Origin of the sequence: Pseudomonas sp. Gutcm_11s (assembly GCF_028649395.1) — a bacterium.
GTDB lineage: Bacteria > Pseudomonadota > Gammaproteobacteria > Pseudomonadales > Pseudomonadaceae > Aquipseudomonas.
Genome location: NZ_JAQSUW010000016.1, coordinates 54,027 through 110,308, shown reverse-complemented (window position 1 = coordinate 110,308; position 56,282 = coordinate 54,027). Strand labels below are relative to the sequence as shown.

The 56,282-nt window shown below is 67.0% G+C and carries 51 protein-coding genes, 1 tRNA gene, 1 pseudogene and 3 riboswitches (1 of these 56 only partly in view); of the genes and pseudogenes, 24 read left to right on the top strand and 29 right to left on the bottom strand.

All coding sequences use genetic code 11. From position 1 onward, the window contains the following. Nucleotides 1–1,543: the 3' portion of a diguanylate cyclase domain-containing protein gene (locus tag PTT45_RS16770; protein ID WP_273815261.1), read on the top strand. 338 nt of this gene lie to the left of the window's left edge; only the last 1,543 of its 1,881 coding nucleotides appear in the window; its start codon lies off the left edge, out of view; it ends in the stop codon at nt 1,541–1,543. 9 nt (nt 1,544–1,552) lie between these two features. Here PTT45_RS16770 and alr read toward each other — a convergent pair whose 3' ends face one another. The 8 genes from alr to rnr all read right to left on the bottom strand — a co-directional run bounded on the left by alr (nt 1,553) and on the right by rnr (nt 9,786). Further along, the gene (gene alr / locus PTT45_RS16765; RefSeq protein WP_273814768.1) at nt 1,553–2,629 is read right to left on the bottom strand and encodes an alanine racemase; all 1,077 of its coding nucleotides are present in this window, start codon (nt 2,627–2,629) and stop codon (nt 1,553–1,555) included. Nucleotides 2,630–2,712: 83 nt separating this feature from the next. Beyond that, nucleotides 2,713–4,107 (bottom strand): replicative DNA helicase, encoded by a 1,395-nt coding sequence (dnaB, locus tag PTT45_RS16760; protein WP_273814767.1) that lies wholly within the window; start codon nt 4,105–4,107, stop codon nt 2,713–2,715. Nucleotides 4,108–4,257: 150 nt separating this feature from the next. Continuing rightward, nucleotides 4,258–4,704, bottom strand: a complete 447-nt coding sequence (gene rplI / locus PTT45_RS16755) for a 50S ribosomal protein L9 (protein ID WP_192318779.1) — start codon at nt 4,702–4,704, stop codon at nt 4,258–4,260. Nucleotides 4,705–4,725: 21 nt separating this feature from the next. Further along, nucleotides 4,726–5,619, bottom strand: a complete 894-nt coding sequence (locus tag PTT45_RS16750; protein WP_273814766.1) for a hypothetical protein — start codon at nt 5,617–5,619, stop codon at nt 4,726–4,728. A 37-nt stretch (nt 5,620–5,656) separates the two neighbouring features. Continuing rightward, complete coding sequence (rpsR, locus tag PTT45_RS16745; protein ID WP_043310391.1) at nt 5,657–5,887, bottom strand: 30S ribosomal protein S18; 231 nt, start codon at nt 5,885–5,887, stop codon at nt 5,657–5,659. 28 nt (nt 5,888–5,915) lie between these two features. Beyond that, nucleotides 5,916–6,329: a 30S ribosomal protein S6 gene (gene rpsF / locus PTT45_RS16740; RefSeq protein WP_043310390.1), complete on the bottom strand. Its 414-nt coding sequence runs from the start codon at nt 6,327–6,329 to the stop codon at nt 5,916–5,918. Between the two features lie 176 nt (nt 6,330–6,505). Then, nucleotides 6,506–7,261 (bottom strand): 23S rRNA (guanosine(2251)-2'-O)-methyltransferase RlmB, encoded by a 756-nt coding sequence (rlmB, locus tag PTT45_RS16735; RefSeq protein ID WP_273814765.1) that lies wholly within the window; start codon nt 7,259–7,261, stop codon nt 6,506–6,508. Next, nucleotides 7,258–9,786: a ribonuclease R gene (gene rnr, locus PTT45_RS16730; protein WP_273814764.1), complete on the bottom strand. Its 2,529-nt coding sequence runs from the start codon at nt 9,784–9,786 to the stop codon at nt 7,258–7,260. Before rnr ends, rlmB begins: the two co-directional genes overlap by 4 nt. Nucleotides 9,787–9,982: 196 nt before the next feature. On the opposite strand from rnr, the gene PTT45_RS16725 reads away from it, so the two are divergent. Next, a tRNA-Leu gene (locus PTT45_RS16725) sits at nt 9,983–10,069 on the top strand. Between the two features lie 99 nt (nt 10,070–10,168). On the opposite strand, the gene PTT45_RS22405 is transcribed toward PTT45_RS16725, so the two are convergent. The 3 genes and pseudogenes from PTT45_RS22405 to PTT45_RS16715 form a co-directional block, all read right to left on the bottom strand. Further along, entirely contained in the window at nt 10,169–11,053 is an 885-nt protein-coding gene (locus PTT45_RS22405) for a methyl-accepting chemotaxis protein (protein WP_443218210.1), read from the bottom strand. After that, nucleotides 11,027–11,287, bottom strand: a pseudogene (locus tag PTT45_RS22400) (HAMP domain-containing protein); the annotation flags it as partial. The gene PTT45_RS22405 and the pseudogene PTT45_RS22400, both read right to left, overlap by 27 nt. 955 nt (nt 11,288–12,242) lie before the next feature. Further along, nucleotides 12,243–13,688, bottom strand: coding sequence for a TolC family outer membrane protein (locus PTT45_RS16715; RefSeq protein ID WP_273814762.1), 1,446 nt, complete (start codon nt 13,686–13,688; stop codon nt 12,243–12,245). 219 nt (nt 13,689–13,907) lie between these two features. Next, a riboswitch (TPP riboswitch) is annotated at nt 13,908–14,014 on the top strand. Between the two features lie 82 nt (nt 14,015–14,096). Between PTT45_RS16715 and thiC the strand changes: the two genes are divergently transcribed. Further along, on the top strand, nt 14,097–15,983 hold the full coding sequence (gene thiC / locus PTT45_RS16710) for a phosphomethylpyrimidine synthase ThiC (protein ID WP_273814761.1): 1,887 nt from the start codon (nt 14,097–14,099) through the stop codon (nt 15,981–15,983). Between the two features lie 67 nt (nt 15,984–16,050). Further along, a complete protein-coding gene (gene cytX, locus PTT45_RS16705) occupies nt 16,051–17,316 on the top strand; it encodes a putative hydroxymethylpyrimidine transporter CytX (protein WP_273814760.1) in 1,266 nt (421 codons plus the stop codon). Here the strand turns inward: cytX and PTT45_RS16700 are convergent, their stop codons facing one another. Further along, nucleotides 17,317–18,066: an RsiV family protein gene (locus PTT45_RS16700; protein ID WP_273814759.1), complete on the bottom strand. Its 750-nt coding sequence runs from the start codon at nt 18,064–18,066 to the stop codon at nt 17,317–17,319. A 284-nt stretch (nt 18,067–18,350) separates the two neighbouring features. On the opposite strand from PTT45_RS16700, the gene PTT45_RS16695 reads away from it, so the two are divergent. The 11 genes from PTT45_RS16695 to ispA all read left to right on the top strand — a co-directional run bounded on the left by PTT45_RS16695 (nt 18,351) and on the right by ispA (nt 28,694). Beyond that, the gene (locus tag PTT45_RS16695) at nt 18,351–18,950 is read left to right on the top strand and encodes an NUDIX domain-containing protein (RefSeq protein ID WP_273814757.1); all 600 of its coding nucleotides are present in this window, start codon (nt 18,351–18,353) and stop codon (nt 18,948–18,950) included. Next, the gene (locus PTT45_RS16690; RefSeq protein ID WP_273814755.1) at nt 18,941–19,393 is read left to right on the top strand and encodes a DUF1249 domain-containing protein; all 453 of its coding nucleotides are present in this window, start codon (nt 18,941–18,943) and stop codon (nt 19,391–19,393) included. Before PTT45_RS16695 ends, PTT45_RS16690 begins: the two co-directional genes overlap by 10 nt. Nucleotides 19,394–19,489: 96 nt before the next feature. Then, nucleotides 19,490–20,305, top strand: coding sequence for a 3',5'-cyclic-AMP phosphodiesterase (gene cpdA / locus PTT45_RS16685; protein ID WP_273814754.1), 816 nt, complete (start codon nt 19,490–19,492; stop codon nt 20,303–20,305). Between the two features lie 62 nt (nt 20,306–20,367). Then, complete coding sequence (locus PTT45_RS16680; RefSeq protein ID WP_273814752.1) at nt 20,368–20,976, top strand: YqiA/YcfP family alpha/beta fold hydrolase; 609 nt, start codon at nt 20,368–20,370, stop codon at nt 20,974–20,976. A 15-nt stretch (nt 20,977–20,991) separates the two neighbouring features. Further along, on the top strand, nt 20,992–22,890 hold the full coding sequence (parE, locus tag PTT45_RS16675) for a DNA topoisomerase IV subunit B (RefSeq protein ID WP_273814750.1): 1,899 nt from the start codon (nt 20,992–20,994) through the stop codon (nt 22,888–22,890). Further along, a complete protein-coding gene (locus PTT45_RS16670; protein ID WP_273814749.1) occupies nt 22,887–23,867 on the top strand; it encodes an esterase-like activity of phytase family protein in 981 nt (326 codons plus the stop codon). Before parE ends, PTT45_RS16670 begins: the two co-directional genes overlap by 4 nt. After that, nucleotides 23,864–24,391, top strand: coding sequence for a retropepsin-like aspartic protease family protein (locus PTT45_RS16665; RefSeq protein ID WP_273814748.1), 528 nt, complete (start codon nt 23,864–23,866; stop codon nt 24,389–24,391). The genes PTT45_RS16670 and PTT45_RS16665 overlap by 4 nt, the downstream gene beginning before the upstream one ends. Nucleotides 24,392–24,404: 13 nt before the next feature. Next, complete coding sequence (gene parC, locus PTT45_RS16660) at nt 24,405–26,663, top strand: DNA topoisomerase IV subunit A (protein ID WP_273814747.1); 2,259 nt, start codon at nt 24,405–24,407, stop codon at nt 26,661–26,663. Nucleotides 26,664–26,786: 123 nt separating this feature from the next. Next, complete coding sequence (locus PTT45_RS16655) at nt 26,787–27,494, top strand: PqiC family protein (protein ID WP_273814745.1); 708 nt, start codon at nt 26,787–26,789, stop codon at nt 27,492–27,494. 73 nt (nt 27,495–27,567) lie between these two features. Further along, entirely contained in the window at nt 27,568–27,810 is a 243-nt protein-coding gene (locus PTT45_RS16650) for an exodeoxyribonuclease VII small subunit (RefSeq protein ID WP_043310375.1), read from the top strand. Further along, nucleotides 27,807–28,694 (top strand): (2E,6E)-farnesyl diphosphate synthase, encoded by an 888-nt coding sequence (gene ispA / locus PTT45_RS16645; protein WP_273814743.1) that lies wholly within the window; start codon nt 27,807–27,809, stop codon nt 28,692–28,694. Before PTT45_RS16650 ends, ispA begins: the two co-directional genes overlap by 4 nt. A 16-nt stretch (nt 28,695–28,710) precedes the next feature. On the opposite strand, the gene PTT45_RS16640 is transcribed toward ispA, so the two are convergent. Further along, nucleotides 28,711–29,613, bottom strand: coding sequence for a phosphatase PAP2 family protein (locus PTT45_RS16640; protein WP_273814742.1), 903 nt, complete (start codon nt 29,611–29,613; stop codon nt 28,711–28,713). Nucleotides 29,614–29,802: 189 nt separating this feature from the next. Here PTT45_RS16640 and PTT45_RS16635 point away from each other — a divergent pair, with 189 nt between their 5' ends. Further along, a complete protein-coding gene (locus PTT45_RS16635) occupies nt 29,803–33,075 on the top strand; it encodes an acetyl-CoA carboxylase family protein (RefSeq protein ID WP_273814741.1) in 3,273 nt (1,090 codons plus the stop codon). 11 nt (nt 33,076–33,086) lie between these two features. After that, nucleotides 33,087–34,037, top strand: a complete 951-nt coding sequence (locus PTT45_RS16630) for an alpha/beta fold hydrolase (protein ID WP_273814740.1) — start codon at nt 33,087–33,089, stop codon at nt 34,035–34,037. Nucleotides 34,038–34,043: 6 nt separating this feature from the next. On the opposite strand, the gene PTT45_RS16625 is transcribed toward PTT45_RS16630, so the two are convergent. Both PTT45_RS16625 and PTT45_RS16620 read right to left on the bottom strand, forming a co-directional pair. Further along, a complete protein-coding gene (locus PTT45_RS16625) occupies nt 34,044–35,141 on the bottom strand; it encodes a polysaccharide deacetylase family protein (RefSeq protein ID WP_273814738.1) in 1,098 nt (365 codons plus the stop codon). A gap of 2 nt (nt 35,142–35,143) precedes the next feature. Further along, the gene (locus PTT45_RS16620; protein ID WP_273814737.1) at nt 35,144–36,871 is read right to left on the bottom strand and encodes a VWA domain-containing protein; all 1,728 of its coding nucleotides are present in this window, start codon (nt 36,869–36,871) and stop codon (nt 35,144–35,146) included. Nucleotides 36,872–37,099: 228 nt separating this feature from the next. Here PTT45_RS16620 and dxs point away from each other — a divergent pair, with 228 nt between their 5' ends. The 3 genes from dxs to PTT45_RS16605 all read left to right on the top strand — a co-directional run bounded on the left by dxs (nt 37,100) and on the right by PTT45_RS16605 (nt 43,596). Beyond that, nucleotides 37,100–39,001, top strand: coding sequence for a 1-deoxy-D-xylulose-5-phosphate synthase (gene dxs, locus PTT45_RS16615; protein ID WP_273814735.1), 1,902 nt, complete (start codon nt 37,100–37,102; stop codon nt 38,999–39,001). Nucleotides 39,002–39,091: 90 nt separating this feature from the next. After that, nucleotides 39,092–41,308 carry a methyl-accepting chemotaxis protein gene (locus tag PTT45_RS16610; RefSeq protein ID WP_273814733.1) on the top strand — a complete coding sequence of 739 codons (2,217 nt, stop codon included), beginning with the start codon at nt 39,092–39,094 and terminating at the stop codon, nt 41,306–41,308. Between the two features lie 86 nt (nt 41,309–41,394). Then, a riboswitch (cobalamin riboswitch) is annotated at nt 41,395–41,607 on the top strand. 81 nt (nt 41,608–41,688) lie between these two features. Then, complete coding sequence (locus PTT45_RS16605; RefSeq protein ID WP_273814732.1) at nt 41,689–43,596, top strand: TonB-dependent receptor domain-containing protein; 1,908 nt, start codon at nt 41,689–41,691, stop codon at nt 43,594–43,596. 59 nt (nt 43,597–43,655) lie between these two features. Here the strand turns inward: PTT45_RS16605 and PTT45_RS16600 are convergent, their stop codons facing one another. The 13 genes from PTT45_RS16600 to nrdR all read right to left on the bottom strand — a co-directional run bounded on the left by PTT45_RS16600 (nt 43,656) and on the right by nrdR (nt 53,275). Next, nucleotides 43,656–44,462 carry a helical backbone metal receptor gene (locus PTT45_RS16600; protein ID WP_273814731.1) on the bottom strand — a complete coding sequence of 269 codons (807 nt, stop codon included), beginning with the start codon at nt 44,460–44,462 and terminating at the stop codon, nt 43,656–43,658. After that, on the bottom strand, nt 44,455–44,874 hold the full coding sequence (locus tag PTT45_RS16595) for an MFS transporter (protein ID WP_273814730.1): 420 nt from the start codon (nt 44,872–44,874) through the stop codon (nt 44,455–44,457). The genes PTT45_RS16600 and PTT45_RS16595 overlap by 8 nt, the downstream gene beginning before the upstream one ends. Beyond that, nucleotides 44,871–45,482, bottom strand: a complete 612-nt coding sequence (gene ribA / locus PTT45_RS16590; RefSeq protein WP_043310367.1) for a GTP cyclohydrolase II — start codon at nt 45,480–45,482, stop codon at nt 44,871–44,873. The genes PTT45_RS16595 and ribA overlap by 4 nt, the downstream gene beginning before the upstream one ends. Nucleotides 45,483–45,605: 123 nt before the next feature. Then, nucleotides 45,606–46,259, bottom strand: coding sequence for a retropepsin-like aspartic protease family protein (locus PTT45_RS16585; RefSeq protein ID WP_273814729.1), 654 nt, complete (start codon nt 46,257–46,259; stop codon nt 45,606–45,608). Continuing rightward, nucleotides 46,246–47,001, bottom strand: a complete 756-nt coding sequence (locus PTT45_RS16580) for a substrate-binding periplasmic protein (protein ID WP_273814728.1) — start codon at nt 46,999–47,001, stop codon at nt 46,246–46,248. Before PTT45_RS16580 ends, PTT45_RS16585 begins: the two co-directional genes overlap by 14 nt. Before the next feature lie 14 nt (nt 47,002–47,015). Further along, a complete protein-coding gene (locus PTT45_RS16575) occupies nt 47,016–47,504 on the bottom strand; it encodes a phosphatidylglycerophosphatase A family protein (RefSeq protein WP_273814727.1) in 489 nt (162 codons plus the stop codon). A gap of 6 nt (nt 47,505–47,510) precedes the next feature. After that, a complete protein-coding gene (gene thiL, locus PTT45_RS16570) occupies nt 47,511–48,473 on the bottom strand; it encodes a thiamine-phosphate kinase (RefSeq protein ID WP_273814725.1) in 963 nt (320 codons plus the stop codon). Nucleotides 48,474–48,491: 18 nt separating this feature from the next. Further along, nucleotides 48,492–48,977: a transcription antitermination factor NusB gene (gene nusB / locus PTT45_RS16565; protein ID WP_443218203.1), complete on the bottom strand. Its 486-nt coding sequence runs from the start codon at nt 48,975–48,977 to the stop codon at nt 48,492–48,494. Continuing rightward, the gene (gene ribH, locus PTT45_RS16560) at nt 48,974–49,450 is read right to left on the bottom strand and encodes a 6,7-dimethyl-8-ribityllumazine synthase (RefSeq protein ID WP_043310363.1); all 477 of its coding nucleotides are present in this window, start codon (nt 49,448–49,450) and stop codon (nt 48,974–48,976) included. Before ribH ends, nusB begins: the two co-directional genes overlap by 4 nt. Nucleotides 49,451–49,586: 136 nt before the next feature. Next, nucleotides 49,587–50,666, bottom strand: coding sequence for a bifunctional 3,4-dihydroxy-2-butanone-4-phosphate synthase/GTP cyclohydrolase II (gene ribBA / locus PTT45_RS16555; RefSeq protein WP_273814724.1), 1,080 nt, complete (start codon nt 50,664–50,666; stop codon nt 49,587–49,589). Between the two features lie 10 nt (nt 50,667–50,676). Beyond that, on the bottom strand, nt 50,677–51,339 hold the full coding sequence (locus PTT45_RS16550) for a riboflavin synthase (RefSeq protein ID WP_273814723.1): 663 nt from the start codon (nt 51,337–51,339) through the stop codon (nt 50,677–50,679). A 120-nt stretch (nt 51,340–51,459) separates the two neighbouring features. Next, nucleotides 51,460–51,611, bottom strand: a riboswitch (FMN riboswitch). Nucleotides 51,612–51,698: 87 nt separating this feature from the next. Then, nucleotides 51,699–52,814, bottom strand: a complete 1,116-nt coding sequence (gene ribD / locus PTT45_RS16545) for a bifunctional diaminohydroxyphosphoribosylaminopyrimidine deaminase/5-amino-6-(5-phosphoribosylamino)uracil reductase RibD (RefSeq protein WP_273814722.1) — start codon at nt 52,812–52,814, stop codon at nt 51,699–51,701. Next, nucleotides 52,811–53,275 (bottom strand): transcriptional regulator NrdR, encoded by a 465-nt coding sequence (nrdR, locus tag PTT45_RS16540; RefSeq protein ID WP_043310359.1) that lies wholly within the window; start codon nt 53,273–53,275, stop codon nt 52,811–52,813. The genes ribD and nrdR overlap by 4 nt, the downstream gene beginning before the upstream one ends. 132 nt (nt 53,276–53,407) lie before the next feature. Here nrdR and PTT45_RS16535 point away from each other — a divergent pair, with 132 nt between their 5' ends. From PTT45_RS16535 to PTT45_RS16520, 4 genes are all read left to right on the top strand, one after another. Continuing rightward, the gene (locus tag PTT45_RS16535; RefSeq protein WP_273814720.1) at nt 53,408–53,863 is read left to right on the top strand and encodes a YbaY family lipoprotein; all 456 of its coding nucleotides are present in this window, start codon (nt 53,408–53,410) and stop codon (nt 53,861–53,863) included. After that, entirely contained in the window at nt 53,860–54,513 is a 654-nt protein-coding gene (locus PTT45_RS16530; protein WP_273814719.1) for a class I SAM-dependent methyltransferase, read from the top strand. Before PTT45_RS16535 ends, PTT45_RS16530 begins: the two co-directional genes overlap by 4 nt. Nucleotides 54,514–54,623: 110 nt before the next feature. Further along, entirely contained in the window at nt 54,624–55,496 is an 873-nt protein-coding gene (gene trxA / locus PTT45_RS16525) for a thioredoxin (RefSeq protein ID WP_273814716.1), read from the top strand. Beyond that, nucleotides 55,496–55,930, top strand: coding sequence for an acyl-CoA thioesterase (locus PTT45_RS16520; RefSeq protein ID WP_273814715.1), 435 nt, complete (start codon nt 55,496–55,498; stop codon nt 55,928–55,930). The genes trxA and PTT45_RS16520 overlap by 1 nt, the downstream gene beginning before the upstream one ends. Here PTT45_RS16520 and PTT45_RS16515 read toward each other — a convergent pair whose 3' ends face one another. Then, complete coding sequence (locus PTT45_RS16515) at nt 55,931–56,275, bottom strand: hypothetical protein (protein ID WP_273814713.1); 345 nt, start codon at nt 56,273–56,275, stop codon at nt 55,931–55,933. Between the last annotated feature and the right edge of the window lie 7 nt (nt 56,276–56,282).

The window sequence follows — 56,282 nt, the reverse complement described above, 5'->3', positions numbered from 1 at the left end:
CCAGTCCGGCGAGCGCGTCGGCTTCGCCGAGGGCCGCGACCACGACTACCGGCGCATGCTGCTGCAACTGCCGGAACTGGGCAGCGCGCCCACCACCTTCTACCTGCGCAGTTTCGATCCGGCCGGCAACTCCTTCCCTCTGAAAATCTGGCAGAAGGAAGATCTGGACCACCTGGCCGCCCACGAGAACCTGGGCCTGGGCCTGATCTACGGCATCATCGCTGCCCTGCTGCTGTACAACCTGTTCATCTTCTTCAGTCTGCGCGACGCGGCCTACTTCTGGTACGTGCTGACCACCGCCGGCGCGCTGCTGATGATCGTCAGCATGAGCGGCCACGGCTTCCAGTACCTGTGGCCCGAGGGACCGGTGCCGTTCTGGCTGGACCGTGTCACCCTGCCCTCGCTGTGGGGCTTCTGCGCCTGCCGCTTCACCCAGACCCTGCTGCAGACCCGCGTCCACGTGCGCTGGGCGCATCACCTGCTGACGTTCGCCTGCGTGTTCTACGTCATCGCCGTGGTCCTCGAGGCGTTCGGCCAGCGCAACCTGGCGGCCTGGGTCATCGCCCTGCTGTCGCTGACCAGCATTCCCGCCGCGCTTGGCTCGGCGGTGATCCGCTGGCGCCAGGGCTACTTCCCCGCCCTGCTCTACCTCTGCGGCTACGGCCTGATCCTCGGCAGCATCAGCCTGGCGCTGATGCGCTCCACCGGCCTGGTGCAACCGGCCACCTGGAACGCCTACGTGTTCCCCCTGGCAGTGTCCGCCGAGTCGATCCTGTTCTCCTTCGCCCTCGCCTACCGTATCCAGATGCTCAAGCAGGAACGGGCCGAGGCCGTGCTGCAAGCCGACCGCGAGAAGAGCGCGCGCCTGGCGCAGATGCAGGCCAGTGCCGACGAACTGCACGAGGCCGTGCGCCTGCGCACCGCCGAACTGGCCCTGGCCAACCAGCAGCTAAGCGAGCGAGAGGAACGCCTGCAGCATGCCGCCTTCCATGATCCGCTGACCGACCTGCCCAACCGCCGCTACCTGATCGAGCGCGCCGAAGTAGCCCTGGCCGATGCCCAGCGGCGCAACGAATCGGTGGTGCTGATGCTGGTCGACCTCGACCACTTCAAGCCGATCAACGACCGCTACGGCCACGACGCCGGCGACCTGCTGCTGCGCACCATCGGCCATCGCCTGCGCGAGCATGTACGCGCCAACGACATGGTGGCGCGCCTGGGTGGCGACGAATTCGCCGTGCTGATCTGCGGCCCGGACGCCCAGCAGCATGCCCAGGAGATCGCCGCACGCCTGCTCGAGGAGCTGTCGCGCCCAGTGCTGTACGGTGCCAACCGCCTGGCGGTGACCATCAGCATCGGCGGCGCACTCTACCCGCAGCACGCCCTGCAGTTCACCGGCCTGTACAAGGCCTCCGACGAGGCGCTGTACCGGGTCAAGCAGAAGGGCCGCTCGGGCTTCGTACTACAGGGCTGCGACGGCGAACTGAGCCCGCAGACCTGCCTGATGCTGGACGTGCTCAAGGTGCCCAGCGGGCTGAGCTGAGGCTGGTGATCAGGCCTTGTAACGGCGCGGCACCCGCGCCGTTACCTTGGTCAGCAGCTCGTAGCCGATAGTGCCGGCGGCAGCAGCCACCTCGTCCACCGGCAGGTTGGCCCCCCACAGCTCCACCGCATCGCCAACAGCGGCCTCGGGCAGGTCGGTGAGATCGACCGTGAGCATGTCCATCGATACCCGCCCGGCCAGCGGCACACGGCGCCCACCGATCCACAGTGGCGTACCGGCAGGCGCATGGCGCGGATAGCCATCGGCGTAGCCGCAGCTCACCGTACCGATGCGCGACGGCCGCTCGGCGACCCAGCCGGCGCCATAGCCGACACTCTCGCCCGGCGCGACCTCGCGCACCGCGATCAGCTGCGCGCTCAGGCTCATGACCGGCTTTAGGCCCAGCTCGGCGGCGGCCAGATCGGCGAAGGGCGTGGCGCCGTAGAGCATGATGCCGGGGCGAATCCAGTCCATGTGCGCAGCCGGAATCATCAACAAGGCGGCGGAGTTAGCCAGGCTGCGCTGGTCGAAGTCCAGATCGAGCAGGTCGAGGAAGCACTCCAGCTGCACTTCGGTCAGCGAATGGCCGCGCTCGTCGGCGCAGGCGAAATGGCTGAGCAGGTTCAGCTCGGCGACCTGGGCGGCTCCGCGCAAGCGCGGGAACAGCTCGCGTACGGGCTCAGGAGCGAGGCCCAGGCGATGCATCCCGGAATCCAGCTTGAGCCAGACATTCAGCGGCCGCGCCAGCTCGGCGGCGAGCAGCGCCTCAACCTGCTCTGGGCCCTGCACGACCAGGTCCAGGCCCAGGTGCGCGGCCATCGGCAACTCCTCAGCCGAGAAGCAGCCCTCCAGCAACAGGATGCGCGCTGCGTCATGCATGGCTCGCACTTCAGCAGCCTCTTCCAGGCTGGCCACGGCGAAGCCGTCCGCCTCGCCATACAGCGCACTGACCACTTCACGCACGCCATGCCCATAGGCATTGGCCTTGACCACGGCGAAGGCCTGGCGGCCTGGCGCGCAGCGCTTGGCCAGTTGGTAGTTGTGAACGATGGCAGCCAGATCGGTGGTGGCGACGAGGGGGCGCATGACAGCCTTCCGGAAATGAAACGGGCGCCCATCTTAACCGTTGGGCGCCCGTTTTCATTGAGCAGGATCAGCTCCGCGGAGACTCAGTCTTCCTCGAAGTTGTAGAGTCCCGGCGCCAGGTTGTCGAAGCGCGTGTACTTGCCGATGAACGCCAGGCGGCAGGTGCCGATGGGGCCGTTACGCTGCTTGCCGATGATGATCTCGGCCACGCCCTTGTACTCGGTCTCCGGGTGATACACCTCGTCGCGGTAGACGAACATGATGATGTCGGCGTCCTGCTCGATCGCACCGGATTCACGCAGGTCGGAGTTGACCGGGCGCTTGTTCGGGCGCTGTTCCAGCGAGCGGTTGAGCTGCGACAGGGCGATCACCGGGCAGTTGAATTCCTTGGCCAGTGCCTTGAGCGAGCGCGAGATCTCGGAGATCTCGTTGGTGCGGTTGTCGCCGCTGGAGCCCGGGATGCGCATCAGCTGCAGGTAGTCGACCATGATCATGCCGATGTCGCCGTGCTCGCGGGCCAGGCGGCGCGCACGGGCGCGCATCTCGGTCGGCGAGATGCCGGCGGTGTCGTCGATGAACAGCTTGCGCTCGTTGAGCAGGTTGACCGCCGAGGTCAGGCGCGGCCAGTCGTCATCGTCCAGCTTGCCTGAACGCACCTTGGTCTGGTCGATGCGGCCGAGCGACGAGAGCATACGCATCACGATCGAGTCGCTGGGCATCTCCAGGGAGAACACCAGGATCACCTTGTCGGAACGCAACACCGCGTTCTCCACCAGGTTCATGGCGAAGGTGGTCTTACCCATGGACGGACGGCCGGCGACGATCACCAGGTCGGCCGGCTGCAGGCCGCTGGTCATGCCGTCCAGGTCGGTGAAGCCGGTGGAGATGCCGGTAATGCCTTCGTTGGTGTTGAACAGCTCGTCGATGCGGTCGATGGCCTTGACCAGGATCTCGTTGATCCCCACCGGCCCGCCGGCCTTGGGCCGCGCCTCGGCGATCTGGAAAATCTGCCGCTCGGCCTCGTCGAGCACTTCCACCGCGCTCTTGCCCTGAGGGGCATAGGCCATGTCGGCGATTTCGTTGCTGATGCCGATCAGCTGGCGCAGCGTGGCGCGCTCGCGAGTGATCTGCGCATAGGCCTTGATGTTGGCCACCGACGGGGTGTTGTTGACCAACTCGCCGAGGTAGCCGAGGCCACCGACCTGGCTCAGGTGACCTTCCTTGTCCAGCTGCTCGGACACGGTCACCACGTCGAACGGCGAGTTGCGCTCGGCCAGGGTGACGATGGAGCGGAAGATCAGGCGGTGGTCATGGCGGTAGAAGTCGCCGTCGGACACCGCATCGGAGACCCGCTCCCAGGCGTTGTTGTCCTTCATCAGGCCGCCCAGCACGGCCTGCTCGGCCTCGATGGAATGCGGCGGCACCTTGAGTGCGGCGGTTTCCAGGTCGTATTGCTGGGGGACGCTGATATCGTTCATGGCACCTGTGATTCCGGAAAACGCAGAGGCTTTGGCAAAGGCCTGCTTTGCAAAAGGCTCTAGAAAAAACAACGGGCACGCACCGCAAAGCGATGAGTGCCCGATTGTCGGCAGGCCCGCACCTTCGTGCAAGCCCGCAGGTCGCATGCCTTAGGCAGCTACCACGATCACCTTGACGGTGGCTTCTACGTCGGTGTGCAGGTGCACCGCAACGTCGAATTCGCCGACCTGGCGGATGGTGCCGTTCGGCAGACGCACTTCGGCCTTGGACACTTCCACGCCAGAGGCGGTCAGGGCTTCGGCGATGTCGTGGGTACCGATGGAACCGAACAGCTTGCCTTCGTCACCGGCCACGGCAGTGATGGTGACTTCCAGCTCGGCCAGCTGAGCAGCGCGAGATTCGGCGGAAGCCTTCTTCTCGGCAGCAGCTTTTTCCAGCTCAGCGCGACGAGCTTCGAACGCAGCGACGTTCTCGGCGGTAGCGGCGGTGGCCTTGCCTTGCGGCAGCAGGTAGTTACGGCCGTAACCGGCCTTGACGTTCACCTTGTCGCCCAGGTTGCCCAGGTTGGCGATTTTTTCCAGCAGGATAACTTCCATTTGGGTCTTACCTCTTAACTTTTAACCTTCACCGTTCGCGGGGCCGGCGCCGTTGTTGCGCGCTTGGCGACCGCGAAAATCAATCAGACTGTCGATGGCGGCCGCAGCCACCAGTAACGGATAAATCAGCTGCATAAACAGCAGCAGCGACACATACAGCCCCACCAGCCAGAAGCGCGCCAGGCGCCCCGCCGCGGCCAGACCATGCAACAGGGCCACACCGGCAAACGCCAGGGGCACACTGCACAGCGGCGTCAGCATGGCCAGCTCCAGGCCCAGATTGGGCGCCAGGAGCATGACCGCCAACAGCCCGAAGGCCAGCGGTGCGGGCAGACGCAGGGCACGAAACTCGAGCCCGAAGCCGCCGGGGTTGTACAGCGCCGCCTGCCAATACCGCCCGAGCATCAGGCAGAGCAGGCTGACGATCTGCAGCAACGCAGCCATCAATCCGGTGAGCACCGGGGCGATCAGCGCCTCCAGGCGGGTCCGCTCTTCTACCGACATCTGCTGGTAGACCCCATCGAGCATTTGCGGCATCAGCTTGTACAGCTCACCCGCCATTGCTGTGATGGGTTCACGGAACACCGCACCCAGAATCACGCCAAACACCAGACCAAGAGGAATGCTGGCCAGCACTACCCTCACCCAGGAGTGACCGGCGCGCAATAACAACGCCAGCCCCAGCGAACCGAGCAGCACCAGCAAGGTGCGCGGCTCACCGAAATGCCACCAGACCACGGCCGGTAGCATCGCCCAGGCGAGGATGCCAACGGCATCTCTCGGCCCCCGCCGCAGCAGCACTAGGCAACTTGCGGCGGCACTCAACCAGAACAACAGCGGCACTGCCGCCGAACCAACCACCACCAGGGTGGCCTGCACGCGGCCGCGCATGATGAAATCAGCCAAGGCGCGCATGCGTTTTATCCCTTACTACGAAATCGACGGTCTGCTATCAACGGCCGTGGCTGTCGGTGTAGGGCAGCAGGGCCAGGTAGCGGGCGCGCTTGATAGCGACGGCCAGCTGACGCTGGTACTTGGCCTTGGTACCGGTGATACGGCTAGGAACGATCTTGCCGGTTTCGGATACGTAGGCTTTCAGGGTGTTGAGATCTTTGAAGTCGATCTCTTTCACGCCTTCAGCGGTGAAACGGCAGAATTTACGACGACGGAAGAAACGTGCCATGAATGTGGCTCCTCAATAGATCCGTGGATTACTCGTCAGCGTTGTCGCTGTTGTCACCGTCTTCGCCTTCGGCGGATTCGGTTTCAACGCGCTCACGGCGCTCACGGCGCTCGCTGCGGTTTTCTTCGGCCTTGAGCATCTCGGACTGACCGGTAACGGCTTCGTCGCGACGGATGACAAGGTTACGGATCACGGCGTCGTTGTAGCGGAAGTTGTCTTCCAGCTCGGCCAGGGCTTTGCCGCTGCACTCAACGTTCAGCATCACGTAGTGAGCCTTGTGAACATTGTTGATGGCGTAGGCCAGCTGGCGACGACCCCAGTCTTCCAGACGGTGGATTTTGCCGCCGTCTTCTTCGATCAGCTTGGTGTAACGCTCGACCATGCCGCCGACTTGCTCGCTCTGGTCCGGGTGAACCAGGAAGATGATTTCGTAATGACGCATGAATGCTCCTTACGGGTTGTAGCCTGCCAACAGAAGGTGGTCAGGCAAGGAGTGAATGACTCGTTTGAACTTGCCGAGGCGAAGGCGCGCAAACGCCTGCCGTCACGGCAAGGGGCGACATTCTAGAGAAGCCCCCTACCGCACGCAAGGCGAATTGGCGATTATTTGAGCAGCCGTCAGACCTTGGCCTGAGCAGCACGGCGCTGGCGCACCGCCTCGAACAGGCAGACACCGGTGGCGACCGAGACGTTGAGACTGCTGACGCTGCCGCCCATGGGCAGCTTCACCAGGTAGTCGCAGTGCTCGCGGGTCAGGCGGCGCATGCCCTTGCCCTCGGCGCCCATGACCAGCACCGTCGGGCCGGTCATATCCAGCTGGTACAGCTCCTGGTCGACCTCGCCGGCGGTACCGACGACCCACAGGCCCTTCTTCTGCAGCTTTTCCAGGGTGCGCGCCAGGTTGGTCACCGCCACCAGCGGAATCACCTCTGCGGCGCCGCAAGCCACCTTGCGCACGGTGGCGTTGAGGGTGGCGGACTTGTCCTTGGGCACGATCACCGCCTGGGCGCCAGCGGCGTCGGCGGTGCGCAGGCAGGCGCCGAGGTTGTGCGGGTCGGTCACGCCATCCAGCACCAGCAGCAGGGCCGGACCTTCGCTACGCTCGAGCAGCTCGTCGAGCATGTTCTCGCCCCACACCTGGCTCGGGCTGACCTCGGCAACCACGCCCTGGTGCACGCCCTCGGCCCACTCGTCCAGCTCCTGGCGATCCTTGTGGCCGACCGGAACACGGTTCTGCCCGGCCAGCTCGAGCAGAGCCTGCACTCGCGGGTCCTGCCGGCTCTCGGCCAGCCACAGCTGCTTCACCCGCTTGGGGTGATGACGCAGCAGCGCCTCGACGGCGTGTACGCCGTAGACCTTTTCCAGCTGGCTCATCGTTTCGCCTTACGCTTGCTGCTTGGCTTGCCGGCCGCAGGCGCAGCACCAGCTGGCTTGGGCGCGCCCTTGCGATGAGTGGAAGGCTTCTTGGCCGCACCACCCCTGCTCGCCGGAGCCTTGCCGCCGCCCTTCTTGGCGTCATCGAGCAGCGCCTTCTTCACCTCACGGCTCTTCTGCACGTCGGTATTGCCGAAGCCGGCAGACTTGGGCGCAGTCTTCTTGCGCCCGTCAGCACCGGCACGACCGCGACCAGCCGGCGCCTTGTCGGCCTTGCCTTCGCTCAGTTCGAACTCGATCTTGCGCTCGTCCAGATCGACGCGCATAACCTTCACTTCCACGCTGTCGCCCAGGCGGAAGCTGCGTCCGCTGCGCTCGCCGGACAGGCGATGGTGCACAGGGTCGAAGTGGTAGTAGTCGCCCGGCAGCGCGGTCACGTGGACCAGGCCCTCGACATAGATGTCTTTCAGCTCTACGAAGATGCCGAAGCCGGTGGCCGCAGTGATCACGCCCTCGAAGGTCTCGCCGACGCGATCCTGCATGAACTCGCACTTGAGCCAGTTGACCACGTCGCGCGTCGCCTCGTCGGCGCGGCGCTCGGTCATCGAGCACTGCTCGCCCAGCTTCTCCAGCGCCGCCTCGTCGTACGGATAGATGCGCGCCTTGGGCATGCTCGCCGCACCAGCACGCTGCACATGCTTGGTCTCGCGCTTGGAGCGGATCACGCTACGAATGGCGCGATGCACCAGCAGGTCCGGATAACGACGGATCGGCGAGGTGAAGTGGGTGTAGGCCTCGTAGTTCAGACCGAAGTGGCCGTTGTTGTCGGCGCTGTACACCGCCTGACTCAGCGAGCGCAGCATCACTGTCTGAATCAGGTGGAAGTCCGGACGCCCCTGGATGCTGGCCAGCAGCTTCTGGTAGTCCTTCGGCACCGGGCCTTGCTTGCCCTTGTGCAGGGCCAGGCCCAACTCGCCGAGGAAGGCCTTGAGCTTCTCCACCCGCTCAGGCGGCGGACCGTCGTGCACGCGGTACAGCGACGGCATCGAGTGATCCAGCATGAAACGCGCGGTGGCCACGTTGGCCGCCAGCATGCATTCCTCGATCAGCTTGTGCGCATCGTTGCGCTGGGTCGGGCGGATCTCGGCAATCTTGCGCCCGCTACCGAAGACGATGCGCGTCTCCTGGGTCTCGAAGTCGATGGCACCGCGCTCGTGGCGGGCGGCCAGCAGCACCTGATACAGCGAGTAGAGCTGCTTGAGGTGCGGCAGGACTTCCTTGTATTCCTCGCGCAGAGCCTTGCCTTCGCTGCTCTTGGGCTGCTCCAGCATGTAGCTGACCTTGTTGTAGGTCAGGCGCGCATGGGAGTGGATGACCGCCTCGTAGAACTGGTAATCGACCAGCTCGCCGGACTTGGACATGCTCATTTCGCAGACCATGGCCAGACGATCGACGTGCGGATTCAGCGAGCACAGGCCGTTGGACAGCTCTTCCGGCAGCATGGGCACCACGCGCTCGGGGAAGTACACCGAGTTGCCGCGCCTCTGCGCCTCCTCATCCAGCGCCGAGCCGACCTTGACGTAGTGCGACACGTCGGCGATGGCGACGTAGAGCTTCCAGCCACCGGAGAACAGCTTCCAGCGGCTGCTGTTCTTCTCGCAGTAAACGGCGTCGTCGAAGTCACGGGCGTCTTCACCATCGATGGTGACGAACGGCAGGTGACGCAGGTCGACGCGGTTCTCCTTGTCCCGCTCCTCCACCTGAGGCTTGAGCTTGCGCGCCTCCTTGGTGACAGCATCGGGCCAGACATGCGGGATGTCGTAGCTGCGCAGAGCCACGTCGATCTCCATGCCCGGCGCCATGTAGTTGCCGATCACCTCGACGATGTCGCCCTGCGGCTGGAAGCGCGAAGTGGGCCAGTGGGTGATCTTGATCTCGACGAACTGGCCGATCTTGGCACCGCCAGTACGGCCCGGAGTAACCAGCACTTCCTGCTGGATCTTCGGATTGTCGGCCTCGACGAAGCCGATGCCGGCCTCCTCGAAGTAGCGACCGACGATGGTCTCGTGGGCACGCGCGATCACTTCGACGATGGCGCCTTCGCGGCGGCCGCGACGATCGAGCCCGGAAACCCGCGCCAGTGCGCGGTCGCCATCGAACACCAGGCGCATCTGCGCGGGACTGAGGAACAGATCATCGCTGCCATCGTCCGGCACCATGAAGCCGAAGCCGTCACGGTGACCGCTGATGCGCCCGCGGATCAGATCGAGCTTGTCCACAGGCGCGTAGGTGCCACGGCGGGTGTAGATGAGCTGGCCGTCGCGCTCCATGGCGCGCAGGCGGCGACGCAGCGCTTCGAGCTGCTCGTCGGTAGTCAGACCGAACTCCTCCACCAGCTCCTCGCGGGCAGCGGGCGAACCGCGCTCGGACAGGTGCTGCAGAATCAGCTCGCGGCTGGGAATGGGGTTGTCGTATTTTTCCGCCTCACGGGCGGCCTCGGGATCGAGGGATTGCCAATCGGCCATTAAGTGAAATTACCTTTGCGCATATATAGATGGCTTGCCATGTGTGTATTGAAGCGCGAAACGGCACCCAGGGTCAGCAGAATAATTTTTTCGACATCAGGGGTTTACAAGCAAAAACCTCGTCCGTATAGTTCGCCGCCACAACGTTGCTGAGACGTTGTAACACGGAAGCAACTGAGCAATCATAGCTTTCAGTGCCCAGGTGGCGGAATTGGTAGACGCACTAGGTTCAGGTCCTAGCGGTGGCAACACCGTGGAAGTTCGAGTCTTCTCCTGGGCACCACTCTTCAAGAAAAAACCGAGCCTCTGGCTCGGTTTTTTCGTTTCTGACCTCTGAAAAGTCTCTCGACGGGAACGGCCAGGCCGCTCCCGCCGCAGATCATCAGACCTTGAACTGGGCGAAGCTCGCACGCAGCTGAGCCACCAGCCCGTCCACCAGCCTGCCGCTGGCCGCCGTCTCGCTCACCGCCTGCGCCGCACGCTGGGCCTCGCTGTGGATCACCTCGACCCGGCCACGCACGGCTGCGGCACCTGCGGCCTGCTCGGTCGCCGAGCGCGTGGCACTGTCGATAGCACCGTGCACCTCGTCCACCGAAGCCTGCACCGACTGCTGCAGCCGCGCGCTGTCACGCAGCGCCTGCAAGCCTTCGGCAGCCTGACCGCCGGCCTGACCGATCACCGCCACCGCCTCACGCGCGCCCTGCTGCAGAGCCGTGATATGCGCCTGGATATCGCCGGTGGATTGCTGGGTCTTGCTCGCCAGCGCACGCACCTCATCGGCCACCACGGCGAAACCACGCCCGCTCTCGCCAGCGCGCGCCGCCTCGATGGCCGCGTTCAGCGCCAACAGATTGGTCTGCTCGGCGATGGACTGGATCACCGTCAGCACCACTTCGATCTGCTCGCTCTGCTGGGCCAGCTTCTCGATCACCGCAGAACCGTTCTCTACCCGCGCCACCAGCGCCTCGATCAGGCGCCCGACCTTATCGGCGATGGCCGCGTTCTCGTGCGCCGCCTGGCGGATCGCCACGACGCGTTGCTGCGCATCGTGCATGGCCTGGCTCTCGTGCTGCGCCGCAGCGGCCATATCTTCTAGCGCCTGCAGGCTGCCGGCCACCTCGTCGCGCTGGCGACCGGCCGCGGCCTCGGCCGCCGCACTGCGCTGGGCCAGGCTGCGAATCTCTTCGCCGGTACGCTGCGCCACCTCACCTGCTTCGCGCACGATGGGTTGCAGCTTGGCGATGAACTGATTGACCGCATCAGCCATCTCGCCGACTTCGTCGTTGCTGTCCAGCTGCACACGGCGAGTCAGGTCGCCCTCGCCGGCCGCCAGGTCCTTGAGCGCGCCGATCAGCAGCTGCAGGCGACTGAGCACACGCCAGCCGAGTACCAGAGCCACGGCGGCCAGGGTCAACAGACCGACCACCAGCAGGCCAGTCGCAATGCGCCAGCGCAGGCTATCGGCAGCCTGCTGCACTGTCTCGCTGCCGTTGCGTGCCATGTCGTTGGTCGCCTGCTCGGCCAGCTGCAGGCGTTGCTGCAGGGCCTGAGTGCTGTCTTGGGCGGCGCCGGAAAGGCTCTTATCGACCAATTCGCCGGCGTTGCCCACCAGGGTGGCGAAGCGGGCATCCAGCGCGGTCAGCTCCTGCTCGACGCCGTCCAGCGACATGCCCAGCTGAACCTTGCCGATGGACGCCCCCATCGGATTGATGTCGACCTCGACCATGTGCACCTTGGGGTCACGCGAGGCAGCGTCGACCAGCTTGGCCAGCGCACCGTCGCCCTGCCCGGCCGCCACCAGCTCGCGCACCCGCGGGCTGCTGCGGTTGAAGTTGCGCGTCAGGCGCTGGCCCTGGGCGTCGTAGAACACGGCGAAGAGCACCGCAGGGTCACGCTGGACGATGCGGGTCAGGGCGGTCAGCGCCGGAGCGTCGTTGTCCCAGATCGCCTTGGGCGCCACGCCGGCAAGCATCTGCGCGATGGAGTTGCCGGACTGCTTGAGGTTCTCCTCCAGCACCTTGCGCAGTTGCGCCTGTTCATCCTTGAGCTGAGTGGAGAGACCGCCGGAAAGGCGCTCGCGGGTATTGGTGGAGAGCGTGGCCAGCCCGGCGCGCATCTCATCCTCGGCGCTGCCCAGCTCACTGGCCAGGCGCTGGCTCTCGCCGCCCAGGCGCTGGGTCAGGTCGTTGACCAGGTTATCGACGGTCGCGCGCGTCAGCCAGACGGCGATACCGACCTGCGCCAGCATGGCTAGGCCGAGAGCGATGAAGACTGGGCGCAGCAAGCGGCTGCGCAATAGAGAAAACAGAACGGACACTGCGAAACTCCTTCCGGTCAGGCGACCCGATGACAGCGCATCGGCCGCACTTACAAAAGCTGTAACCAAAGCAAGGTATAGGCCAAAAGCGCGCATAAAAAAGCCCCGCACTGGGCGGGGCTTCGATCATCGCACTGACTCAGTAGTCGGAGTTGCCCTTGAGCTGGGCTTCCGCTGCCTTGGCCAGGTCTGGCGGCAGGAAGTCCTTGTCCGGGTTGTAGTCCGGCTTGAGGAAGCCGGACAGGGCTTCCAGATCAGTCGGCGCCAGGGTGCCGGCAGCCTGCTTCAGGCGCAGGTTGTTGAGGATGTAGTCGTAGCGGGCATCGTTGTAGTTGCGCACCGAGCTGTACAGCTGACGCTGGGCATCGAGCACGTCGACGATGTTGCGGGTACCGACCTGGTAGCCGATCTCGGTGGCTTCCAGGGCGCTCTGGTTGGAGATGATCGACTGGCGACGGGCCTGCACGGTCTCCACGTCGGTGTTCACCGCGCGGTGCAGGTTGCGGGTGTTCTCGACGACCTGCCGGCGCAGACTCTCGCGCTCCTGCTCGCTTTGGTTGACGCGCTGGTAGGCCTCGCGCACCTGGGAGCTGGTCAGGCCACCGCTGTAGATCGGGATGTTCAGCTGCAAACCGATACTGGTCTGCTCGGCCTCATCGTTGTAGCGCAGGCCGGTGCCGGTCGGGTTGGAGAAGCCGAGGCTGTCGTTGTCACCCTTCTGGTACTGGGCGACGGCGTCCAGGGTCGGCGCATGGCCGGCCTTGCGCTGACGCAGGGTCTCTTCGGCAGCGTCGACCGCGTAGTTGCTGGCCTGCAGATTGAGGTTCTGCTGGGCGGCGGTGTCGACCCAGGCCTTGGCATCGTTCGGCGTCGGCACCAGCACCGGCAGGGTGTGCAGGATGCCCTCGATCGAGGCGTAGTCGTGGTTGGTCAGGGTCACCAGCGCCTGGAAGGAGTCATCCACGGCGCGTTGGGCGAGGATGCGGTTGGCACGGGCGGTGTCGTAGCCGGCCTGGGCTTCGAGCACGTCGGTCTTGTCCGACAGGCCCACGTCGAAACGCTCGTTGGCCTGGTCCAGCTGACGTTTGAACGCCGCTTCCTCGGCCTTGGTCGAAGCCAGGGTGTCCTGGGCACGGAGCACGGCGAAGTAGGTCTCGGCGCTCTGCAGGATCAGGTTCTGCTCGGTCGCGGAGAGCTGCAGGGCGTACTGCTGGTCGGTGGCCTTGGCCGCCTGGAACTGGAACCAGCGGTCGGCGCGGAACAGCGGCTGACTCAGGTTGGCGCGGTAGGACAGGCCGCTGCGCGTGGCGTCCACGTCGCTGACGTTGGTGTCCACCTTGGTGTCGGTGTGCATGCTGTCGGCACCAGCGGTCAGGTTCGGCAGCAGACCCGCGCGGGCCTGCGGCACCACTTCGCTGATCGCCGCGTAGTTGGCGCGCGCGGCAGCCAGATCGGCGTTGTTCTTCACCGCCTCGTTATAGACGGTGACCAGATCGGTCTTGGTCGCCAGGGGAGCGTCTTCCGCCCAGGCCATTCCAGAGGTGGCAGCAGCTACTGCGAGCGCCAGAGAGAGTCTGCGTAGCATGATCAGTCCTAGATACAGGGGAATCGGGCAAGGCTAAGGCTGCCGCTGGCGGCGGTCAAGGCGAGCGCAACGCAACGGTAGGCCGGTTTGCGACAAGCTTTGTTGCTTGATCGCAACAATGCCCAAGCTTTATAGACCAGAACCCGCGCCACCGACGAAACGCAGCGCAGAAAGAGCAGTTCGATTGCTGCTGTGTACAATTTTTGATTAGACTGCGACCAGTTCTTGTCGGGGCGCCCAGAATCGTGGGCTGAGATCGGAAAGTTCCGGATCCCGTTGAACCTGATCAGGTTAAGGCCTGCGTAGGGAACAAGATGTCCTCGCCGCACTGCGCGCGAGTCCTCTCGGCACCGCCCATGGTGCACCTTCATCAGGTTCGCTCCGACATCCCACCGAGGAGCCGAGCCGATGAGCGTCAAACAACAACAGAAAAACCTCAGTGAGAGCGCCCAGGTCGATCAGCAGTCGATCCAGCCCTTTCCCCGTTCGCAGAAAGTCTATGTCCAGGGCTCGCGCCCGGACATCCGCGTGCCGATGCGCGAGATCAGCCTGGACGTGACGCCCACCGCGTTCGGCGGTGAGATCAACGCCCCGGTCACCGTCTACGACACCTCCGGCCCCTACACCGACCCGAGCGTGACCATCGACGTGCGCCAGGGCCTGAGTGATGTGCGCAGTGCCTGGATCGAGGACCGTGGCGACACCGAGCGGCTGCCAGGCCTGTCCTCCGAGTTCGGCCAGCGCCGCCTGGCCGACGCCGAACTGGCGGCCATGCGCTTCGCCCATGTGCGCAACCCGCGCCGCGCCAAGGCCGGCAAGAACGTCAGCCAGATGCACTACGCCAAGCAGGGCATCATCACGCCCGAGATGGAGTTCGTCGCCATCCGCGAGAACATGAAGCTGATCGAGGCGCGCGAGGCCGGGCTGCTGAAGGAGCAACACGCCGGCCACAGCTTCGGCGCCAGCATCCCCAAGGAAATCACCCCCGAGTTCGTCCGCTCCGAGATCGCCCGCGGCCGCGCCATCATCCCGGCCAACATCAACCATGTGGAGCTGGAGCCGATGATCATCGGCCGCAACTTCCTGGTGAAGATCAACGGCAACATCGGCAACAGCGCCCTCGGTTCATCCATCGAAGAGGAAGTGGCCAAGCTGACCTGGGGCATCCGCTGGGGCTCGGACACGGTGATGGACCTGTCCACCGGCAAGCACATCCACGAGACCCGCGAGTGGATCATCCGCAACAGCCCCGTGCCGATCGGCACCGTACCGGTGTACCAGGCGCTGGAGAAGGTCGACGGTATCGCCGAGGACCTGACCTGGGAGCTGTTCCGCGACACCCTGATCGAGCAGGCCGAGCAAGGCGTGGACTACTTCACCATCCACTCCGGCGTACTGCTGCGCTATGTGCCGCTGACCGCCAAGCGGGTCACCGGCATCGTTTCCCGTGGTGGTTCGATCATGGCCAAGTGGTGCCTGGCGCACCACAAGGAGAATTTCCTCTATACGAACTTCGAGGAAATCTGCGAAATCATGAAGGCCTACGACGTCAGCTTCTCGCTGGGCGACGGCCTGCGCCCGGGCTCCATCGCCGACGCCAACGACGCCGCGCAGTTCGGTGAGCTGGAGACCCTCGGCGAGCTGACCAAGATCGCCTGGAAGCACGACGTGCAGTGCATGATCGAAGGCCCCGGCCACGTGCCGATGCAGCTGATCAAGGAGAACATGGACAAGCAGCTCGAATGCTGCGACGAGGCGCCGTTCTACACCCTCGGCCCGCTGACCACCGACATCGCCCCCGGCTACGACCACATCACCAGCGGCATCGGCGCCGCCATGATCGGCTGGTTCGGCTGCGCCATGCTCTGCTACGTCACGCCCAAGGAGCACCTAGGTCTGCCGAACAAGGATGACGTGAAGACCGGGATCATCACCTACAAGATCGCCGCGCACGCCGCCGACCTCGCCAAGGGCCACCCGGGCGCGCAGATCCGCGACAACGCCCTGTCCAAGGCACGCTTCGAGTTCCGCTGGGAAGACCAGTTCAACCTCGGCCTCGACCCGGACACCGCGCGCGCCTTCCACGACGAGACCCTGCCAAAAGACTCGGCCAAGGTCGCGCACTTCTGCTCCATGTGCGGACCGAAGTTCTGCTCGATGAAGATCACCCAGGAAGTGCGCGACTACGCCAAGGACAACGGCCTGACCGACGAGCAGAAGGCCATCGAGGCCGGCTTCGCCGAGCAGTCCGGGCGCTTCAAGGAAGAAGGCTCGCTGATCTACAAGCAGGTCTGACCTGCAACAGACAGGCCCTGCGTTGTGTGCGGGGCCTTTTCATTCCATCACTGAGAACAACAACGAAGTGACCACTGCCAACTACTCTCCCAACCTCGCCGTGCCGCTCACCGAGCGCGCCTTCGGCGCCCGCGACCTGCTCGCCCTGTGGTTCTCCCTCGGCATGGGCCTGATGGTGCTGCAAGCCGGCGCCCTGCTCGCCCCCGGCCTGGGCCTGGCTGGCTCGCTGCTGGCGCTGGTGCTTGGCGTCGGCCTCGGCGCCCTACTGCTCGGCGCGGTCGGCGTGATCGGCAGCGACACCGGCATGGCCTCGATGGCCGCCCTGCGCCTGAGCCTCGGTCGCCACGGCGCGGCGCTGCCGGCACTGCTCAACCTGCTGCAACTGGTGGGCTGGGGTGCCTTCGAGATCATCGTCATGCGCGATGCCGCCAGCCTGCTGGCCGGCAAGCACCTGGGCGCCGATAGCGTCTGGACCAATGCCACGCTGTGGACCCTGTTCTTCGGCGCCCTGGCCACCCTGCTGGCAGTGGCCGGGCCGCTGGCCTTCGTGCGTCGCGTGCTGCGCAAGTGGGGCATCTGGCTGCTGCTCGGCGCCTGCGCCTGGCTGACCTGGAACCTGTTCGCCAAGGCCGACATGGCCGCGCTCTGGGCTCGCCCGGGCGATGGCTCGATGAGCTTCGCCCTGGGCTTCGACCTGGCCATTGCCATGCCGCTGTCCTGGCTGCCGCTGATCGCCGACTACTCGCGCTTCGGCAAGCGTGCCGGTGGCGTGTTCGCCGGTGCGGCGCTGGGCTTCTTCGTCGGTTGCCTGTGGCTGATGAGCCTGGGCGTGGCATACACCCTGGCGTTCGCCGCACCGGGCGAGGCCAATACCCTGCTGTTGGCCCTGGCCGGCGCCGGCATGGGCATCCCGCTGCTGCTGATCCTGCTCGACGAGTCGGAGAAGGCTTTCGCCGACATCCACTCGGCCGCGGTTTCCAGTGGCACCCTGCTGCCGTTCAAGGTCGAGCACCTGGCGCTGGCCATCGGCGTGCTGTGCACCCTGATCGCCTGGTTCGCCCCGCTGGCGCAGTACGAGCACTTCCTGCTGCTGATCGGCTCAGTATTCGCGCCGCTGTTTGGCGTGGTGCTGATGGACCACTTCGTCCTGCGCCGCCGCCAGCTGCCGAGCAGTGTGCCGCTGCTGCGCTGGGACAGCCTGCTGGCCTGGGCCTGCGGTGTCGCAACCTTCCACGTGCTGGTGAACGTCTACCCCACCGTCGGTGCCACCCTGCCGGCGCTGGGCCTGGCGGCCGTGCTGCAACTGCTGCTGGGCAAGCTGGCCGGTCGCTGATCAGCCGCGACCGGGGAAATAGAAGGGCTTGAGGATGCCGTTGAGGCGCGAATAGGGAATGCGCAGGTCGGGGTGGCCGCTGGAGTAGGGAGCGATGCGGCCGACCTCGTACTTGAGCATCACCGAGTCGCGCAGCAGGGCCACGTTGGCGGTGCGGGCGAAGGGCCAGTTGGCCTGGTATTCCAGGTCATCGCCCAGGCCGCTGGACTTGAGCCAGGCCTGGTACGCCAGCTCGGCCTGCTGCCAGAAGGCGGTCTCTCCGTCCGGCAGCAGCAGGTCGTCCAGGCTCAGCAGGCGGCCCTTCTCGCGGTCGTAGTTGAGGTAGGCACGCCCGGGGATGCCGTGGGCGCCGCCGGTGAAGCGGTAGCTGGACAGCTCGATCACCACCAGGCGGTCGTGCTGCTCCAGCACCTTGGCCTGCAGGTAACTCATCCAGCCCGGCTGGGCACTGGCCAGGAATTCCTTCTCGTAGACCTCCAGCGAGGGCGGCGGTGGATCGCCCGGCAGCTCGATGGTCAGCTTGAGCAGCTCCTGCTCGATGCGCGCATTCAGCTCTGGCAGGTCATCCAGCTTCTGCAGGTCGATATTGACCAGCGCGCAGTCCTTGGCCTCGCAGCCCGACGCGCGGTGCTCCCAGGCCTGGCGGCTGGTGGCCAACCCCGACTCGGGCCTGGACGCAAGCAGCAATGACTGGCAGCCGCTGAGCAGGAGCGACAGGGACAACAGACCGACAGCGGCGATGCAACGCATGAATTCTCCTCGGTGCGACGACGGGCGTTTCGACTGCACGGCGCGGCGGGCGTTCCCGGCGCGGCGGCGCTCATTGTCGCTGCCGGCACGCGGCCATCCAAGCCCAAGCTGTGCGTCAGCGCCAAACAAAAGGTCACATGCGCACCGCTATAATCCGCTGCAGAACGCCGGGGAACGAACGCTCCGCCGGCTTGCCAAAGCACCGCCAGGGCGCGCACATTCAAGCGAAGCACGACGCGCCCACACATGACGCAGGCTCGTTCCTGCGGGACAGGGGGAAATACATGTCACATGCCGATGTCGAGGTACTCCAGCGCGAGACCTGCTTCAAGGGCTTCTATCGCCTGGACCGCCTGCATCTGCGCCACCGCCAGTTCGCCGGCGGCATGGGCCCGCAGCTCAGCCGCGAACTGTTCGTGCGCCACGACGCCGTGTGCGTGCTGCCATACGACCCGCAACGCGACACCGTGGTGCTGCTCGAGCAGTTCCGCGTCGGCGCCATGGAGAAGAGCAGCAACCCCTGGCTGCTGGAGCTGGTCGCCGGGCTGATCGACAAGGACGAGCAACCCGAGGAAGTGGCCCACCGCGAGGCCGAGGAAGAGGCCGACCTCAAGCTCGGCGCACTCTGGCCCATCACCCAGTACTACCCCTCCCCCGGCGGCTCCGACGAGCTCGTGTACCTCTATGTCGGCCGTTGCGACAGCGAAGGCGTGGGCGGCGTGCATGGCCTGGCCGAGGAAGGCGAGGACATTCGCGTGCACGTCTGGCCGCTGGAGGATGCCCTGCAGGCGGTGAAGGACGGGCGCATCAACAACGCCGCTAGCATCATCGCCCTGCAGTGGCTGGCGCTGAACCGCGCCGAAGTGCGGGGGCTGTGGTCATGAACCTGCTGCGCGAGCGCTACCGGGTCGACCTGGTCGAGCTGCAGGCCGCTTGCGAAGCCAACTACGCGCGCCTGCTGCGCCTGTTGCCGGACATGCGTGCGGCGCAAGGCGAGCGCCGCGTGGCCCTGAGCCAAGGCGACCTGCTGCTAGGCGTGCTGCTGATTCGTGTCACCGAGAACTGCCCCTACACCACCACTCTGGAAGTACGCCAGGAACACAGCCTAACCTGGCTGCCGGTGCCGCGCCTGGAAGTGCGCGCCTACCACGACGCGCGCATGGCCGAGGTAATCGGTGCGGAAAACGCCCGGCGCTTCCGCGGCATCTACCCCTACCCCAACGCCGCCATGCACCAGCCGGACGAGAAGACCCAGCTCAACCTGTTCCTCGGCGAATGGCTGAGCCACTGCATCGCCTGCGGTCACGAGCTGGCGCCGGTGTTGTGATCACAACCACGCAAATGTGACGGGTTCACGTTTGCCGGGTTTACCGAATCGCGTTTCACCCACCATAATCCTGGGAACCCGCTCAGGAGTTGGCCCTTGTCGCGCCCGTCGTCTCTTGTCCCAGACCGTCCGGTACTGCTCGTGCAGTTGTCGGACAGCCACCTTTTTGCCGAATCGGACGGCAAACTGCTGGGCATGAACACCCAGGACAGCCTGGAAAAGGTGATCGAACGGGTACAGGTCGAACAGACCGACATCGACCTGATTCTCGCCACCGGCGACCTCTCCCAGGACGGCAGCGTGGAATCCTACCAACGCTTCCGCCAGCTCACCTCCAGCCTTGAAGGTGCGGCCCGCTGGTTCCCCGGCAACCACGACGAACTGCCCGCCATGCAGGCAGCCTGCGCCGGCAGCGACCTGCTGCAGCCGGTGGTGGACATGGGCAACTGGCGCATCATCCTGCTCGACTCGTCGATCCCCGGCGCGGTACCCGGCTACCTGGCCGACGACCAGCTCGAGCTGCTGGAGCGCGCGCTGAGCGAAGCCCCCGAACGTCATCATCTGGTCTGCTTCCACCATCACCCGGTGTCCATCGGCTGCAAGTGGATGGAGCCGATCGGCATCCGCAACCCCGACGCCCTGTTCGCCGTGCTGGAGCGCCACGCCCAGGTCAAGGCGGTGCTCTGGGGTCACGTGCACCAGGAGTTCGACCAGCAGCGCGGCGGCATCCGCCTGCTCGCCTCGCCCTCCACCTGCGTGCAGTTCGCCCCTGGCAGCGAGGAATTCCAGGTCGACACCACGGCCCCCGGCTACCGCTGGCTGCGCCTGCATGCCGACGGACGGCTGGAGACCGGCGTCTCGCGCGTCACCGGCATCCACTTCGAAGTGGACTACAGCGTCAAGGGCTACTAAGTCCGCAGCGCGGGCCATCAGTGCTTGCGGCTGGCGTCGCCTAGCTTGTAGCCTCCCGCTCCATGAATCCCAGCATCCTCTATATCCACGGCCTCAACAGTTCGCCGGCCTCGACCAAGGCCAGCCAACTGCTCAAGGTGGCCGAACACTGCGGCATCGCCCAGCATCTGCGCGTGCCGGCCCTGCATCACCACCCGCGCCAGGCCATGCAGCAGCTGCAGGCAGCCATCGCCGAACTGGGCAGCCCGCTGCTGGTCGGCAGTTCGCTGGGCGGCTACTACTCCACTTTCCTCGCCGAGCAGCATGGCCTTCCCGCCCTGCTGATCAACCCGGCCGTGCGTCCGCACCGGCTGTTCGGCGGCAAGGAGGTCGAGCAGACCAACCACTACACCAACGAGACCTGGCTGCTGACCGTTGATCACGTCGCCGCCCTGCAGGAGCTGGAAACAGCCGAGCCGCAGGACGCCGCGCGCTACCGCGTGTGGCTGCAGACCGCCGACGAGACCCTGGACTACCGCCAGGCCGAGACGTTCTACAGCAGCTGCAGCCTGGACATCCGTGAAGGTGGCGACCACAGCTACCAGGGCTTCGCCCAGCGCATCCCGGAAATCCTCGCGCTGGCCGGCTTCGCCCCCGCCCTCTGGGCCGACTTCGACTTTTCCACCCTTTAATAGACAAGAGACACCATGGCCCAGCAGAACGCCTACAACGCCGATGCCATCGAAGTACTGTCCGGTCTGGACCCGGTGCGCAAGCGCCCGGGCATGTACACCGACACCTCGCGGCCCAACCACCTGGCCCAGGAAGTCATCGACAACAGCGTCGACGAGGCTCTGGCCGGTCACGCCAAGGTCATCCAGGTAATCCTCCACGAGGACAACTCGCTGGAAGTGATCGACGACGGCCGCGGCATGCCGGTCGACATCCACCCGGAAGAAGGCATCCCCGGTGTCGAACTGATCCTCACCAAGCTGCACGCCGGCGGCAAGTTCTCCAACAAGAACTACCAGTTCTCCGGCGGTCTGCACGGCGTGGGCATCTCGGTGGTGAACGCCCTGTCCAACCAGGTCGAGGTCAAGGTCAAGCGCGACGGCAACGAGCATCGCATGACCTTCGCCGACGGCTTCAAAGCCACCGACCTGGAAGTGATCGGCACCGTCGGCAAGCGCAACACCGGCACCAGCGTGCGCTTCTGGCCCGACCCGCAGTACTTCGATTCACCGAAGTTCTCCATCAGCCGCCTGAAGCATGTGCTGAAGGCCAAGGCCGTACTGTGCCCTGGCCTGGAAGTCACCTTCAGCGACAAGAACAGCGACGAGACCACCCGCTGGTACTTCGAGGACGGCCTGCGCTCCTACCTCACCGACGCGGTCAGCGAGCACGTGCGCCTGCCCGACGAGCCGTTCTGCGGCTCCCTCGCCGGCAACAAGGAGGCGGTGGACTGGGCCCTGTTGTGGCTGCCCGAAGGTGGCGAGTCGCTGCAGGAAAGCTACGTCAACCTGATCCCCACCGCCCAGGGCGGCACCCACGTCAACGGCCTGCGCCAGGGCCTGCTGGACGCCATGCGCGAGTTCTGCGAGTTCCGCAACCTGCTGCCGCGCGGCGTCAAGCTGGCACCGGAAGACGTCTGGGAGCGCATCGCCTTCGTCCTCTCGATGAAGATGCAGGACGCCCAGTTCTCCGGCCAGACCAAGGAGCGCCTGTCCTCCCGCGAGGCCTCGGCATTCGTCTCCGGCGTGGTCAAGGACGCCTTCAGCCTGTGGCTCAACGCCCACCCGGAAACCGGCCTGCTGCTGGCCGAGCAGGCCATCGGCAACGCCGGGCGGCGCCTCAAGGCCGGCAAGAAGGTCGAGCGCAAAAAGATCACCCAGGGCCCAGCGCTGCCCGGCAAGCTGGCCGACTGCGCAGGCCAGGACCCGATGCGTTCCGAGCTGTTCCTGGTCGAAGGTGATTCCGCCGGCGGCTCCGCCAAGCAGGCCCGCGACAAGGAGTTCCAGGCCATCATGCCGCTGCGCGGCAAGATCCTGAACACCTGGGAAGTCGACGGCGGCGAAGTCCTCGCCTCGCAGGAAGTACACGACATCGCCGTGGCCATCGGCATCGACCCGGGCTCCAACGACCTGAGCCAGCTGCGCTACGGCAAGATCTGCATCCTCGCCGACGCCGACTCCGACGGCCTGCACATCGCCACCCTGCTCTGCGCATTGTTCGTGCGCCACTTCCGCCCGCTGGTGGAAGCCGGTCACGTCTATGTGGCCATGCCGCCGTTGTACCGCATCGACCTGGGCAAGGAGATCTTCTACGCCCTCGACGACGCCGAGCGCGACGGCATCCTCGACCGCCTGGTGGCCGAGAAGCGCCGCGGCAAGCCGCAGGTCACCCGCTTCAAGGGCCTCGGTGAGATGAACCCGCCGCAGCTGCGCGAGACCACCATGGACCCCAACACCCGCCGCCTGGTGCAGCTGGGCCTGGACGACTTCGAGGCAACCCGCGAAGTGATGGACATGCTGCTGGCCAAGAAGCGCGCCAGCGACCGCAAGAGCTGGCTGGAGTCCAAGGGCAACCTCGCCGAGGTCTTGGCGTGAGGTTGAGCCTGGCCCTGGCCGGCCTGCTGCTGGCCGGCAACGCATTCGCCGCCGAACCGGTACAGCTGCAACTACTGGCCGAGCATCCGGTGGACGGCATGGTCGCCGGCAACCTGTCCGGCCTGACCCGCTGCGGCGCGGAATGGCTGGCGGTATCCGACCGCGAGGATGATCGTCTGTACCGGCTGCGCCCGGCAGACGGCGCCTGGCAGGCCGAGATCGAGACCTTCGACGCGCCGCCAGTGCCGCCCAGCGCGCTGCCCTGGGGCCTGCGCATGCGCACCTGGGTAGCCAACCTGGTGCGCGGCGGCGAGCTGGATTTCGAAAGCATCAGCTGCGACACCAAGGGCAACCGCTATCTGCTCAGCGAGGCGCATACCGCCCTGCTGCAGGTCGGCCCCAGCGGCATGGCCGAATGGCTGCCGCTGCCCGACGGTCTGATCCGCCAGGCCCGCGCCAGCGGCATGCTGTTGCGCCACAACGCCCTGCTCGAGGGCCTGGCCATCGACCCGGCCGGAGCCCGCCTGTGGCTGGCCGCCGAGCGCGAGCGCCGCGGCCTGCTGGTGCTGCACCTGGAGAAGGGCCGCTGGCGCTGCACCGGCGGCTGCATCCTGATGTCCGAGGCTGGCCAGCTGCGCTCGCCGCTGACGCCGCAGAGCGACAAACGCTACCCGCGCAGCTTCGGCGACCTGGCCTTCTTCGATGGCAAGCTGTTCAGCCTGGAACGCCTGGAACACCGCATCTGCCGCCGCGACCCGAACACCGGCGCGGAGGAAAAGTGCTGGTCGTTCGTCGCCGCGGCGCTGGCCGAAGGCCGTCGCTATCCCGAACCCTACGGCGTCGCCGAGGCACTCTGGCTGGACAAGGACAGTGCCTGGCTGGGCTTGGACAACAACAACCTGGCGCGCAGTGACGGCGAAAGCCGCCCGATGCTCTGGCAGTTCAAGGCCCCGGAAGGCGGCTGGAGTGCGCCATGAGTGAACGTCCCGCCGGCCAGCGCGCCGCCCGCGTGATGCTGATTCTGGCCTGGGTCGCCGCCCTTGCCCTGGCCACGCACTGGTTCGGCAGCTGGGAAGAGCAACGCGACAACCCCAATCGCCAGCCGCAATCGGTGCACGGCGCCGACTACATCGAGGTGAGCCTGGCCAGCAGCCGTGGCGGCCACTATGTGCTGGACGGGCAGATCGACGGCCACACCGTGACCTTCCTGCTCGACACCGGCGCCAGCGCCGTGGCCATTCCACAGCCCCTGGCCAAGGAGCTGGGCCTGGAGCCCGGCGCGCCAGTGCAGATCCGCACAGCCAATGGCACCGTCACCGGCGCGCGCACCCGCTTGGGCCTGCTGCAGCTGGGCGACATCCGCCTGCACGACGTGGCGGCCCTGATCACCCCCGGCATGGAAGGCCGCGAGGTGCTGCTCGGCATGAGCGCCCTCAAGCAACTCGAATTCACCCAGAAGGGCGGCACCCTGGTGCTGCGCCAATCAACATCTTTGAAATGACCATGAGGCACGCATGAGCGATACCCTCGACTTGAGCCTGGAAGGCGTGGAACGTCGGTCCCTTGCCGACTTCACCGAGCAGGCTTATCTCAACTACTCCATGTACGTGATCATGGACCGCGCCCTGCCGCACATCGGCGACGGCCTCAAGCCGGTACAGCGCCGTATCGTCTACGCCATGAGCGAGCTGGGCCTGGACGCCGACTCCAAGCACAAGAAGTCGGCGCGTACCGTCGGTGACGTGCTCGGCAAGTTCCACCCGCACGGCGACAGCGCCTGCTACGAAGCCATGGTGCTGATGGCCCAGCCGTTCAGCTACCGCTACACCCTGGTCGATGGCCAGGGCAACTGGGGTGCGCCGGACGATCCCAAGTCCTTCGCCGCCATGCGTTACACCGAGGCGCGTCTATCGCGCTATTCGGAAGTGCTGCTCAACGAACTGGGCCAGGGCACCGTCGACTGGGTGCCGAACTTCGACGGCACGCTGGACGAACCGGCGACCCTGCCGGCGCGCCTGCCGAACATCCTGCTCAACGGCACCACCGGCATCGCCGTGGGCATGGCCACCGACGTGCCGCCGCACAACCTGCGCGAAGTGGCCAGCGCCTGCGTGCGCCTGCTCGATGAGCCGAGCGCCACCGTCGAGCAGCTGTGCGAACACATCCTCGGCCCGGACTTCCCCACCGAGGCGGAAGTCATCACGCCCAAGGCCGACCTGCTGAAGATCTACGAGACCGGCCGCGGCTCGGTGCGCATGCGCGCCGTGTACCGCGCAGAAGACGGCGACATCGTGGTCACCGCCTTGCCGCACCAGGTCTCCGGGGCCAAGGTGCTGGAGCAGATCGCCGCACAGATGCAGGCCAAGAAGCTGCCGATGGTCGCCGACCTGCGCGACGAGTCGGACCACGAGAACCCCTGCCGCATCGTCATCATCCCGCGCTCCAACCGCGTCGATGCCGACGAGCTGATGACCCACCTGTTCGCCACCACCGACCTGGAGTCCAGCTACCGGGTCAACACCAACGTCATCGGCCTGGACGGCAAGCCGCAGGTGAAAGACCTGCGCACCCTGCTCACCGAGTGGCTGGTGTACCGCGTCGGCACCGTGCGCCGCCGCCTGCAGTTCCGCCTGGACAAGGTCGAGAAGCGCCTGCACCTGTTGGAAGGCTTGCTCACCGCCTTCCTCAACCTGGATGAAGTGATCCACATCATCCGTACCGAGGATCAGCCCAAGCCGGTGCTGATGGAGCGCTTCGGCCTCACCGACATCCAGGCCGACTACATCCTCGACACCCGCCTGCGCCAGCTGGCCCGCCTGGAAGAAATGAAGATCCGTGGCGAGCAGGACGAACTGGCCAAGGAGCGCGCCAAGCTGCTGGCCCTGCTCGGCAGCGAGGCCAAGCTGAAGAAACTGGTACGCCAGGAAATCCTCGACGACGCCGAGAAGTACGGCGATGACCGCCGCTCGCCGATCGTCGCCCGTGCCGAGGCCAAGGCTCTCAGCGAAACCGAACTGATGCCGACCGAACCGGTCACCGTGGTGCTCTCGGAAAAAGGCTGGGTACGTTGCGCCAAGGGTCACGACATCGACGCCACCGGCCTGTCCTACAAGGCCGGCGACGGCTTCAAGGCCGCCGCGCCGGGCCGCTCGAACCAGTACGCCGTGTTCATCGACTCCACCGGGCGCAGCTACTCGCTGGCCGCCCACTCGCTGCCGTCGGCACGCGGCCAGGGCGAGCCGCTCACCGGCCGCCTACAGCCGCCGCCGGGCGCCACCTTCGATTGCGTGCTGCTGCCGGAAGACAGCGCCCTGTACGTGATCGCCTCGGATGCCGGCTACGGCTTCGTGGTCAAGGGCGAGGACCTGCAGGCCAAGAACAAGGCCGGCAAGGCCCTGCTCAGCCTGCCCAACGGCTCGCTGGTGGTGCCGCCCAAGCCGGTAGCCAGCATCGAGGAAGACTGGCTGGCGGCGGTGACCACCGAAGGTCGCCTGCTGCTGTTCAAGGTCGCCGACCTGCCGCAACTGGGCAAAGGCAAGGGCAACAAGATCATCGGCATCCCCGGTGAGCGCGTGGCCAGCCGCGAGGAATACCTCACCGACCTGGCCGTGCTGCCCAATGGCTCCACCCTGGTCCTGCAGGCCGGCAAGCGCACCCTGTCGCTCAAGCCGGACGACCTGGAGCACTACAAGGGCGAACGCGGGCGGCGTGGCAACAAGCTGCCGCGCGGCTTCCAGCGGGTCGATTCGCTGCTGGTGGAAACCCCGGCCTGAGCCCAAGCGCAGCGCAAAGGCATGCCGTAGAGCGCCGCGGGCTGGAGTCCGCGGCCGCTTTGGCGGATCATGTGCGGCCTTGACGTACGATTGCGGCCGCCAGCGCGGCCCTCAGGTGAAACGATGAGACTGCTGCGCCTCCCCTCCGTATTGCTGCTGACCGGCCTCCTCGGCCTGGTCGGTTGCACGGTGCATCAGCCGGTACCGCTGTATCAGCTGGACAACGGCAACGCCCAGATTCCCAAGCAGACCCAGGGCCTGGCCGTGCTGCTCGGCCCCGTCTCGGTGGCCGACTACCTGCAACGCGAAACCCTGCTGCAACGCCAGAACGACGGCACCCTGCTGGCCGCCGACGACGCCCGCTGGGCCGGCAGCCTGGCCGCCGACATCGACCAGCTGCTGCTGCGCCAACTGGCCTGGCGCCTGGATAGCCAGCGCACCGTGCTGGCGCCCACCACCGCCGACTTCAAACCCGACGTGCAGGTGCTGCTGAACATCATCCGCCTGGACTCCGGCCCGTCCCACCCGGCGGTGCTGGAAGCCCAGTGGCGCCTGCTCGACAAGGGCGGCCAGCTGCGTGACAGCCAGCTGCTGCGCCTGGAAGAGGCCCACAGCGGCACCACCGCCGATCAGGTCCAGGCCCAGAGCCGCCTGCTGCGCCAGCTGGCCCAGCGCCTGGCCGAGGCCATCGAGCCGCTGCGCAACCAGCCGATCGCCGAGGCGCCGAAACCGGCCGTCCCGGCCAAGCCGACCAAGCCCAAGGCCGAGCAGCAACCACGCATCCCGCTGGTGGCTCCGACCCGTAGCAACGGCGAAGTCCTGCGCTTCTGACCCCCGTTTGCCCCGTGGCGCGCCGCTCTGCTAGTGTCGCGCCCGTTCCTTTTTTCCCGCCGAGACCTGCCCCATGGCCCGCAAGAAAGCCGCCGTCGACTTCGAAACCTCCCTCGCCGAGCTGCAAAGCCTGGTCGAGCGCCTGGAGAGCGGCGAGCTGTCGCTGGAAGACTCGCTGGGCGCCTTCGAACAGGGCATCCGCCTGACCCGCGACTGCCAGGCCGCCCTGGCCCAGGCCGAGCAGAAGGTGCAGCAGCTGCTCGAGCGCGACGGTGAACTGGAAGAAGTGCCCTTCGACGCGGACCAGCAGGCATGATCGGCGCCTACCAGCAGCGCTGCCAGGCGCGTGTCGACGCCTCCCTGGAAGAACTCTTCGACGCCCCGCGTAGCGAGCTGGCGCGCCTGTACCAGGCCATGCGCTACAGCGTGGTCAACGGTGGCAAGCGCGTACGCCCGCTGCTGGTGTACGCCGCCTGCGAGGCGCTGGACGGCAACCTCGACCGCGCAGACGGCGCCGCCTGTGCGGTGGAGCTGATCCACGCCTACTCGCTGGTGCATGACGACCTGCCGGCCATGGACGACGACGACCTGCGTCGCGGCCAGCCGACCACCCACATCGCCTACGACGAGGCCTGCGCCATCCTCGCTGGCGACGGCCTGCAGAGCCTGGCCTTCGCCGCCCTGGCCGATGCCCGGCGCAATCCCGAGGACGCCAACCTGCGTCTGGCCATGGTCCTTGGCCTGGCCCGCGCCGCCGGCCCGGCCGGCATGGTCGGCGGCCAGGCCATCGACCTCGAGTCGGTCGGCCGTCGCCTCGACCAGGCGGCGCTGGAGACCATGCACCGGCACAAGACCGGTGCGCTGATCGAGGCCAGCGTGCACCTCGGCGCCCTGGCCAGCGGCAACGCCGATGACGCCAGCCTGCGCTCGCTGCAGCAGTATGCCCGCGCCATCGGCCTGGCCTTCCAGGTGCAGGACGACATCCTCGACGTGGAGAGCGACACCGCCACCCTGGGCAAGACCCAGGGCAAGGACGAGGCCAACCACAAGCCGACCTACCCTGCCCTGCTCGGCCTGGAACAGGCCAAGGACTACGCCCTGGAGCTGCGCGACCAGGCGCTGCACGCCCTGCGCAGCTTCGGCGAGAGCGCCGAGCCGCTGCGCGAGCTGGCCCGCTACATCGTCGAACGGCGCAGCTAAGCGCCGTTCGCCTGCCTCAGGCGACTGCGCCTACCGGCGCAGCCGGATCTTCCCGCCGCAGCGCCTTCAGCAACCCCAGGCGCACCAGCAGCCACGGCATCAGCCAGGCCACGAACAGCCCCATCGCCAGGCCACGCAGGCCTTGCCACAGCTGCGGCTCCCAGGGCCACGCAGCCCCAGCCAGTTTCAGCAGTTTCTGCAGCAGGATGAAGGCGACCGCCCCGAGCGTCGCCGCCGCCAGGCGTTTCCACAGCGCCACCTCGGCCGAGAAGCGCAGGCGCCGGTAGCCGGCCAGCACGCCGCACATCATCCCCGCCAGCAGCGGCACATAACTCGGCGCCTGGCGCCCCGGCCAGCTCAGCCAGGCAGCGAGGAACACCAGCAGGATCAAACCCTGCAGCCAGGCCTCGCCGGTCTCGCGCCAGCCATCCCAGCGCCGCACCCGTTCGAACAGCAGCAGCGTGGCGATGCCCAGCAGCGAGCCGCCGAGCACGTCCTCGACATCGTGGGCGCCGAGATAGAGGCGGCTGAAGATGATCCCAGCCACCACCACCCCGCTGACCAGCCAGGCCCAGGTTCGGCGCAGCTCCCAGGCCAGCCAGAACCAGATGACCACGGCGATCTGCGCATGGCCGCTGGGCAGGCCGAAGCTGTCGCCCACCTCGTGGTCCATGCGCAGGGCGATGTCCGGCCGCGGGTCCTGCCAGAAGTCCTTGAGCCAGGCGTTGAGCAGCGCGGTAACCGCCACCAGCACCAGCAGGCGCAGGAACACCCCGCGGTTCCAGGCCCAGTAACCCAGCGGCAGGAAGAACAGGATGAACTTCTCGTAGCCAAGCAGGGTGAAGAAGCGCATCAGCGGGGTCAGCCCGTCGCTGCGCAATGGCAGCACCCAGTCCAGGCTATGCAGCAACTCGTTCATGGCAATCCTTGCAGCGATAAGCGAAACGCCACAGATAGCGCCCACCGCCGGCGCCGACAAGGGCCGATTCGGACAAATAGATTCACCACCCTGAGTGATGGGTATTCGTCGCGGCACAGTTGGCTGCAGCGAACGCCAGCCGCTGCCTAAGATGCTCGCATCCCAGAACCCGAGCGGAGCTCGCCGGCCATGCCCTTTTCCTCCCTGCTGATCGCCAACCGCGGCGAGATCGCCATCCGCATCGCCCAGGCCTGCGCCGACCTCGGCATCCGCTCGGTCGCCGTCTACGCCGAGGACGACGCGGCCTGCCTGCACACGCGCAAGGCCGACCTCGCCGTGCCGCTCAAGGGCCGAGGCGTGCCGGCCTACCTGGACATGGATCAGCTGATCGCCATCGCCTGCGAGCAGGGCTGCACGGCAGTGCACCCCGGCTACGGCTTCCTCGCCGAGAACGCCGAGTTCGCCCGCCGCTGCCAGGCCGCCGGCCTGACCTTCGTCGGCCCGGCGCCGGATACCCTCGAACTGTTCGGCGACAAGGCCGCCGCCAGGGCGCTGGCCGAGCGCTGCGCGGTGCCGCTGGTGCCGGGACTCAACCGCGCGGTCGACCTCGCCGAGACGCAGGCATTCCAGGCCGAACAGGGCTCGGTGATGCTCAAGGCGCTGGCCGGCGGCGGCGGGCGCGGCATGCGCGCGGTCGGCACGGCTGGCGAGCTGGCCGAGGCCTACGCACGCTGCCAGTCCGAGGCGCAGGCGGCCTTCGGCAATGGCGCGCTGTACGTCGAGAAGCTGGTGCAGCGCGCCCGCCATATCGAGGTACAGGTGCTCGGCGACGGCCACAGGGTCAGCCACCTGTGGGAACGCGATTGCAGTCTGCAGCGGCGCAACCAGAAACTGGTGGAGATCGCCCCCAGCCCTGACCTGGACGCCGCCAGCCGCGAGGCGATCATCGCCTGTGCCCTGCGCCTGGCCGGCGAGGTCGGCTATCGCGGCATCGGCACCTTCGAGTTCCTCCTCGACCTGGACAACCCCGGCCGCTTCTACTTCATGGAGGCCAACCCCCGGGTACAGGTCGAGCACACCGTCACCGAGCAGGTGACCGGCGTCGACCTGCTGAACACCCAGCTGCGCCTGAGCGCCGGCGCCAGCCTGGCCGAGCTCGGCCTGAGCGCCCCGCCGGCGCCGAAGGGCAGCGCCGTGCAGCTGCGCCTGAACCTGGAAACCCTGCTGGCCGATGGCAGCGCGCGCCCGGCCGCCGGCGTGCTGAGCGCCTACCAGCCGCCCGCCGGCCCCGGCGTGCGCGTCGACGGCCATGGCTACGCCGGCTACCCGGTGAGCCCGGCCTACGACTCGCTGCTGGCCAAGCTGATCGCTACCGCGCCCGACTACCCGAGCACCCTGCGCCGCGCCTACCGCGCCCTGTGCGAAGTGCGCCTGGAAGGCGTGGCGAGCAACCTGCACCTGCTGCAGAACCTGCTGCAGCGCGAGGAAGTGACCAACAATCAGGTCGACACCCGCTTCGTCGAACGCCACCTGGGCGAACTGCTCGCCGCCCACGGCGCGGCGCATCCGCACCACTACTTCGTCGGCAGCGGCGTGGCCGAGCAGGCAGCGCAGCGCGGCGTCGACGCCCCGCCCGGCACCATTGCCCTGAGCGCGCCGAGCAGCGGCGTGCTGGTCGCCCAGCAGGTGGCCGAGGGCGATGCCGTGGCCGCCGGGCAGGTGGTCGCCGTGCTGGAGGCGATGAAGATGGAATTCGAGGTGCGCGCCGAGTGCGGCGGCATCGTCCGCGCCCTGGCCGTCACGCCCGGCGACGCCCTGGCCGAGGGCCAGGCCCTGCTGTTCCTCGAGCCGGCCGAGGTGGCCGGGGCCGGTGGCGACAGCGAGGAGAGCCGAGACCTCGAACATATCCGCGCCGACCTCGCCGAAGTGCTGGAGCGCCACGCGCGCCTGACCGACGCGCACCGTCCCGAGGCGGTGGCCAAACGGCGCAAGACCGGACAACGCACTGTTCGTGAAAATCTGGCGGACTTGCTGGATGAGGGTAGCTTCATCGAGTACGGCGCCATGGCCCTGGCCGCCCAGCGCCGCCGGAGATCCGCCGAGGAACTGCTGGAGCTGAGCCCGGCCGACGGCCTGGTGGCCGGTATCGGCACGGTCGGCGCCGCGCAGTTCGGCGAGCAGGCCGCACGCTGCATGGCCATCGCTTACGACTACACGGTGTTCGCCGGCACCCAGGGCGTGATGAACCACAAGAAGACCGACCGCATGCTGGCCCTGGCCGAACAGTGGCGCCTGCCCGTGGTGCTGTTCGCCGAGGGCGGTGGCGGGCGGCCGGGCGATACCGACTTCGTCGGCGTGGCCGGCCTGGACTGCCACACCTTCGTCGGCATGGCCAAGCTGTCCGGCCTGGTACCGACCGTGGGCGTGGTCTCCGGCCGCTGCTTCGCCGGCAACGCCGCGCTGCTCGGCTGCTGCGACGTGATCATCGCCACCCGCAACGCCAGCATCGGCATGGCCGGCCCGGCGATGATCGAGGGTGGCGGCCTGGGCAGCTACAAGCCCGAGGAAGTCGGCCCCACCAGCGTGCAGGGGCCCAACGGGGTGATCGACGTGCTGGTGGAGGACGAGGCCGAAGCGGTACGGGTGGCCAAGCAGTACCTGTCGTACTTCCAGGGCCGCCAGAGCGACTGGCATTGCGCCGACCAGCGCGAGCTGCGCCACCTGATCCCGGAGAACCGCCTGCGCGTCTACGACATCCGCCAGGTCATCGCCACCCTGGCCGACGCGGACAGCGTGCTGGAGCTGCGCCGCCAGTTCGCCCCCGGCCTGGTCACCGCCTTCATTCGCATCGAAGGCAGGCCGTACGGCCTGATCGCCAACAACCCGGCTCACCTGGGCGGCGCCATCGATGCGCTGGCCGGCGACAAGGCCGCGCGCTTCATGCAGCTGTGCGAGGCCCATGACCTGCCCATCGTCTCGCTGTGCGACACCCCCGGCTTCATGGTCGGCCCGCAGGCCGAGCAGCAGGGCACGGTGCGCCATGTGTCGCGCATGTTCGTCACCGCGGCCAGCCTGTCCGTGCCCTTCTTCACCCTGGTGCTGCGCAAGGGCTACGGCCTCGGCGCCCAGGCCATGGCCGCCGGTAGTTTCCACTCGCCGCTGTTCACTGCCGCCTGGCCCAGTGGCGAATTCGGCGCCATGGGCCTGGAGGGCGCGGTGCGCCTGGGCTTTGCCAAGGAACTGGCAGCGCAGGAGAGCGACGAGGCGCGCCAGGCGCTGTTCGACAAGCTGGTGGGCAAGGCCTACGCCAACGGCAAGGCCCTGAATATGGCCAGTTATCTCGAAATAGACGCAGTGATTGATCCGGCCGAAAGCCGCGCCTGGCTGCTGCGCGGCCTCAACGCAGCGCCGCTGCCGCCTGTACGTGAGGGCAAGAAACGGCCCTTCGTCGACACCTGGTAAGGAGCATGTCCATGCACATCGAACATCAGCTGCTGGCAGTCAACGGCATCGACCTCAGCCTCTACAGCGCCGGCCCGGAAAACGGCAAACCGGTGTGGCTGCTGCACGGCTTCCCCGAGTGCTGGTACGCCTGGCATCCGCAGATCGAGGCGCTGGCCGCCGCCGGCTACCGGGTGTTTGCCCCGGAGATGCGCGGCTACGGGCAGAGCAGCGCGCCGAGCGACCCTGCGGCCTATGACCTGATCACTCTGTGCGGTGATATCCAGGGCGCCATGGATGCCCTCGGCCAGACCGACGTCGCCGTGGTCGGCCACGACTGGGGCGCGCCGGTAGCCTGGCACCTGGCCCTGCTGGAGCCGGCTCGGGTACAGGCGCTCGGTGCGCTGTCGGTGCCCTTCGGCGGGCGGCCCAAGCGCCCGGCCATCGAGATGATGCGCGAGGCCTACGCCGGGCGTTTCCACTACATCCTCTACTTCCAGCAGCCGGGCGTGGCCGAGGCCGAGCTGGACGCCGACATCGGCCGCAGCCTGCGCCTGCTGCTCGGCGGCCTGGAGGGTGCCCTGCTCGGTGACAAGCCAGCCGACGCCAAGCTGTTCGACGACCTCAGCGACCTGCCGCTGCCGGCCTGGTGCCCGCCCGAGCTGTTCGCCGTGTACGAACGGACCTTCGCCGGCCGCGGCTTCCATGGCGCGCTGAACTGGTACCGCAACTTCGAGCGCAGCTGGCAGCGCACCGAACCGCTGGGCGAGCTGCAGGTGGAGCAGCCGAGCCTGTTCCTGCTCGGCGAGCGCGACCCGGTCGGGCGCTTCGAGGCGCCCACGCTCAAGCGCATGGCCGCCAAGGTGCCCCGCCTGGAGCAGCATCTGCTGCCCGGTTGCGGGCACTGGCTGCAGAGCGAGGACGGCCCGCGGATCAACGCGCTGCTGCTGGAATTCCTGGCCCGCCACTACGCCGCGGACTGAACGCCGTCAGGCCCCTACCAGAGCCTGACAGCGCTCCAGCGTCAGCCCGCCAGCGCGAACGAAGCGCTGCAATTCGGGCAGCACCTGGCGCGCCTTGGGGTGAATGTCGTGGAACAGAAGCATGCCCTTGCGCCACAGCAGCATCAGAGTCATCAGTCGATCCTGCATCGCCTCCGGCTGCAGCCTGGCATTCCAGTCCTGGGAGTCGATATTCCATAGTACAACCTGTCCATCTTGCGCCTTCAGGTAGGCCACCAGTTCCGCATTGCGCTGCCCATAGGGCGGTCGGAACCACATGCTTGTGGCCGGTCCTGCCGGTTGCACGTTCTCGATCAGCTGGCGCGTGCGCTCCAGCGAGTCCTGCCAGCTGCTCAGTTTCTGGTGAGCCACATGGCGATAGCCATGGGACGCCAGGCACTGCCCCGCATACAGCGCAGTGAGGCTCTGTACCGTCTGGGTCTTCAGACGTCGCTCCAGATTCTCCCCCAGTACGAAGAAGAATGCCGCGATCCCCTCGCCCTGCAGCCACTGCCGCAACTGCTCCGTTTCCTGGCTGGCCGAAGGGCCGTCATCGAAGCTCAGCGCAAAGTGCCGGTCCGGCAGCTCATCGCCAGTCAGCTCGCTCTCATCCAGCCGCGCAATCTCGCTGGTGATCGCGGGAAACAGCGCGGCCAGACGCACCTGCTCATACAGGTAGGTGGCATGGAAACCCTCTGCTGCAGCCTGCCAGCGCGCGTCGGCGACAGGTTCCTGCGCGTCCGCCAGCAGGGCGTCCCAGCTGTCTGCTGCGCCACCGGCCGCCTTGTAGTTGGCCAACAGCCGCTGTCGGCTCTGCGCCAGCCAGAGCCGCACCGAGGCCAGGTTCGGCGTCTTCACCCCGGTAAAGTGGATAAGCTCATCGGCATCGCCCAGCGGCGTGCGCTGCAGCACCCGGGTGAACGTCAGAATTTCCTGGCGCGAGGCCCTGTCGAAGCGCTCAGGGCTGTCGATGGGTTCGGGCCAGAGATCGCGATCATAGCTGGCGACGCGCTCGGGCCCGGCCGCCCAGGTACCGGGCGTCAGGGCCAGGCAGAACAGCGCCAGCAGGCCTCTCGAGGCGCCCAAGGTCAGCGCCCCAGCCGCTCGTGCATACGCACGATGGCCTTGTCGTAGACCTGGTTTTCCTTGTTGCTCTTGGCCCAGATGAAATTCTGCAGCGCCTGCTCGTACTGGTTCTGCGTCTCGAAGATGCGCGCGATGTTGTAGTAGGAGCTGGCCAGCACCGTCGCCCGCGAATCGCCACGCGCCAAGGCGATGGCCTGGCGATTGGCCCACACCGCGTCGGCCAGCTCGTTCTGCCGCTGGAACGCCAGCCCCAGGTTGCTGTACGCCTGGGCATAGGTCGGATCGTTCTTCAGCGCCTCGCGGTAATAGAACACCGCATCGTCGTACTTCTTGGCGTGGTAGAGCTGCTCGCCCTGCCGATTCTGCTCCAACGCCAGCTTGGCGGTACGGCGGATGTCATGCGCCCTGGCAATCGGCTCGACCAGCTTATCGGCGTTGTACAGCTCGATCTCGGCCAGGCCATTGTCACCAGTGTCGGCAGCCTCCAGTACAACCTGGAAACGCGAGACCTGCACCGCTACCGGCAGCTTGAACACCTGGCGCTTCCCGCTGGGGCTGATGTCGTAGAAACGCTTGGCCTCGCCATTGATCAGCACCGCGACCCTCTGCGGAGCCCCCGTCTCTGGCAGGGTCAAGGCAAAACTGTCCGCGGTCAGCGGCGTGGCGAAGTTGAGGGCTGCCCACTCACCGACACCGCTGCCGGACACGCCTTCGGCCCAGACACTGGCCGGGTTGCCGTCGATCAGGTTGTGAGGCGCGAAGCGGCTGTCGATGCCGCGACCAGCATCGGCACGCGACGACGCACTGACCCAACTGGAGGCCTGGTACTGAGACACGCCGCTGCCTTCGGTGGCGCCTTTGACCTGCACATCCAGAGCCCGCCAGGTGTTGTCGAAGTCCGGGCGGCTGGTACGCAGCGTCAACCGGTAGTTGCTCGCGGAGCCGCCGGCGATCTGCTCGATGATGCGTTTGAACTGCCCCGAGTCCTTGTCGTAGAAGCTGCCGGAGCGGCTGTCGGCCAGCCAACGATATTCATCCAGATTGGGGCCGACCACATTGAGCACCGCATCGAGCTTGGCCAAGTCACCCAGCACATCGTTCGCGGTCAGTGCAGTCACCTCGTCGGCGCTATGGAAGGGGGCATCGGTAATCAGCACGAACACCTTGCGTCGATCGGCATCGTGGCTGAACGAAGTCGCCGCATAACGCAACGCATCCAGGGCGTTCTCGGGCTCGTCACCGCCCCCATTTGCTACTAGCGCGGCAACCGACTTTTTGAACTCCTCGGCCGAACGGGTGAAATCGACCTTGCTGTTCAGCTCGTCGCCGAACGAAACCAGCGCGAAGCGATAGTCGAAACCCGAGCCCTGGACGATATTGGCGAACTCCAGGGTACGCTGGATCAGCCCCTCGATCTCTTCGGACATACTGCCGGTGTCGTCGAAGACAAACACGAAGTCCACTCCGCGCTGGTCCGCCGCGCTCGGCGCCACGCTTTCCAGATTAAGAATATCGGCGGACTTGAGGTCCTCGAACACCGCAAAGTCTGCGGCGCTCAGGCCCGTAACGGGGGCACCGGTCTTGGCATCTCGAACGTTGATATCCACACTGACGACCGGGAAACGGCTGGCGACGGGCTGGACCAGCACTTCGGCCTTGTTGGAGGCCTGAACGCCAGTGGTGAGCAGGCAGAAAGCAAATGCAGACGCAGCTGCAGAGCGCAGGGACATGACGACTCCTTGTCGAAAAAGATCCTTGAATGCCCATGGCTTGGGCAGTAGCGGGCAATTCTTGGGGCATGCCCCCATAGCTGGCAAGCAAAGTCGTATGGTTCTCGGAGCATGCATTGCGAAACTGCCAAGCAAGTCCCAGCGACAGATATGCGACGGCGAGTTTGGGCTGTTTCCGGTGCTTCGGGTAAACTGCCGCATCTTTTGTATGCCTATAACGATCGCCTGATGCCGACCACCTTCCACGAGATCCCTCGCGAGCGTCCCGCCACGCCTCTGCTCGACAGCGCCGATACCCCAGAGGGCCTGCGCCGTCTGGCCGAGAGCGAGCTGGAGACCCTTGCCGACGAGCTGCGCCAGTACCTGCTGTACAGCGTCGGCCAGACCGGCGGGCACTTCGGCGCCGGCCTCGGCGTGGTCGAGCTGACCATCGCCCTGCACTACATCTTCGACACCCCGGACGATCGTCTGGTGTGGGACGTTGGCCACCAGGCCTACCCGCACAAGATCCTCACCGGCCGTCGCGAGCGCATGGGCAGCCTGCGCCAGAAGGACGGCCTGGCCGCCTTCCCGCGTCGTAGCGAGAGCGAGTACGACACCTTCGGCGTCGGCCACTCCAGCACCAGCATCAGCGCCGCACTGGGCATGGCCATCGCCGCCCGGATGCAGGGCTCGCGCCGCAAGAGCGTGGCGGTGATCGGCGACGGCGCGCTGACCGCCGGCATGGCCTTCGAGGCGCTCAACCATGCGTCCGACGTCAAGGCCAACATGCTCGTCGTGCTCAACGACAACGACATGTCGATCTCCAAGAACGTCGGCGGCCTGTCCAACTACCTGGCCAAGATCATCTCCAGCCGCACCTATTCGAGCATGCGCGAAGGCAGCAAGAAGATCCTCTCGCGCCTGCCGGGCGCGTGGGAGATCGCGCGCAAGGTCGAGGAGCACGCCAAGGGCATGCTGGTGCCCGGCACCCTGTTCGAGGAGCTGGGCTGGAACTACGTCGGCCCCATCGACGGCCACGACCTGCCGACCCTGATCGCCACCCTGCGCAACATGCGCGACCTCGACGGCCCGCAGTTCCTCCACGTGGTGACCAAGAAGGGCAAGGGCTTCGCCCCGGCCGAGGTCGACCCGATCGGCTACCACGCCATCACCAAGCTGGAGCCGATCAAGACGGCGCCCAGCGAAGAACCGAAGAGGGCTTCCGGGCCCAAGTATTCCGCGGTGTTCGGCCAGTGGCTGTGCGACATGGCTGCCGAAGACCAGCGCCTGGTCGGCATCACCCCGGCGATGAAGGAAGGCTCCGACCTGGTGGCCTTCGCCGACAAATTCCCCGAGCGCTACTTCGACGTGGCCATCGCCGAGCAGCACGCGGTGACCCTGGCCGCCGGCATGGCCTGCGACGGCGCCAAGCCGGTGGTGGCGATCTACTCCACCTTCCTGCAGCGCGCCTACGATCAGTTGATCCACGACGTGGCCGTGCAGCACCTCGACGTGCTGTTCGCCATCGACCGTGCCGGCCTGGTCGGCGAAGACGGTCCGACCCACGCCGGCAGCTTCGATATCTCCTACCTGCGCTGCATCCCCGGCATGCTGATCGCCACGCCCAGCGACGAGAACGAACTGCGTCTGCTGCTCACCACCGGCTATCACTTCCAGGGCCCGGCGGCCGTGCGCTACCCGCGCGGTAGCGGCCCCAACGCGACCATCGATCCCGTTCTGGAACCGGTCGAGATCGGCAAGGCCGTGGTCCGCCGCCAAGGCAAGCGCACCGCCATCCTGGCCTTCGGCGTGCAGCTGAGCGAGGCCCTCAAGGTCGGCGAAGCCCTGGATGCCACCGTGGTCGACATGCGCTTCGTCAAACCTATCGACGAGGCCCTGCTGCGCGAGCTGGCCGCCAGCCACGAGCTGCTGGTGACCCTCGAGGAAAACGCCGTGATGGGCGGTGCGGGCAGCGCGGTGAGCGAGTTCCTCGCCGCCGAGAACCTGCTCAAGCCGCTGCTGCACCTGGGCCTGCCCGACTATTACGTCGAGCACGCCAAGCCGGCGCAGATGCTCGCCGAATGCGGCCTGGACCAGGCCGGCATCGAATCCGCCATCCGCAAACGCCTCGCACTGCTCGACGCCTGAACCTCCCCCGCACCGGCCCGCTTCTTGCATCTTCGTTCCGAATAATCATAAGGAACAGGGCCGCCTGCGGGCGGCAGGGAGCTTTCTTGCATGCCACTGCTCAGTCATCGAATGGATTTCCATGGCGCCGAGCGCCGCTGGCTGCCCTGGTTCGGCAGGACCGGCAAACTGGCCATGCGCTGGTCATGGCTGCTCAACCGCGGCCAGGCCGCCCAGGTCGAGAAGACCTTCGCCGGCCTAGCGCAGACCCGCGTCGACCTGCTGATCGGCTGGGCCCAGCAGCACTGGCAGGCGCTGGAGCTGATCGGCAACGGCCTCGGCCAGGGTTGGCCGAACCTGCCGAGCGAAGCGCTGGAGCAAGCACGGGCACACATGCCGGAGGTCTCCGAGCTGTTCGTAGTGGCCGCCGACGGCCGCATCCTCGCCTCCAGCCACGCGCCACGCAGCGGCCAGCGGCATGATCCGGAAGCGGTTGCCGCCGGGCTCAAGGCCCCCTTCCTGCGCGGCCCTTACCTGGACGAGCTGACCTTGCAGCTGGGCGCCACCACCTCACAATTCCACGACGCCGTCACCCTGATGTTCCACCAGCCGCTGCGCCACGCCGGCCAGGTGGTCGGCTGCCTGTGCGCACGCATCCCCAACGACGTACTCAGCGACCTGATCCAGCGCGAGGCCGGTCATGTCTACCGCGACTCCGGCGACAACTACCTGTTCATGGTGCAGAGCGCCTACGACCCGGCCATCGCCCCCGGCACCGCCCTGTCTCGCTCACGCTTCGAGGACGCCACCTTCAGCGGCGGCGACAACCTGAAACAGGGCATTCGCACCCCGTTCGGCACCATTCGTGTGCAAAAGCACACCGAGTTCGAGCTGCGCTTCACCGCGCCGGCCACCGGCCAGCTGCACCCCGGTGTGCGCGAGACCATCCGCAACGGCCGCAATATGTTCGCGCTCTACCCCGGCTACCCGGACTACCGCCACGTGCCGGTGATCGGCGCCGGCCTGACCCTGCGTCTGCCCGGTTCGCCGGACACCTGGGGCATGATGTGCGAGGGCGACCTGGAAGAGGTCTACCGCCGGCGCAGCCTCAGCTACTCGCTGAGCCGCCAGCTGCTGCTCGGCCTGTGTGCCCTCGGCGGCCTGCAGATGATTCTCGACGCCCAGCTGCCGCACCAGGCCGGCGCCATCACCTTCGCCGCCGCCGGCCTGCTGCTCGGCGCCTTCTGGGCCTTCAGCCTGCGCCCGCGGGCGCGCAAGCTGCAGGCGCTGTCGGACTTCTTCCTGGAGACCGCCGAATGCGGCGCGCCGCTGAGCAGCCGCCTCGGTGTCGAGCGTTTCGGCAGCGACGAGGCCGGCGCCCTGGCAGGCTGGATCAACAGCTTCGTCGACAAGATGGACCACACCATGCAGGGCATCGTCGGTGCCGGCGAGGCCCTGCAGCAGACCTCGGACACCCTCGGCCGCACCGCCGGCAACGCCTCGCAGTGCGCCAGCCAGGGCCAGGCCGCGGCGGTGTCCACGGCGCGCGCGATGATCGAGGTCAACCGCAGCATCGGCCAGGCCACCGAACACATCCTCGACAGCGAGAGCGCCTCGCGCCAGGCCTTGGAGATGAGCCGCCAGGGCAGCGACGCGGTGCGCCAGAACGCCGAGGACGTGGGCCAGTTGGCCGCGCGCATCGAACAGTCGAGCCAGGCCCTGCAGGCGCTGAACCGGCAGACCGAGGAGATCCAGCACATCACCGAATCGATCCGCGCCATCGCCGACCAGACCAACCTCCTCGCCCTCAATGCTGCCATCGAGGCGGCGCGGGCCGGCGAGAGCGGGCGCGGCTTCGCCGTGGTCGCCGACGAGGTGCGCAACCTGGCGCAGCGCACCGCGCAGTCGACCCAGGAGATCGCCAGCACCCTCGGCGGCGTGCGCCAACAGACGCTGGAGGCCATGGCCGTGATGCAGGCCTGCCAGGACGCCGCCGAGCGCGGTGTGACGCGCTCGCACGAGGCCAACGCCGCGCTGCAGCGCATCCAGGGCGAAGTCGAGGCCATGCAGGGCCGCCTCGGCCAGATCAGCCAGTCGATGCAGCAGCAACTGAGCCAGGTACAGGCAGTGACCGACCAGGCCCAGGCCATCACCGGCGCCGCCGAACGCAGCAGCCAGAGCGCCGCCGAGACCCGCCAGGCGGCCCAGGCACTGGCGCAGCTGGTGCTCGACCTGCACAAGACCGCCAGCCGGCTTAGCAGCCAGGAAGGCGGCGAGCGCACGAGCACTGCGCCCGGCCAGCCCCGCCGGCACTCGGCCGTGGTCTGATCCGCCCGTCGTACATGAGCGAAACTCACGCTCACTGCGACTAAACTTGCTTGAGGTTCATCACGCCGTGCACTAAGGTGCGCGGCGTTTTTCTATTCCGCCAAGGTGCGCCGCTCGATATGAAGTGGCGTGAAACGGGAAGCCGGTGCGCTCTCACGAGCAATCCCGGCGCTGCCCCCGCAACGGTAATCGACCGCAGCCCCAGGGCTGCAGGTCCGCTCGAAGCCACTGGGTCATCCCGGGAAGGCGAGCGGATCGGCGTCGAGAGCCCGGAGACCGGCCCTGACGGATTTCGACTGGTGTTGCGGAGGGCCGCACCGTCAGGCGCCGCCGTGCGCCTGTCCCGCCCTCCTCGAAGTTCGAACCTTTGAGGATCATCGATGAAGCTGTCCCGCCTTACCCTCGCCGTGGCGCTCGCCCCCGGCCTGTCCTTCGCCGACCTCCCGTCCCGGGACCAGGCACTCAAGCTCGCGGATACCGTGATCACCGCCAACCGCGACGTACAGGCGCGCGGTGAGAGCAGCGCGGCAGTCAGCGTGTTCACCCGCGAAGACATCGAACGCCTGCGTCCGAGCAGCGTCGGCGAGTTGCTGGCACGCGTCCCCGGCGTGCAACTGGTACGCAACGGCGGACGTGGCGCCAATACCAGCCAGTTCATCCGCGGCACCAGCAACGCGCAGAGCCTGATCCTGGTCGACGGCGTGCGCATCGGCTCGGCCTCTTCCGGCGGCGCCCCACTGCAGTTCCTCAGCATCGAGCAGATCGAGCGCATCGAAGTGCTGCGCGGTTCGCGCTCGGCCATCTACGGCGCCGACGCCATCGGCGGCGTGGTGCAGATATTCACCCGCCGTGGCGAAGGCGAGGGGCTGCACCCGGTCGTGCGCTTGGCCGGCGGCAGCCAGGGTACCTGGGAGCGCAGCCTGGGCCTCTCCGGCGGCGACGAGCGCACGCGCTACAACCTCACCGGCAGCCTGGAAGAGACCGACGGCATCGACCGCTCGGATGTCTCCTACGGTTCGGACGCCGACCACGATGCCTACCGCAACCGCAGCTTCGGCCTGAACCTGGCCCATGCGCTGAGCGATGACCTGGAGATCGGCCTGAGCGCCGTCGACCAGCGCGGCAAGAGCGAGTACGACAACCCCTACGGCCGCTACGACAACAGCACCTTCCTCAGCCACCCGGCGCAGAACTGGAGCGAGTTCAGCCAGAGCACCGTGGCCGCCTACCTGGACGCCAAGCTCGGCGACAGCTGGAGCAGCCGCCTCGAACTGGGCCACAGCGAAGACAAACAGGAAGACTTCGACAAGCTCTATCCGGCTCGCGATGTGTTCAATACCTACCGTGACTCGGCCGCCTGGCTGAACACCCTGGAACTGGGCAGCGGCCACCAGCTGCGTGTCGGCCTCGACTATCTCGAAGGCAACCTGCACAGCAGCACCGCCTACAGCGAAGAGAGCCGCTGGAACCAGGCCGCGTTCATCCAGCACGGTTACCAGGGCGAGTACTTCTCCACCGAGCTGGGCCTGCGCCACGACAAGAACGAGCAGTACGGCAGCGAAAACACCTGGAACGCCGCTCTGACCCTGCCGCTCAACGAGGCGAACGACCTGGTGCTGTCCTACGCCGAAGGCTTCCGCGTACCGACCTTCAACGACCTGTACGGCCCGGCCGACTGGGGCGCCAACCCCGACCTCAACCCAGAGCGCTCGAAGAGCTACGAGCTGCAGTGGCGTAGCCAGCTGGCCGCCGGCACGCGCCTGGAAGCCTCGCTGTACCGCACCGACATCCGCGACCTGATCACCTATGTGTGGGACCCGAGCACCTTCATCGGCCGTAACTACAACGTCGACGAGGCGCGCATCAACGGCTTCGAGGCCAGCCTGCAGCAGCAGCTCGGCGCCTGGACCGGCAACCTGTCGCTGAGCATCATCGACCCGCGCGATCGCGACAGCGGCCACACCCTGGCCCGCCGCGCCAAGCGCCACCTGAGCCTGGACCTCGACCGCAGCTTCGGCGCCTTCGGCGTCGGTGCCACCTGGCAGGCCTTCAGCCAGCGCTACGATGACGACGCCAATCAGCGCGAGATCGCCGGCTATGGCGTGCTCGACCTGCGCGGCAGTTGGAAAGCCAGCAAGGAGCTGGCCTTCGACCTCAAGCTGGCCAACGTGCTGGACAAGGACTACAGCAACGCCCTCTACCAGTACGCCGGCGACTACCGCTACTACGGTTACCAGGAGACGCCGCGCAGCCTGCTGCTGGGCCTGACCTGGACCCCGGAACTGTAAACGCCGCGATAAGCGACAAGGGCCCCACTCGGGGCCCTTGTCGTTTCAGCTCATCCACTTCAGTCGCTGCGCGCCTGCTGCAACAGCTCGCACAGCCTGGCGGTAGCCGCCAGCATCTGGAAACTCGGCCGCTCCAACCCCTTGTCCGGCACTGGCCACAGCTGATTCAGGCGCACCGCCGGCACCTGCGGCCAGGCCCGCCAATGCTCCAGCTCGGCGCCGCTGCCACCGAGGATCACCTGCGGCTGGCGCGCCAACACGGCCTCGATGCTGACTTGCGGCGCCGGCAGGCGTACGTCCGCGAACACGTTGCGCGCGCCACACACCGCCAGGGCATCGCCAAGAATCTGCTCGGCACCGACGCTGTACAGCGGCTGGTGCCAGACCTGATAGAACACCGCCAGGGACGGCTCGCGGCGATAACGCGCACGCAGCTCGGCGATACCCGCACGGAAGTCGTCGCGCAGCTGGCGGCCGCGCTCGGCGCGACCGACACGCTCGCCGATCTCGGCAAACTGCTCGGCCAGGGCCTGCAGGTCGGGCGGTGTGCCTTGGTAGAGCGGTATCCGCAGATCACGCAGCTGCTGCAGCTGGGCGTCGGGCAGGCTGCCCGGCGCCAGCAGCACCAGGTCCGGACGCAGGCTGAGCAGGGTCTCCAGTTCGAGGGTGCCGAAACGCCCCACCGAAGGCACATCGGCCAGTTCGGCCGGCCGCGGGCCGCCGTCGAGCATGCCAACCAGGCGCGCCTCGGCGCCCAGTTCGAGCATGATTTCCGACATCGAGGGCGCCAGGCTGACCACCCGCTCCGCCGCGCACAGCGGCAAGCTCAGGATGAGCAGGCAGGTAGCGAAGAGGCGCTTAGCCAAGCTGGCGCGGGATACGATACAGGCAGAGCAGCACGACGCTGCTCAGAGCAAGGAGGATCAGGGCGACGGCATTCAGCCCGCTGAACAGGGCGATGGCCGCGATCCAGGCCGGCAGGCCGGCACCGAGGAAGGCCTTGCGCCGCACCCGGGCCAGCTCCAGCCAGGCGTCGCGCTCAGCTTCGCCGTCCAGCGCCTTCTCGGTGGCGATCAGGGCGCGCTTGTAGGCGGAGAACAGCGGCAGGCTGACGAACATGGAAGCCAGGCCGGCGATGAACAGCGGCATCTCCAGCACGGTACCCAGGGCCTGGCTGCCACCGAACAGCAGGTTGAGGAAGAACAGCGGCGCCAGGGCGAAGCCGAGCCAGCGCCACCATTCCAGGGCCAGGCGGCGACGCACCTCGGCGCGGGTCATTCCTCTTCCGCCTGGTGCTTGAGGCCCAGCATGTGGCCGAGCTTGCCGGCCTTGGTCGCCAGGTACTTGCGGTTGTGCGGGTTGAGGCCGGTTTCCAGCGGGCGGCGCTCGGCTACGCGTACACCGAAGCCTTCCAGCGCTTTGACCTTGCGCGGGTTGTTGGTCATCAGGCTTATCGCGCGGATACCCAGGTGATCAAGCATCGGCTGGCAGATCGAGTAATCGCGCTGGTCGGCGGCGAAACCCAGGCGCTCGTTGGCCTCGACGGTGTCGGCACCGCCGTCCTGCAGCTCGTAGGCGCGGATCTTGTTCAGCAGGCCGATACCACGGCCCTCCTGACGCAGGTACAGCAACACCCCACGGCCCTCGGCAGCGATGGCGCGCAGGGCGGCCTCGAGCTGGGCGCCGCAGTCGCAGCGTTGGCTGAACAAGGCATCGCCGGTCAGGCATTCGGAATGCAGGCGGCCCAGCACCGGCTGGCCATCGGCGACATCGCCAAGGGTCAGGGCCACGTGCTCCTTGCCAGTCGCCTCTTCGAGGAAACCGTGCATGGTGAACACCGCGAAGGGTGTGGGCAGTTTGGAGGCGGCGACGAAGACGACGGACACCGGTTGCTCCTGTTGAGGTTCGGCAGAAAAGGCCGGCATTGTACCAGCCGAGGCGGCGCCCGGCGCAGCCTGAATTATCGGGGATAAGGATCGAAGCGGCCGATGGATCGACCGACGAGTGCGCTAGAGCTTGGACTCCAACTGCAGCACACCGTTGTCATCGCGCCAGCGCACCCGGCTGAGGAAGCTCATACCCAGCAGCACCTCGGTGGGCGAATCGCCTTCCAGCACCACGCCTTCCACGCCAAGCACCTCCAGCCCGCCAACCTTGACGCTGTCGAGCTTGATGCGCCAACCGCGGATATTACCGCCAGCGGTACTGGCAACCATCGGCATGCCCTGCACCCGGTAGTCGATGCCCAGGCGGCGGGCCTGGCCCTCGTTCATCGCCACCGAGGTGGCACCGGTGTCGACCAGGAACTGCACGGGATGACCATCGACAGAGCCGGCAACCCAGTAGTGGTTGCCGGCGCCGCGGCTGATGCTCAGCTGGGCCTTCTGCGGCCCGGCAGACGCGCCGGCCTGATTGTACTCACGGCTCATGCCATAGCTGCGCTGCACACCGTCCACTTCCAGTAGCGCGCCCTTGCTGTCGGCGCTGATCACCTTGACCCCGCCGGGGCCGGTCTGGCCGTTGCGTACCAGTTTGCGCTGGCCATCCACCAGCAGCACGGCGGCGCCGGGGAACAGGCCGACCACCTGCACCTGGGTCTCGGCCTGCAACAGGGGGCTCAGAGCCAGCAACAGGCTGGCGGCGAACAGCTCAAGGCGACGCATCGGGGATCTCCATGTCCTCATCGAACGGATAGGGCTGCTGCCAGCACTGGAAAAGCGGCCGCAAGGCGCCGCTACGCACCAGAATGGGCATGCGCCGGTCGAACAGCTCGGCCAGCGCGCGGCCGCGGGCAGTATCGGCAAAGCCGACGTAGAGCGGCAAGCGGATCAGTGGCGTAGTGCGAAAGCGCGCAGGATCCGAGCCCTCGCGCAACACCTCGTCGACCTCAGTGGCCGCGTCCAGGTAGAAGTCGGCATGGCCCAGCTCGAGCATGCGCAAGATGCCGACGCGGCGCTCGATTTCCTGGAAGCGGCTGATGCCCGGCAGGTACTGCTGGTAGTCGTAGCCGCGCATCCAGGCCAGGCGGTACTGGCCGATGCTCTGCAGCGTCGGCTGCGGCGTGCTGAGCAGCGACAGGGCGAGGATGCGGTCGGCATCGTAGGGCCAGCGCGGGTAGCGCACGCCTTCTGAGATCTCGTCGCGGTAGGAGCCCAACCAGGCATCGGCCTCGCCACGTTGCACCAAGCCGATGGAGCGGGTGTAGGGCACGATGCGGAAGCCGACGGTCACGCCAGCCGGCTCGAACACCTGGCGCATGATGTCCCAGGCCAGGCCGCTACCGTCGGGGTTGGTGTGCTCTGGCCAGTGCTCGCTGACCATCTGGATATCCTGCGGCAAGGGCTCTGCGGCCTGGGCGCAAGGCCAGCCCAGGCACAGCAGTACAAGCAGCCAGCAAGCACGCATCGACAGCCTCCGAATCAGGCCAGGCCCCAGACCAGCAATTGCATCGCCACCCAGGCGAACACCCCGGCCAGCACGTCGTCCAGCATGATGCCGACGCCACCATGCACGTGCCGGTCGATCCAGCGAATCGGCCACGGCTTGAGGATGTCGAACACGCGGAATACCAGGAAGCCTAGCAGCAACCACTGCCAGCCCTCGGGCACCAGCCACAGGGTGATCCACATGCCGACCATTTCGTCCCAGACGATGCCCTCGTGGTCATGCACGCCCATGTCCTCGGCCACCCGCCCGCACAGCCAGAAGCCGAACAGCATGGTCACGCCGAGCATCAGCCAGTAGCCCCAGTCCGGCAGCATCTGCCACAACGGGATGAACGGGATCGCCACCAGCGAGCCCCAGGTCCCCGGGGCCTTGGGCATCAGCCCGGAGCCGAAGCCGAAGGCGAGGAAATGCCAGGGATTGCGCCACACCTGCGGCGCGACTTTCACGACGTCAGTCACCATGCATCTCTATATGTGTTGTCCGAAATGTTGATAGCCCGCCCGCGGTGGCTCGACACGCTGGCCGGCGCCGTCCAGCAGTTGCACGCCCTGCCCCGCCGCGACCCGGCCAATCACCACGGCCTCCGGCCATTGGGCCCGCAGAGCCGGCAGGAGTTCGGCCGGCAGGGTAAAGGCCAGCCGGTAGTCATCGCCACCGGCCAGCGCACAATCCAGCGCCCGCACCCCGGCGATGGCGCGCAAGGCCGGCGATAGCGGCACGCGCTCCCGCTCGATCTGCAGTACCACGCCTGAAGCCACGGCGATATGACCACAATCGGCCAGCAGGCCATCGGAGATATCCAGCGCCGCCGTGGCCCGGCCACGCAGCCACTGGCCGAGGGCCAACTGCGGCTGCGGCGCCCAGTAGCGCTGCAGCAGATAGTCGACCTCGGCCCCCTCGCCCGCCTGTTGGCCCAACACCAGCGGCAGTGCCCCAGCCGCATCACCCAGGCTGCCGCCGACACACAGCAGATCGCACGGCCGGGCACCGCTGCGAGTCAGCGCCTGGCCGCTCGGCAGCTGGCCGAACACAGTCAGCGTCAGGCTCAGCGGGCCACGGGTGGTGTCGCCACCGACCAGGGCGATGGCGCACTGCCCGGCCATCTGTGACAGGCCTCGAGCGAAGCCTTCCAGCCAGGCCGGCTCGGCCGCGGGCAGGGTCAGCGCCAGGGTGAAGGCGAGCGGCTTGGCGCCCATCGCGGCCAGGTCGCTGACGCTCACCGCCAGGGCGCGCTGGCCGAGCAGGAAAGGGTCGCAGGAATGGGGGAAGTGCACGCCGTCCACCAGGGTATCGGTGGACAGGGCCAGTTGCTGGCCAGGCGGCAGTTGCAGCAGGGCGCAGTCGTCGCCGATGCCGAGGGCGACGCCTTCGGCCGCCTGCGCACAGGGCGCGGCGGCGAAGTAGCGACGGATCAGCTCGAACTCACCCACGCAGGGTTCGCCAACCGATCAGCGCTTGCCGGCGTTGACTTCGGGCCCGCGCAGGGCCGGCGCCAGCTTGTCCAGCACGCCGTTGACGAACTTGTGCCCGTCGGTGGCACCGAAGGTCTTGGCCAACTCGATGCCCTCGTTGATCACCACCTTGTAGGGCACGTCGACGCGGCTCTTCAGCTCCCAGGCGGACAGGCGCAGGATGGCCAGTTCGACCGGGTCCAGCTCGTCCAGCGGGATGCTCAGCAGCGGCGAGAAGGCCTCGTCGAGCTCGGTCTTCTGGTGCGCCACGCCATGCAGGATCTCGTGGAAGTAGGCACCGTCGACGCCGCTGAAGTCGTTATCGACGCGGAACTGCGCTTCGATCTCGTTCAGCGACTGACCGGCCATGTGCCACTGATACAGCGCCTGCATGGCCAGGCTACGGGCCACGCGACGCTGCGCGATCTTGCCCTTGGCCTTGGGCTGCGGAGCGTCCTGGCTGTCGTCGTGATTCAGGCTCACTTGGCCTCCAGGGCCGCCAGCAGGCTGACCATTTCCAGGGCGGACAGTGCGGCTTCGGCGCCCTTGTTGCCGGCTTTGGTGCCGGAGCGCTCGATGGCCTGCTCGATGGAGTCGACGGTCAGTACGCCGAAGGCGACCGGCACACCGTATTCCATGGACACCTGGGCCAGGCCCTTGGTGCACTCACCAGCGACGTATTCAAAGTGCGGGGTACCGCCACGGATCACCGCGCCGAGGGCGATGATGGCAGCGAACTCGCCGCGCTGGGCGACTTTCTGGGTGACCAGCGGGATTTCGAAGGCACCCGGCGCGCGGATGACGGTGATGTCGCTTTCCTTCACGCCGTGGCGGACCAGGGCGTCGACGGCGCCGCTGACCAGGCTCTCGACGACGAAGCTGTTGAAGCGGCCAACCACCAGGGCGTATTTGCCTTGCGGGGCGATGAAGGTACCTTCGATGGTCTTCAGGGTCATGGGCGAGTCTCGGTTCGGATAAAGAGCCGGAATGCCTGTGGCACTCCGTGATGAAAAAGTTAAGCCCACTTGCGGGGCACTGACCAAGGGCTGCGGCCAATCTAGACGCGGCGCGCAGCACTCCTGGCTCAGGGCCTTATTCGGCGGGCAGGTATTCTACAACTTCCAGGTCAAAGCCGGATATGGCGTTGAACTTCATCGGCGAGCTCATCAGGCGCATCTTGCGCACGCCCAGATCACGCAGGATCTGCGAGCCGGCACCGACGGTGCTGTAGGTGGCCGGGCTCGGCGTCGGCTGTTTGTTCAGGTGCGCGAACAGCTCCGGGCCGGTGAGCGGGTTGCCCAGCAGCAGCACCACGCCGCTGCCGGCCTGAGCCACTTCGGCCATCGCCGCACGCAGGCTCCAGCGCCCGGGCTGTTTGACCAGGAACAAATCGCGCAGCGGCTCCATATTGTGCACACGGACCAGGGTCGGCTCCTCGGCGCACACCTTGCCCAGGGTCAGGGCCATGTGCGCGGTGTTCTCCACGCCATCGCGGTAGGTGACCAGGGTGAACTGGCCCAGTTCGGTATCCAGAGGCTGCTCGCTGACGCGCTCGACGGTGCGCTCGTGGATCAGGCGATAGTGGATCAGGTCGGCGATGGTGCCGATCTTCAGGCCGTGCTCCTCGGCGAACTTCTCCAGCTCCGGGCGACGAGCCATGGTGCCGTCGTCGTTCATGATCTCGCAGATCACGCCGCTCGGCTCGAAGCCGGCCATGCGCGCCAGGTCGCAGGCCGCCTCGGTGTGGCCGGCACGAGCCAGCACACCGCCGGGCTGGGCCATCAGCGGGAAGATATGGCCGGGGCTGACGATATCGTCGGCCACGGCGTTCTTCGCCACGGCAGCCTGCACGGTACGCGCGCGGTCAGCAGCGGAGATACCGGTGGTGACGCCCTCGGCGGCCTCGATGGAGACGGTGAACTTGGTGCCGAAGCCGGAGCCATTACGCGGCGCCATCAGCGGCAGCTTGAGCAGCTCGCAACGCTCGCGGCTCATCGGCATGCAGATCAGGCCGCGGGCGAAGCGGGCCATGAAGTTGATGTGCTCGGCGGTGGTGCACTCGGAGGCGATGATGATGTCGCCCTCGTTCTCGCGATCCTCGTCATCCATGAGGATGACCATCTTGCCGGCGCGGATGTCTTCGATCAGTTCTTCTGCGGTATTCAGGGCCATGCTGGCAATCTCACTTGTTCAGGTAGCCGTGTTCGGCGAGGAAGGCTTCGCTGATGCCGGAAGCGCTGGGGTCGGCGGCCTTGTCGCCGAGCAGCAGGCGCTCCAGGTAGCGCGCCAGCAGGTCCACTTCGAGGTTGACCTTACGTCCCGACCGGTAGTCAGCCATGATGGTTTCGACCAGGGTGTGCGGCACGATGGTCAGCTCGAACTCGGCGCCGTTGACGGCGTTGACCGTCAGGCTGGTGCCATCGACGGTGATCGAGCCCTTGAGCGCGATGTACTTGGCCAGCTCGCGCGGCGCGCGCACGGTGAACTGGATGGCGCGAGCGTTTTCTTCGCGCTTGACGATCTCGCCGACACCGTCGACGTGGCCGCTGACCAGGTGGCCGCCGAGGCGGGTGGTCGGGGTCAGGGCCTTTTCCAGGTTGACCCGGCTGCCTGCCTTCAGATCGATGAAGGCGGTGCGCGCCAGGGTCTCGTGGCTGACGTCGGCCCAGAAGCCGTCGCCGGGCAGCTCGACCGCGGTCAGGCACACGCCGTTGACCGCGATGCTGTCGCCCAGCTTGACGTCGCCGAGGTCCAGCTTGCCGGTCTCGACATAGACGCGTACGTCCCCGCCCTTGGGCGTCATGGCACGGATGGTACCGATGGATTCGATTATGCCGGTGAACATGCGTCCTCCCGGTGAATGGTGCAATGCAGCATGGATGATCTCCTGTTTTGGTCAAAAACAGGGCAATGCCGATCGATAGGGATTTTCGCGGGCGCAGACGGACGGCGCCCCGGAAGGGAATCCCGCTCTCTCTTTATCCGGACTATACCGTCGGCCCCGGAATCACACCGGGTCTGCTGACCTCGCGCGGCAGGAGCCGTGGCGAGCGCTCGCGGGCTAGGCCTGAGGCCATTACCGCCGGTGGGGAATCGCACCCCGCCCTGAGAACGTTGCGACCACCGGAGCGGCCGCGGCTGGCTTTTTACCATATTTGCCGCGCCGCTGCATGGCGGCGCTTCGATCAAACCGATCGAAATGCCTCAGCGCGGCTTGGGCACCGCAGTGATCCGCCAGTCGCCACCGACCGCGCGGATATCGCGAATCTCCAGGTCCTGCGCCTCGGCCATGCGGACCAGCGGCCAGTCCAGCAGCGGCTTGGCGCTGGAGCCGAGGAACTTGGGCGCGACGAACAGCTGGTACTCGTCGACCAGCCCGGCGCGGGCGAAAGCGCCGGCCAGTTTCGGGCCGGCCTCGACCAGCACCTCGTTGGCACCGCGCGCGGCCAGTTCGGCGAGCAGCTTGCGCAGGTCGACATGGCCATTGCTGCCGGGCACCGCCAGCAGCTCATGGCGTTCCTCGGTGAAGCGTTCACGCGCGGCGGCCGCTGCGCAGGTGGCGACCAGCGCTGGGCCGGCCTGGAAGAACGGGGCGGAGAGCGGTACACGCAGGCGGCCGTCGACCAGCACGCGCAGCGGCGGACGATCAATGGCCAGCGCGGTCAGTTCGGCATTCAGGCCCAGTTCCTCGGCACGCACGGTCAGCCGCGCCTGGTCGGCCAGCACGGTATCGGCACCGGTGATCACCACGCTGGAGCGGGCCCGCAGGCGCTGCACCGCGGCACGCGCCTCGGGACCGGTGATCCACTGGCTCTCGCCGCTGGCCATGGCGGTACGACCATCCAGGCTCATGGCCAGCTTGACACGCACGAACGGCAGGCCCTGCTCCATGCGCTTGATGAAGCCGGCGTTCAACTCACGCGCCTCGACCTCCAGCACGCCGCTGTGCACGGCGATGCCGACACCCATCAGGCGCAGCAGGCCACGGCCGGCGACCTGCGGATTGGGGTCCTGCATGGCAGCCACGACTCGGGCCACACCGGCATTCACCAGCGCCTCGGCGCAGGGCGGCGTGCGTCCGTGGTGGCTGCAGGGCTCCAGAGTGACGTAGGCAGTGGCGCCGCGCGCCTTGTCGCCGGCTTGGCGCAGGGCGTGCACCTCGGCATGCGGTTCGCCGGCCTTGGCGTGCCAGCCCTCGCCGACGATCTTGCCGTCCTGCACGATGACGCAGCCGACGCGCGGGTTGGGATGGGTGGAATACAGCCCCTTGCGCGCCAGTTCCAGCGCGCGGGCCATGAATTGCTGGTCGACCACGCTCATTCCTTGGACGGCTCGCGGGCCAAGCGCTCGATTTCTTCGCGGAACTCGTTGAGGTCCTGGAAGCGCCGGTAGACGGAGGCAAAGCGGATGTAGGCAACCTCGTCGAGCTTCTGCAGCTCGGTCATCACCAGCTCGCCGAGCACCCGCGACTTGATCTCGCGCTCGCCGGTGGCGCGCAGGCGATGCTTGATGTGGGCGATGGCCTCTTCCAGGCGCTCGATGCTGACCGGGCGCTTCTCCAGCGCACGCTGCATGCCTGCACGCAGCTTGTCTTCATCGAATGGCTGGCGGCTGCCGTCGGACTTGATCAGGCGCGGCATCACCAGCTCGGCGGTCTCGAAGGTGGTGAAGCGTTCGCCGCAGGCCACGCATTCGCGGCGCCGGCGCACCTGGTCACCCTCGGCGACCAGGCGGGAATCGATGACCTTGGTGTCGTTGGCGGAGCAGAACGGACAATGCATGGAGGAAGAGGCCCTACGAAACGGTGGCCCATGGTAGCGCATGGTCCCGGCAAGACAAGCTGGCGCCGTTGCGGTATACAGGCGCCCGTTTTTTGCGCTATTCCAGCACTATCTGCCGCATCGGATGCCGCCATGTCCCGCCGCCCTGCCCTCGCCTGTCTGTTCCTGCTGCTGACCGCCTGCGCCAGCGAGCCGCCCAAGCCCGTCACCCCAGCCGCTGCGCCCCGTCCGGCGCCTGCCGCCAAGCCAGTCGCGCCCCTGGAGCAGGCCCTGCCCGCCCATATGCGCGAGCTGCGCGGCAGCCTGCTGACGCCGCCGGCCGGCAGCGAGGTGGAGATGGCCCTGCTGGTGGTGGACGAGCGCGACCGCCCGCAACAGCTGCTGGGCAGCCTCAAGCTGGCGGGCGACGGCCAGGCGCTAGCCTTCCGTCTGCCGTTCAACCCCGAGTATTTCCCGGTTGGCGCGCGGGTAGAGCTGCGCGCCCGCATCAGCCAGTCCGGCCGCCTGATCCTGCGCCTGCCGCCGCAACGGGTTACCCTGGCCGACAGCCGCGACTTCGGCGCCCTGTCGCTGGTGAGCGCGCCATGAACCCGCCGATCGCCCTGCAGGACGCCCTGCAACAGCTGCTCGGCGATGCCCGCCTGAGCGCCGAGACCCTGCCCGGCACCGATATCCGCCTGTGGCTGGTCGACCCGAGCAACATGGACCGCAGCTTCAGCCCGGAAGAGACCCGGCGCATCCTCGAGGAGCCGCCCTACTGGAGCTTCTGCTGGGCCAGCGGCCTGGCCCTGGCGCGCTGGCTGGCGGAGAAGCCGGAATGGGTACGCGGCAAGCGCGTGCTCGACTTCGGCGCCGGCTCCGGCGTGGCGGCCATCGCCGCAGCCAAGGCCGGCGCGGCAGAAGTGGTGGCGTGCGACCTCGACCCGCTGGCCATCGCGTCCTGCCGGGCCAATGCCGAACTGAACGGTGTTGAATTGAGTTACTCGCTGGACTTCTTCGCCGAAGAGGACCGCTTCGACCTGATCATCGTTGCCGACGTGCTCTACGACCGCGCCAACCTGCCGCTGCTCGACGCTTTCCTCACCCGCGGCCAGGAGGCCCTGGTGGCCGATTCGCGGGTCAAGGATTTCCAGCACCCGCTGTACCAGCGCCTGGGCCTGCTCGACGCCTGCACCTGGCCGGATCTGGCCGAGCCGGCGGAGTTCCGCAGCGTCAGCCTGTATCACGCAAAACGCTGAGCGCTGCCGGCCCGGATGCATCCGGGCTTGTTTCCGTAACGCCGCGCCCGCATTTATAGTCGCATCACTGTTCCCGGCCTCACGCAGCAGGCCGCCAACCGAGAATTGCCATGAGCGATACCCCCTACATCTTCGACGTATCCGGCGCTGCCAACTTCGAGCAGCTGGTGATCCAGAACTCCTTCCACAAGCCAGTGCTGGTGGACTTCTGGGCCGAGTGGTGCGCGCCTTGCAAAGCGCTGATGCCGCTGCTGGCGAAGATCGCCGAGGAATTCCGCGGTGAACTGCTGCTGGCCAAGGTCGACTGCGATGCGGAGCAGGACATCGTCGCGCGCTTCGGCATCCGCAGCCTGCCCACCGTGGTGCTGTTCAAGGACGGCCAGCCGGTCGACGGCTTCGCCGGGGCGCAACCGGAGTCGGCCATCCGCGAGATGCTCAAGCCGCACGTGGCCGAGCCGGCACCGCTGGCCGCCGACCCGCTGGAGACCGCCCAGGCGCTGTTCGCCGAGGAGCGCTTCGGCGAGGCCGAGACCCTGCTCAAGCAGGTGCTGACTGAGAACAACGAGAACGCCGCGGCGCTGATCCTCTACGCCCGCTGCCTGGCCGAGCGAGGCGAGCTGGGCGAAGCCGAGGCGGTGCTCGGCGCGGTCAAGGGCGATGAACACAAGCAGGCCCTGGCCGGCGCCAAGGCGCAGCTGACCTTCCTGCGCCAGGCCGCCGACCTGCCGGATGGCGCCGAGCTGAAGAGCCGCCTGGCGCAAGACCCGGGCGACGACGAGGCGACCTACCAACTGGCCATCCAGCAGCTCGCCCGCCAGCAATACGAGGCGGCGCTGGACGGCCTGCTCAAGCTGTTCGTGCGCAACCGCAGCTATGCCGAGGGCATCGCCCACAAGACCCTGCTGCAGGTATTCGACCTGCTGGGCAACGACCATCCGCTGGTGACCCTGTATCGCCGCAAGTTGTATCAGGCGATCTACTGATGACGCCCTTCCGCCTGCTGCTGCGGGTGCGCTACGGCGAATGCGACGCCCAGCAGGTGGTGTTCAACGCCCGCTACGGCGACTACGTGGACGTGGCGGCGACCGAGTTCTACCGCGCCGTGTTCGGCAGTTACCAGGTCCTGCTGGAGCAGGGCCTGGACAGCCAGGTGGTACGCATGGTCACCGACTGGAGCGCGCCGGCGCGCTTCGACGACGTGCTGCAGCTGGAGGTCAGCACCCTGCGTCTGGGCAACAGCTCGTTCGCCCTGCAGGTGGACATCTGCCGCCAGGCCGACCAGGCGGCCATTGCCCGCAGCGAGATCACCTATGTGATGGTCGATGCCCAGGCCTTTACCAAGATGCCGATCCCTGACGCCATCCGCGCGCAGCTTGAGCGCGGCGCACCGGACGTGACGGTAAACCAGGCCGGCTGATCAGCCGATCCAGCGATACAACGGCGCTTCGGCGCCGTTTTCTATCTGCACCTGCGGGGCATGGCGCAGGCGCACTAGCAGGCGCTTGCCGGCCGCCTCGCCACCGGCCAGGGCGGCCAGCTCAGCGAGCAACTGCGGCCCCTCCATGCTGCCGACCGCCTGCAACAGCTGCAGCGCCTGCGGCCACAGGTCATTCGCCGGGGCGGCCACGGGCGCGGTTATGACTGCGGCAGGTGGCTGTATTTCCGACGGTAGATGAGCGGCCAGCTGCGCCCAGTCCTCGGCATCCATTTCCACCGTCAGGTCTACCGGCCAATCGCCAATCCGCCCCTTGATTCGCAGCATCTCGCCC

Excerpts from the sequence above, each read along its gene's own strand:
- alr (WP_273814768.1), bottom strand. The coding sequence starts at position 2,629 with ATGCGCCCCCTCGTCGCCACCACCGATCTGGCTGCCATCGTTCACAAC.
- dnaB (WP_273814767.1), bottom strand. The coding sequence starts at position 4,107 with ATGAACGATATCAGCGTCCCCCAGCAATACGACCTGGAAACCGCCGCA.
- rplI (WP_192318779.1), bottom strand. The coding sequence starts at position 4,704 with ATGGAAGTTATCCTGCTGGAAAAAATCGCCAACCTGGGCAACCTGGGC.
- PTT45_RS16750 (WP_273814766.1), bottom strand. The coding sequence starts at position 5,619 with ATGCGCGCCTTGGCTGATTTCATCATGCGCGGCCGCGTGCAGGCCACC.
- rpsR (WP_043310391.1), bottom strand. The coding sequence starts at position 5,887 with ATGGCACGTTTCTTCCGTCGTCGTAAATTCTGCCGTTTCACCGCTGAA.
- rpsF (WP_043310390.1), bottom strand. The coding sequence starts at position 6,329 with ATGCGTCATTACGAAATCATCTTCCTGGTTCACCCGGACCAGAGCGAG.
- rlmB (WP_273814765.1), bottom strand. The coding sequence starts at position 7,261 with ATGAGCCAGCTGGAAAAGGTCTACGGCGTACACGCCGTCGAGGCGCTG.
- rnr (WP_273814764.1), bottom strand. The coding sequence starts at position 9,786 with ATGGCCGATTGGCAATCCCTCGATCCCGAGGCCGCCCGTGAGGCGGAA.
- PTT45_RS22405 (WP_443218210.1), bottom strand. The coding sequence starts at position 11,053 with ATGGCTGATGCGGTCAATCAGTTCATCGCCAAGCTGCAACCCATCGTG.
- PTT45_RS16715 (WP_273814762.1), bottom strand. The coding sequence starts at position 13,688 with ATGCTACGCAGACTCTCTCTGGCGCTCGCAGTAGCTGCTGCCACCTCT.
- thiC (WP_273814761.1), top strand. The coding sequence starts at position 14,097 with ATGAGCGTCAAACAACAACAGAAAAACCTCAGTGAGAGCGCCCAGGTC.
- PTT45_RS16700 (WP_273814759.1), bottom strand. The coding sequence starts at position 18,066 with ATGCGTTGCATCGCCGCTGTCGGTCTGTTGTCCCTGTCGCTCCTGCTC.
- PTT45_RS16695 (WP_273814757.1), top strand. The coding sequence starts at position 18,351 with ATGTCACATGCCGATGTCGAGGTACTCCAGCGCGAGACCTGCTTCAAG.
- PTT45_RS16680 (WP_273814752.1), top strand. The coding sequence starts at position 20,368 with ATGAATCCCAGCATCCTCTATATCCACGGCCTCAACAGTTCGCCGGCC.
- parE (WP_273814750.1), top strand. The coding sequence starts at position 20,992 with ATGGCCCAGCAGAACGCCTACAACGCCGATGCCATCGAAGTACTGTCC.
- PTT45_RS16665 (WP_273814748.1), top strand. The coding sequence starts at position 23,864 with ATGAGTGAACGTCCCGCCGGCCAGCGCGCCGCCCGCGTGATGCTGATT.
- parC (WP_273814747.1), top strand. The coding sequence starts at position 24,405 with ATGAGCGATACCCTCGACTTGAGCCTGGAAGGCGTGGAACGTCGGTCC.
- PTT45_RS16655 (WP_273814745.1), top strand. The coding sequence starts at position 26,787 with ATGAGACTGCTGCGCCTCCCCTCCGTATTGCTGCTGACCGGCCTCCTC.
- PTT45_RS16650 (WP_043310375.1), top strand. The coding sequence starts at position 27,568 with ATGGCCCGCAAGAAAGCCGCCGTCGACTTCGAAACCTCCCTCGCCGAG.
- ispA (WP_273814743.1), top strand. The coding sequence starts at position 27,807 with ATGATCGGCGCCTACCAGCAGCGCTGCCAGGCGCGTGTCGACGCCTCC.
- PTT45_RS16640 (WP_273814742.1), bottom strand. The coding sequence starts at position 29,613 with ATGAACGAGTTGCTGCATAGCCTGGACTGGGTGCTGCCATTGCGCAGC.
- PTT45_RS16635 (WP_273814741.1), top strand. The coding sequence starts at position 29,803 with ATGCCCTTTTCCTCCCTGCTGATCGCCAACCGCGGCGAGATCGCCATC.
- PTT45_RS16630 (WP_273814740.1), top strand. The coding sequence starts at position 33,087 with ATGCACATCGAACATCAGCTGCTGGCAGTCAACGGCATCGACCTCAGC.
- PTT45_RS16620 (WP_273814737.1), bottom strand. The coding sequence starts at position 36,871 with ATGTCCCTGCGCTCTGCAGCTGCGTCTGCATTTGCTTTCTGCCTGCTC.
- dxs (WP_273814735.1), top strand. The coding sequence starts at position 37,100 with ATGCCGACCACCTTCCACGAGATCCCTCGCGAGCGTCCCGCCACGCCT.
- PTT45_RS16610 (WP_273814733.1), top strand. The coding sequence starts at position 39,092 with ATGCCACTGCTCAGTCATCGAATGGATTTCCATGGCGCCGAGCGCCGC.
- PTT45_RS16605 (WP_273814732.1), top strand. The coding sequence starts at position 41,689 with ATGAAGCTGTCCCGCCTTACCCTCGCCGTGGCGCTCGCCCCCGGCCTG.
- PTT45_RS16595 (WP_273814730.1), bottom strand. The coding sequence starts at position 44,874 with ATGACCCGCGCCGAGGTGCGTCGCCGCCTGGCCCTGGAATGGTGGCGC.
- PTT45_RS16585 (WP_273814729.1), bottom strand. The coding sequence starts at position 46,259 with ATGCGTCGCCTTGAGCTGTTCGCCGCCAGCCTGTTGCTGGCTCTGAGC.
- PTT45_RS16580 (WP_273814728.1), bottom strand. The coding sequence starts at position 47,001 with ATGCGTGCTTGCTGGCTGCTTGTACTGCTGTGCCTGGGCTGGCCTTGC.
- PTT45_RS16575 (WP_273814727.1), bottom strand. The coding sequence starts at position 47,504 with ATGGTGACTGACGTCGTGAAAGTCGCGCCGCAGGTGTGGCGCAATCCC.
- ribH (WP_043310363.1), bottom strand. The coding sequence starts at position 49,450 with ATGACCCTGAAGACCATCGAAGGTACCTTCATCGCCCCGCAAGGCAAA.
- ribBA (WP_273814724.1), bottom strand. The coding sequence starts at position 50,666 with ATGGCCCTGAATACCGCAGAAGAACTGATCGAAGACATCCGCGCCGGC.
- PTT45_RS16550 (WP_273814723.1), bottom strand. The coding sequence starts at position 51,339 with ATGTTCACCGGCATAATCGAATCCATCGGTACCATCCGTGCCATGACG.
- ribD (WP_273814722.1), bottom strand. The coding sequence starts at position 52,814 with ATGAGCGTGGTCGACCAGCAATTCATGGCCCGCGCGCTGGAACTGGCG.
- nrdR (WP_043310359.1), bottom strand. The coding sequence starts at position 53,275 with ATGCATTGTCCGTTCTGCTCCGCCAACGACACCAAGGTCATCGATTCC.
- PTT45_RS16535 (WP_273814720.1), top strand. The coding sequence starts at position 53,408 with ATGTCCCGCCGCCCTGCCCTCGCCTGTCTGTTCCTGCTGCTGACCGCC.
- PTT45_RS16530 (WP_273814719.1), top strand. The coding sequence starts at position 53,860 with ATGAACCCGCCGATCGCCCTGCAGGACGCCCTGCAACAGCTGCTCGGC.
- trxA (WP_273814716.1), top strand. The coding sequence starts at position 54,624 with ATGAGCGATACCCCCTACATCTTCGACGTATCCGGCGCTGCCAACTTC.
- PTT45_RS16520 (WP_273814715.1), top strand. The coding sequence starts at position 55,496 with ATGACGCCCTTCCGCCTGCTGCTGCGGGTGCGCTACGGCGAATGCGAC.
- PTT45_RS16515 (WP_273814713.1), bottom strand. The coding sequence starts at position 56,275 with ATGCTGCGAATCAAGGGGCGGATTGGCGATTGGCCGGTAGACCTGACG.